This window comes from Methylosinus sp. (assembly GCF_036560965.1).
GTDB lineage: Bacteria > Pseudomonadota > Alphaproteobacteria > Rhizobiales > Beijerinckiaceae > Methylosinus.
Window position 1 is genome coordinate 55,927 of the sequence record NZ_DATBQF010000070.1, and the last position, 56,271, is coordinate 112,197.

Annotated in this window: 50 protein-coding genes, 1 other RNA gene and 1 pseudogene (1 of these 52 only partly in view); 26 read left to right on the forward strand and 26 right to left on the reverse strand. The window is 67.1% G+C overall.

Annotation, left to right across the window (positions count from 1 at the left end):
- Positions 1-72 precede the first annotated feature (72 nt).
- Positions 73-1,215, reverse strand: a complete 1,143-nt coding sequence (locus VIF40_RS18600; protein ID WP_331939010.1) for a type III PLP-dependent enzyme — start codon at positions 1,213-1,215, stop codon at positions 73-75.
- Positions 1,216-1,978: 763 nt separating this feature from the next.
- Between VIF40_RS18600 and VIF40_RS18605 the strand changes: the two genes are divergently transcribed.
- Positions 1,979-3,541, forward strand: coding sequence for a glucan biosynthesis protein G (locus tag VIF40_RS18605; protein ID WP_331939011.1), 1,563 nt, complete (start codon positions 1,979-1,981; stop codon positions 3,539-3,541).
- Between the two features lie 13 nt (positions 3,542-3,554).
- Here the strand turns inward: VIF40_RS18605 and dinB are convergent, their stop codons facing one another.
- Complete coding sequence (dinB, locus tag VIF40_RS18610) at positions 3,555-4,628, reverse strand: DNA polymerase IV (RefSeq protein WP_331939012.1); 1,074 nt, start codon at positions 4,626-4,628, stop codon at positions 3,555-3,557.
- A 210-nt stretch (positions 4,629-4,838) separates the two neighbouring features.
- On the opposite strand from dinB, the gene VIF40_RS18615 reads away from it, so the two are divergent.
- Positions 4,839-7,088: a diguanylate cyclase gene (locus VIF40_RS18615; protein ID WP_331939013.1), complete on the forward strand. Its 2,250-nt coding sequence runs from the start codon at positions 4,839-4,841 to the stop codon at positions 7,086-7,088.
- A gap of 6 nt (positions 7,089-7,094) precedes the next feature.
- On the opposite strand, the gene VIF40_RS18620 is transcribed toward VIF40_RS18615, so the two are convergent.
- Positions 7,095-8,477 (reverse strand): HAMP domain-containing sensor histidine kinase, encoded by a 1,383-nt coding sequence (locus VIF40_RS18620; RefSeq protein WP_331939014.1) that lies wholly within the window; start codon positions 8,475-8,477, stop codon positions 7,095-7,097.
- A complete protein-coding gene (locus VIF40_RS18625) occupies positions 8,474-9,151 on the reverse strand; it encodes a response regulator transcription factor (protein WP_331939015.1) in 678 nt (225 codons plus the stop codon). Before VIF40_RS18625 ends, VIF40_RS18620 begins: the two co-directional genes overlap by 4 nt.
- Positions 9,152-9,356: 205 nt before the next feature.
- On the opposite strand from VIF40_RS18625, the gene VIF40_RS18630 reads away from it, so the two are divergent.
- From VIF40_RS18630 to VIF40_RS18645, 4 genes are all read left to right on the forward strand, one after another.
- Entirely contained in the window at positions 9,357-9,767 is a 411-nt protein-coding gene (locus VIF40_RS18630; protein WP_331939016.1) for a hypothetical protein, read from the forward strand.
- A gap of 35 nt (positions 9,768-9,802) precedes the next feature.
- The gene (locus tag VIF40_RS18635; protein ID WP_331939017.1) at positions 9,803-12,148 is read left to right on the forward strand and encodes a TonB-dependent siderophore receptor; all 2,346 of its coding nucleotides are present in this window, start codon (positions 9,803-9,805) and stop codon (positions 12,146-12,148) included.
- A 134-nt stretch (positions 12,149-12,282) separates the two neighbouring features.
- Positions 12,283-13,044 (forward strand): ATP-binding cassette domain-containing protein, encoded by a 762-nt coding sequence (locus VIF40_RS18640; RefSeq protein ID WP_331939018.1) that lies wholly within the window; start codon positions 12,283-12,285, stop codon positions 13,042-13,044.
- Complete coding sequence (locus VIF40_RS18645; protein ID WP_331939019.1) at positions 13,041-14,537, forward strand: glycine betaine ABC transporter substrate-binding protein; 1,497 nt, start codon at positions 13,041-13,043, stop codon at positions 14,535-14,537. The genes VIF40_RS18640 and VIF40_RS18645 overlap by 4 nt, the downstream gene beginning before the upstream one ends.
- 78 nt (positions 14,538-14,615) lie before the next feature.
- On the opposite strand, the gene era is transcribed toward VIF40_RS18645, so the two are convergent.
- The 7 genes from era to rpoZ all read right to left on the reverse strand — a co-directional run bounded on the left by era (position 14,616) and on the right by rpoZ (position 21,393).
- Positions 14,616-15,515 (reverse strand): GTPase Era, encoded by a 900-nt coding sequence (gene era, locus VIF40_RS18650; protein ID WP_331939020.1) that lies wholly within the window; start codon positions 15,513-15,515, stop codon positions 14,616-14,618.
- A 184-nt stretch (positions 15,516-15,699) separates the two neighbouring features.
- A complete protein-coding gene (rnc, locus tag VIF40_RS18655) occupies positions 15,700-16,401 on the reverse strand; it encodes a ribonuclease III (protein WP_331939067.1) in 702 nt (233 codons plus the stop codon).
- Positions 16,402-16,427: 26 nt separating this feature from the next.
- On the reverse strand, positions 16,428-17,219 hold the full coding sequence (lepB, locus tag VIF40_RS18660; RefSeq protein ID WP_331939021.1) for a signal peptidase I: 792 nt from the start codon (positions 17,217-17,219) through the stop codon (positions 16,428-16,430).
- A 123-nt stretch (positions 17,220-17,342) separates the two neighbouring features.
- Entirely contained in the window at positions 17,343-17,738 is a 396-nt protein-coding gene (gene acpS / locus VIF40_RS18665) for a holo-ACP synthase (protein ID WP_331939022.1), read from the reverse strand.
- Positions 17,735-18,502: a pyridoxine 5'-phosphate synthase gene (locus tag VIF40_RS18670; protein ID WP_331939023.1), complete on the reverse strand. Its 768-nt coding sequence runs from the start codon at positions 18,500-18,502 to the stop codon at positions 17,735-17,737. The genes acpS and VIF40_RS18670 overlap by 4 nt, the downstream gene beginning before the upstream one ends.
- A 71-nt stretch (positions 18,503-18,573) precedes the next feature.
- The gene (locus VIF40_RS18675; RefSeq protein ID WP_331939024.1) at positions 18,574-20,784 is read right to left on the reverse strand and encodes a bifunctional (p)ppGpp synthetase/guanosine-3',5'-bis(diphosphate) 3'-pyrophosphohydrolase; all 2,211 of its coding nucleotides are present in this window, start codon (positions 20,782-20,784) and stop codon (positions 18,574-18,576) included.
- Positions 20,785-21,006: 222 nt separating this feature from the next.
- On the reverse strand, positions 21,007-21,393 hold the full coding sequence (rpoZ, locus tag VIF40_RS18680) for a DNA-directed RNA polymerase subunit omega (protein ID WP_331939025.1): 387 nt from the start codon (positions 21,391-21,393) through the stop codon (positions 21,007-21,009).
- A 423-nt stretch (positions 21,394-21,816) separates the two neighbouring features.
- On the opposite strand from rpoZ, the gene VIF40_RS18685 reads away from it, so the two are divergent.
- Together VIF40_RS18685 and VIF40_RS18690 are read left to right on the forward strand one after the other, a co-directional pair.
- Complete coding sequence (locus VIF40_RS18685) at positions 21,817-22,431, forward strand: NYN domain-containing protein (RefSeq protein ID WP_331939026.1); 615 nt, start codon at positions 21,817-21,819, stop codon at positions 22,429-22,431.
- 79 nt (positions 22,432-22,510) lie between these two features.
- A complete protein-coding gene (locus tag VIF40_RS18690) occupies positions 22,511-23,113 on the forward strand; it encodes a uracil-DNA glycosylase (protein ID WP_331939068.1) in 603 nt (200 codons plus the stop codon).
- A gap of 11 nt (positions 23,114-23,124) precedes the next feature.
- On the opposite strand, the gene smpB is transcribed toward VIF40_RS18690, so the two are convergent.
- Together smpB and dapA are read right to left on the reverse strand one after the other, a co-directional pair.
- A complete protein-coding gene (gene smpB, locus VIF40_RS18695) occupies positions 23,125-23,601 on the reverse strand; it encodes an SsrA-binding protein SmpB (protein WP_331939027.1) in 477 nt (158 codons plus the stop codon).
- A 21-nt stretch (positions 23,602-23,622) separates the two neighbouring features.
- A complete protein-coding gene (dapA, locus tag VIF40_RS18700; protein WP_331939028.1) occupies positions 23,623-24,516 on the reverse strand; it encodes a 4-hydroxy-tetrahydrodipicolinate synthase in 894 nt (297 codons plus the stop codon).
- Between the two features lie 313 nt (positions 24,517-24,829).
- On the opposite strand from dapA, the gene VIF40_RS18705 reads away from it, so the two are divergent.
- From VIF40_RS18705 to VIF40_RS18745, 9 genes are all read left to right on the forward strand, one after another.
- Positions 24,830-27,097: a lytic transglycosylase domain-containing protein gene (locus tag VIF40_RS18705; protein ID WP_331939029.1), complete on the forward strand. Its 2,268-nt coding sequence runs from the start codon at positions 24,830-24,832 to the stop codon at positions 27,095-27,097.
- A 79-nt stretch (positions 27,098-27,176) separates the two neighbouring features.
- Positions 27,177-27,479 carry a hypothetical protein gene (locus VIF40_RS18710; protein WP_331939030.1) on the forward strand — a complete coding sequence of 101 codons (303 nt, stop codon included), beginning with the start codon at positions 27,177-27,179 and terminating at the stop codon, positions 27,477-27,479.
- 235 nt (positions 27,480-27,714) lie between these two features.
- Entirely contained in the window at positions 27,715-30,813 is a 3,099-nt protein-coding gene (gene ileS, locus VIF40_RS18715) for an isoleucine--tRNA ligase (protein WP_331939069.1), read from the forward strand.
- Positions 30,814-31,046: 233 nt separating this feature from the next.
- The gene (locus VIF40_RS18720; RefSeq protein ID WP_331939031.1) at positions 31,047-32,486 is read left to right on the forward strand and encodes a lipopolysaccharide biosynthesis protein; all 1,440 of its coding nucleotides are present in this window, start codon (positions 31,047-31,049) and stop codon (positions 32,484-32,486) included.
- Positions 32,487-32,560: 74 nt separating this feature from the next.
- A complete protein-coding gene (locus VIF40_RS18725; protein ID WP_331939032.1) occupies positions 32,561-33,265 on the forward strand; it encodes a rhomboid family intramembrane serine protease in 705 nt (234 codons plus the stop codon).
- A 27-nt stretch (positions 33,266-33,292) separates the two neighbouring features.
- Positions 33,293-34,066 (forward strand): hypothetical protein, encoded by a 774-nt coding sequence (locus VIF40_RS18730; protein ID WP_331939033.1) that lies wholly within the window; start codon positions 33,293-33,295, stop codon positions 34,064-34,066.
- Positions 34,067-34,331: 265 nt separating this feature from the next.
- Positions 34,332-35,078, forward strand: coding sequence for an electron transfer flavoprotein subunit beta/FixA family protein (locus tag VIF40_RS18735; RefSeq protein WP_331939034.1), 747 nt, complete (start codon positions 34,332-34,334; stop codon positions 35,076-35,078).
- The gene (locus VIF40_RS18740; protein ID WP_331939035.1) at positions 35,079-36,023 is read left to right on the forward strand and encodes an electron transfer flavoprotein subunit alpha/FixB family protein; all 945 of its coding nucleotides are present in this window, start codon (positions 35,079-35,081) and stop codon (positions 36,021-36,023) included. It abuts the gene before it with no gap.
- A gap of 220 nt (positions 36,024-36,243) precedes the next feature.
- Positions 36,244-37,125, forward strand: a complete 882-nt coding sequence (locus VIF40_RS18745; RefSeq protein ID WP_331939036.1) for a 3-hydroxybutyryl-CoA dehydrogenase — start codon at positions 36,244-36,246, stop codon at positions 37,123-37,125.
- Between the two features lie 25 nt (positions 37,126-37,150).
- On the opposite strand, the pseudogene VIF40_RS18750 reads toward VIF40_RS18745, so the two are convergent.
- From VIF40_RS18750 to VIF40_RS18770, 5 genes and pseudogenes are all read right to left on the reverse strand, one after another.
- Positions 37,151-37,279: pseudogene (locus VIF40_RS18750) on the reverse strand (type II toxin-antitoxin system mRNA interferase toxin, RelE/StbE family); the annotation flags it as partial.
- Between the two features lie 77 nt (positions 37,280-37,356).
- Positions 37,357-38,025 (reverse strand): protein-methionine-sulfoxide reductase heme-binding subunit MsrQ, encoded by a 669-nt coding sequence (gene msrQ, locus VIF40_RS18755; RefSeq protein ID WP_331939037.1) that lies wholly within the window; start codon positions 38,023-38,025, stop codon positions 37,357-37,359.
- Positions 38,025-38,957, reverse strand: a complete 933-nt coding sequence (msrP, locus tag VIF40_RS18760; RefSeq protein WP_331939038.1) for a protein-methionine-sulfoxide reductase catalytic subunit MsrP — start codon at positions 38,955-38,957, stop codon at positions 38,025-38,027. The genes msrQ and msrP overlap by 1 nt, the downstream gene beginning before the upstream one ends.
- A 115-nt stretch (positions 38,958-39,072) precedes the next feature.
- Entirely contained in the window at positions 39,073-39,963 is an 891-nt protein-coding gene (rpoH, locus tag VIF40_RS18765; RefSeq protein ID WP_331939039.1) for an RNA polymerase sigma factor RpoH, read from the reverse strand.
- A gap of 231 nt (positions 39,964-40,194) precedes the next feature.
- Positions 40,195-41,184 carry a zinc-dependent alcohol dehydrogenase family protein gene (locus VIF40_RS18770; protein ID WP_331939040.1) on the reverse strand — a complete coding sequence of 330 codons (990 nt, stop codon included), beginning with the start codon at positions 41,182-41,184 and terminating at the stop codon, positions 40,195-40,197.
- A 98-nt stretch (positions 41,185-41,282) separates the two neighbouring features.
- Between VIF40_RS18770 and VIF40_RS18775 the strand changes: the two genes are divergently transcribed.
- On the forward strand, positions 41,283-42,143 hold the full coding sequence (locus VIF40_RS18775) for a LysR family transcriptional regulator (RefSeq protein WP_331939041.1): 861 nt from the start codon (positions 41,283-41,285) through the stop codon (positions 42,141-42,143).
- A 4-nt stretch (positions 42,144-42,147) separates the two neighbouring features.
- Here the strand turns inward: VIF40_RS18775 and VIF40_RS18780 are convergent, their stop codons facing one another.
- Positions 42,148-42,567: a DUF2267 domain-containing protein gene (locus VIF40_RS18780; protein WP_331939042.1), complete on the reverse strand. Its 420-nt coding sequence runs from the start codon at positions 42,565-42,567 to the stop codon at positions 42,148-42,150.
- 18 nt (positions 42,568-42,585) lie between these two features.
- Positions 42,586-43,569 (reverse strand): RluA family pseudouridine synthase, encoded by a 984-nt coding sequence (locus tag VIF40_RS18785; protein WP_331939070.1) that lies wholly within the window; start codon positions 43,567-43,569, stop codon positions 42,586-42,588.
- Positions 43,570-43,674: 105 nt separating this feature from the next.
- On the opposite strand from VIF40_RS18785, the gene VIF40_RS18790 reads away from it, so the two are divergent.
- The 4 genes from VIF40_RS18790 to tolR all read left to right on the forward strand — a co-directional run bounded on the left by VIF40_RS18790 (position 43,675) and on the right by tolR (position 47,073).
- On the forward strand, positions 43,675-44,955 hold the full coding sequence (locus VIF40_RS18790) for a TIGR03862 family flavoprotein (RefSeq protein WP_331939043.1): 1,281 nt from the start codon (positions 43,675-43,677) through the stop codon (positions 44,953-44,955).
- Between the two features lie 169 nt (positions 44,956-45,124).
- Positions 45,125-45,853 (forward strand): energy transducer TonB, encoded by a 729-nt coding sequence (locus VIF40_RS18795; protein WP_331939044.1) that lies wholly within the window; start codon positions 45,125-45,127, stop codon positions 45,851-45,853.
- A 46-nt stretch (positions 45,854-45,899) separates the two neighbouring features.
- The gene (locus tag VIF40_RS18800) at positions 45,900-46,643 is read left to right on the forward strand and encodes a MotA/TolQ/ExbB proton channel family protein (protein ID WP_331939045.1); all 744 of its coding nucleotides are present in this window, start codon (positions 45,900-45,902) and stop codon (positions 46,641-46,643) included.
- The gene (gene tolR / locus VIF40_RS18805) at positions 46,624-47,073 is read left to right on the forward strand and encodes a protein TolR (RefSeq protein WP_331939046.1); all 450 of its coding nucleotides are present in this window, start codon (positions 46,624-46,626) and stop codon (positions 47,071-47,073) included. Before VIF40_RS18800 ends, tolR begins: the two co-directional genes overlap by 20 nt.
- Before the next feature lie 177 nt (positions 47,074-47,250).
- On the opposite strand, the gene recR is transcribed toward tolR, so the two are convergent.
- From recR to VIF40_RS18835, 6 genes are all read right to left on the reverse strand, one after another.
- On the reverse strand, positions 47,251-47,856 hold the full coding sequence (recR, locus tag VIF40_RS18810; RefSeq protein WP_331939047.1) for a recombination mediator RecR: 606 nt from the start codon (positions 47,854-47,856) through the stop codon (positions 47,251-47,253).
- Positions 47,857-47,875: 19 nt separating this feature from the next.
- Positions 47,876-48,199 (reverse strand): YbaB/EbfC family nucleoid-associated protein, encoded by a 324-nt coding sequence (locus VIF40_RS18815; RefSeq protein WP_331939048.1) that lies wholly within the window; start codon positions 48,197-48,199, stop codon positions 47,876-47,878.
- 27 nt (positions 48,200-48,226) lie between these two features.
- A complete protein-coding gene (locus tag VIF40_RS18820) occupies positions 48,227-50,065 on the reverse strand; it encodes a DNA polymerase III subunit gamma/tau (RefSeq protein ID WP_331939049.1) in 1,839 nt (612 codons plus the stop codon).
- 57 nt (positions 50,066-50,122) lie between these two features.
- Positions 50,123-50,220, reverse strand: an RNA gene (gene ffs / locus VIF40_RS18825) — signal recognition particle sRNA small type.
- Positions 50,221-50,516: 296 nt separating this feature from the next.
- Complete coding sequence (locus VIF40_RS18830) at positions 50,517-50,945, reverse strand: phasin family protein (protein ID WP_331939050.1); 429 nt, start codon at positions 50,943-50,945, stop codon at positions 50,517-50,519.
- Positions 50,946-51,091: 146 nt separating this feature from the next.
- A complete protein-coding gene (locus VIF40_RS18835) occupies positions 51,092-53,035 on the reverse strand; it encodes a potassium transporter Kup (RefSeq protein ID WP_331939051.1) in 1,944 nt (647 codons plus the stop codon).
- Positions 53,036-53,337: 302 nt separating this feature from the next.
- On the opposite strand from VIF40_RS18835, the gene VIF40_RS18840 reads away from it, so the two are divergent.
- The 4 genes in view from VIF40_RS18840 to hpnE are tightly spaced (at most 19 nt apart) and all read left to right on the forward strand, a layout consistent with a single transcriptional unit that may run on beyond the window.
- Positions 53,338-54,489 (forward strand): glycosyltransferase, encoded by a 1,152-nt coding sequence (locus tag VIF40_RS18840; protein ID WP_331939052.1) that lies wholly within the window; start codon positions 53,338-53,340, stop codon positions 54,487-54,489.
- 19 nt (positions 54,490-54,508) lie between these two features.
- Positions 54,509-55,384, forward strand: coding sequence for a squalene synthase HpnC (gene hpnC, locus VIF40_RS18845; RefSeq protein ID WP_331939053.1), 876 nt, complete (start codon positions 54,509-54,511; stop codon positions 55,382-55,384).
- On the forward strand, positions 55,381-56,244 hold the full coding sequence (hpnD, locus tag VIF40_RS18850) for a presqualene diphosphate synthase HpnD (protein WP_331939054.1): 864 nt from the start codon (positions 55,381-55,383) through the stop codon (positions 56,242-56,244). The genes hpnC and hpnD overlap by 4 nt, the downstream gene beginning before the upstream one ends.
- On the forward strand, positions 56,241-56,271 hold the beginning of the coding sequence (gene hpnE / locus VIF40_RS18855) for a hydroxysqualene dehydroxylase HpnE (RefSeq protein WP_331939055.1). 1,211 nt of this gene lie beyond the right edge of the window; the window shows 31 of its 1,242 coding nt (coding positions 1-31); it begins with the start codon at positions 56,241-56,243; its stop codon lies off the right edge, out of view. Before hpnD ends, hpnE begins: the two co-directional genes overlap by 4 nt.

Consider the following 56,271-nt stretch of genomic DNA (forward strand, 5'->3'; position numbering starts at 1 on the left):
TGCGCGCGCCCGCCGAACGGGACTGACGATAGGGCGGATCGAAATGCGAGGGGGAGCCCCCTCACAGGCGCGTCAGATGACGAAGGATTCGAGCGGCGGGAAGCCGTTGAAGCCGACCGACGAATAGGTCGTCGTATAGGCGCCCGTTCCTTCGATCAGCACTTTCGAGCCGATCTCCAGGCTGATGGGAAGGAGGTAAGGCACCTTCTCATACAGCACGTCGACCGAATCGCAGCTCGGCCCGGCGATGACGCAGGGCGTTGTCGCGGAGCCGTCCGCCTCGGTGCGGATCGGATAGCGGATCATCTCGTCGGTGGTCTCGGCGAGGCCGTTGAACTTGCCGATGTCGAGATAGACCCAGCGCACGGCGTCGTCCTCGGACTTCTTCGACACCAGCACCACCTCGGCCTCGATGATCCCGGCGTTGCCGACCATGCCGCGGCCGGGCTCGATGATCGTCTCCGGAATGCGATTGCCGAAATGCTTCGACAAGGCCCGGAAGATCGCCTGCCCATAGGCCTTCACGGCCGGGACGTTCTTGAGGTAGCGGGTCGGAAATCCGCCGCCGAGATTGACCATTTGGAGCTGGATTCCGCGCTCGGCGAGATCGCGGAAAATCGCCGAGGCCGACTTCAGCGCCCCGTCCCACATGCCGGGATCGCCCTGCTGCGAGCCGACGTGGAAGGAGACGCCATAGGCGGAAAGGCCCAGCCGATGCGCATGCTCGAGGACGCGCGGCGCCATATCCGGCGCGCAGCCGAATTTGCGCGACAGCGGCCATTCGGCCCCGGTTCCGTCGCAGAGGATGCGGCAGAAAACCTTGGAGCCGGGCGCGGCGCGGGCGATCTTCTCGACCTCCGCCTCGCAATCGACCGCAAACAGGCGAACGCCCAGCGCATAGGCGCGGGCGATGTCGCGCTCCTTCTTGATCGTGTTGCCGAAGCTCACGCGATCGGGCGTCGCGCCGGCGGCCAGCGCCTGCTCGATCTCGACGACGGAGGCGGTGTCGAAGCAGGAGCCGAGCGCGGCGAGCAGAGACAGAACCTCTGGCGCCGGATTCGCTTTGACCGCGTAGAACACGCGCGTGTCCGGCAGCGCCTTGGCGAAGCTCGTGTAATTGTCGCGCACGACGTCGAGATCGACGACGAGGCAGGGGCCGAGGTCGCGACCGGCGCGACGGCGGGCGTCCAAAAATTCGCGAATGCGATCCGTCATTTGCGGCATCCCCAACGAAGTCGCGGCAGTCGAGCCGCGGAGTGGCCAAGGGCTTCGATCGGATACACGACGCCGTTTGCGCAGGCGCGGTGGAGGCGCGCTGCACATCGAGACGATCGCGTTCCATGACCGCCCGCGGCCGCGCCAAAGGCGAAGCCGAGAACGGTCGGGTGATGCGCCGTCGGCTAGACGAGGCGCGGACGCGCATGTCCAGACGGACATGGAATCCGAGTCGAATAGCCATCGCTTGGAAGGAAAGTTTTTCCCTTCCGCACGCCCGGCAAGAAAGACAAGCCTCTTCGGTACGTCGGCCTTTGGAGGGCCGACAGAGACGAAAAAGCCCGGTCCGTCGTTGCTTTAAGTCGCGATCCCTCGCTCAGGCGAGGTTCGCCGGTTTCGCCTCCGGCTGCCGGTTTTATTCCGATGGTTGACCGGCCTCTTGTCCGGATCCCCATCGACCGACACACGACCACAGGCACGTGCGAAAGTGGGCGAGAACGTAAATACGCGCTTTCGCCGCCTCTGCAAGAGCTTTTTCGAGCAGGCGTGCATTTTTCGCCCGATCGCGCCAGGCGGGCGCCAGGCGGCGTCGGGAGGTGCGCCGTCTTGCGGGCGGCCGCAAAGCCGGATAGGCAGAAGCACGGACGGGGCCGGCGGCGGCGGGCCGTGCTCCGAGGACGGGTCCGGCGTCCCCAAGAACGCCCGATTCGTCTGTGACCCGAAGACGGGCTCCGCTCGTCCTTTTTTCCGGAAACCGACTGAAATGATCGACATCACACGCCGCCGTCTTCTCGGCGCGATGGTCGCGGCGGGCGCGCAGGCCGCGCCGCTCGGGCGCGTCGTCGCGCAAAGCGTCCAGAACGGGCAAGGATCGCGCTTCGGGCTCGAGGATGTGGCGCGCCGCGCCCGCGACCTCGCCGGCGCGCCGTTCGAGGCGGCTCCGCCGCAGCTGCCGGAGGAATTGGCGAAGCTCGACTTCGACTCCTATCGCGATCTCCGCTTCCGGCCCGAGAAGGCGTTTTTCTCGAATATTCCGGGCTCCTTCCGGCTGCACACCTTTCATCTCGGCTTTCTCTACAAGCGCCCGGTGACGGTGAACACGATCCGCGACGGCATTCCGACGCCCATTCCCTATTCTGCGGCGTTGTTCGACTATGGCCGCAACAAAATCGAGAAGACGCTGCCGATCAATATCGGCTTCGCCGGCTTCCGCCTGCATTTTCCGCTCAATGATCCGCATGTGCACGACGAGGTGATCTCCTTCCTCGGCGCGAGCTATTTCCGTTTTCTCGGCCGCGGCCAGCGCTATGGCCTTTCGGCGCGGGCGCTCTGCGTCGATTGCGGCGACAATTCGGAAGTCTTTCCCTTCTTCCGCGAATTCTGGATCGAGACGCCGCAGCCGGGCAGCAATCGCATCACCCTCTACGCGCTGCTCGACGGCGAGGCGGCGACGGGCGCCTATCGTTTCGATGTCGTCACCGGCCAGGAGAGCACGATCGACGTGCAGGCGACCTTGTTCCCGCGTCGCAAGGCGAAATTCGGCCTCGCGCCGCTCACCTCCATGTATCTCACCGGCGAGAACGATCGCCGCATGCGCGACGGCTTCCGCACCGAGCTGCATGATTCGGACGGATTGCTGGTCCACGGAGATTCGAAGGAGTGGCTCTGGCGTCCGCTCGCCAATGCGCCCATCGCGCGGCTCACCACCTTCTCCGATCCCAATATTCGCGGCTTCGGGCTGATGCAGCGCGACCGCAATTTCGAGGCCTATCAGGACATAGACCTCGCCTATGAGCGCCGGCCGAGCTATTTCATCGAGCCGCAGAACGCCTGGGGCGAGGGGGCGGTCGAGCTGCTCGAATTGCCGACGCTCGACGAGACCAATGACAATATCGTCGCGGCCTGGGTCGGCGCGCAGCCGCTCGAGGTGGGCAAGGCGTTCTCCTACGCCTATCGCATCACCTCGCTGCTCGATCTGCCGCGTCTGTCGCCCAATGGCCGCGCGGTGAACACTTTCGAGACGCCGGCGCGGGCGCTCGGCTCGGGCGAGCCGATGACGGTCGGCGCGCATCGCTTCATCGTCGATTTCGCCGGCGGCGATCTGCCCTTCTACGCCAATGATCCGTCTCAGGTCGAGGTCGTCGCCTCGGCGGCCAATGGCGTCGTCATCCGCTCGAGCGTCGCCGCCAATCCGCATATCGACGGCATGCGCGTGATGTTCGACGTCGCGGTGAAGTCCGGACAGACGGCGGATATTCGCGCCTTTCTCAAGGCCGGCTCGCAGACCTTGACCGAGACCTGGACCTACCCCTGGACCGCGCGCTGATTCGCCGCGCGGCTCAGACCGCGAGGCTCAGCTGTGGATCGGCGCTCGCGCCGGCGGGAGCGAGAGACGAGAGCGTGACGCCGAGCAGGCGCACGCCCTTCTGCGAGGGAAACAGCGGATACAGCAGGGCGCGCGTCGCCGCCTCCAGCGCGGCGCGCGAGACGATCGGCGCCGCGCTGGTGCTGCGGCGCGTGATCTGCTGAAAATCCGCGTATTTGACTTTGAGCGTCACCGTGCGTCCGCCGATGCGCGCGCCCTCGCAATGCGCGAAGACGCGCGTCACGATGGGCGCGAGCGCGGCGACGGCCTCGTCGAGCGCGAAGAGATCGCTGGCGAACGTCACCTCGGCGCCGATCGATTTGCGAATGCGGTCCGGCCGCACCGGGCGTTCGTCGACGCCGCGCGCGATTCCGTAATAATAGCTCCCCGATTTGCCGAAATGCCGCTGCAGAAACGGCAGCGTCTGGGCGCGCAGATCGAGCCCGGTCTCGATGCCGAGCGCGTTCATCTTCTTCGTCGTCGCCGGCCCGACGCCGTGGAATTTGCCGATTTGCAGAGCGGCGACGAAATCGGCGCCCATGCTCGGCGTGACGACGAAGAGTCCGTCCGGCTTGTTTTGATCCGAGGCGAGCTTGGCGAGAAACTTGTTGTAGGAGACGCCGGCGGAGGCGGTCAGGCGCGTCTCCTCGCGAATGCGCGCCCTGATCTCCTCGGCGATGCGCGTCGCCGATGCGAGTCCCTTGCGATTTTCGGTGACGTCGAGATAGGCCTCGTCGAGCGAGAGCGGCTCGACGAGCGGCGTGTAGTCGAAGAAAATCGCGCGAATTCGCCGCGAAACGTCGCGATAGACGTCGAAGCGCGGCGGAACGAAGACGAGCTCGGGACAGCGCCTCATCGCCGTCACCGAGGGCATCGCCGAGCGCACGCCGAAAGCGCGCGCCTCATAGCTCGCGGCAGCCACGACGCCCCGCGCGCGCGGCGAGCCGACGGCGACGGGCCGCCCGCGCAATTGCGGATTGTCGCGCTGCTCGACCGACGCATAGAAAGCGTCCATGTCGACGTGGATGATCTTGCGTTGCGACGCCATGGTGCGAGCGACGTCATCTCTGGGCGGCGCCATCGCGAGCGAGGCGTCGAGCGGAATGTCTCGAGGCCGCAGAGTCTCACGTCGGTCCGCCGGATTCAATATGCGGCGCGGCCTCCGTTACCGACCCGGCCTTGACGATCGCGCCGCCCCTCCAATTTGTCCACAATGGCGCGCTTAGACGCGTCGAAAGGGAGCGCCGGCGCAAGCGACATGCGGGAGACCTTATCGGCCTTTTTAGACGCGCAGCTCGATTTCATTTTCTTTTTCTATGGCTTGGCGTTTCTTTTGCTCGGCGCGATCTGCTTCGCCGCAGCCGGAGAGGGCCCGCGCCGCGCGGGCTGGGTCACGCTCGCCTTCTTCGGCTATGCGCATGGCGCGGTCGAATGGCTCGATCTGCTCGCGCTCGTCATCGGCGACGGCCCCGCTTTCGCGCTGGCGCGCAAGGCGCTGATGACCGGCTCCTATCTCCTTTTGCTAGAATTCGCGCGAATGGAGGCGGGAGCGTTCGGCGCCGGCAAGCCGGGCCGATGGATTCATATTCCGCTGGCGCTGGTCGTCGCCGTGGTCGCGGCCGGCGCCGGTCTCGCCAGCGCATCGGCGGTCGCGCGCTACATCATCGGCTTTCCCGCGGCGCTCGGCGCAGCGCTCGTTTTCGCCGGCGGCGCGCGGACGCTCACCGTCGCCGCGCGCCGTTACGCCTATCTCGCCGCCGCCGCCTTCGCGCTCTACGCATTTTGCGCCGGACTCGTCGTCGCGCCGGCCCCGTTCTGGCCGGCCAGCGTGCTCGACAGCCGCCGTTTCGTGGCGGCGACGGGCGTTCCGATCCAGCTGCTGCGCGGACTGCTCGCCTGCGGCATCGCTTTTTCGGTGTGGTCGATCCGTCAGCATCAGCTGGCGCTCGAGCTCTCGTCGCGGCGCTTCGCCACTTATCTGCGCCGGCAGTTCGTCTGGACCGTCGCGGCGATGATGGCGATCCTGCTCTGCGGCTGGGGCCTCACCGATTTTCTCGGCGCGATCTATCAGCGCAATATTCAGGAGGAGACGCGCAGCGATCTCGATCTGCTCGCCAGCCGTTTCGTCGGCGAGACCGCCGCCCTCTCGGGAATGACGGCGACGCTCGCGGGCTCGCCCTCGGTGCGGCCCGGGCCGGAGGGCGACGCGCCGCAGGCGAGCGAGGCCGCGCGAATCACGCTCCGGCTGCATGTCGAAGCCTCCGGCGCGGAAACAGGGCTGCTCCTCGACGCCTCCGGCCGCATCGTCGCTGCGGCCGCGGCCGCGGCCGCGGGAGAGGCCGCGGCGAGCGAGGGCGATTATGCGTCGAAGCGTCCGTTTCGCGAGGCGATCGGCGGCGTCGCGAGCCGCTGCATGACCTATGATCCGGCGGATCGCGGCGTGGTCTTTCATGCGAGCGCGCCGATCCGCGATGCGGGCGGCGGCGTCGTCGGCGTCGCCACGCTCGCAAAGCCGCTGGTCGCTCTGCAGGCCGATCTGCGTCGATTCGACCGGCGCTATTTTCTTCTCGACGCCGATGGCGTGGTGACGATGACCAATCGCGACGCCCTCATGCCGCGGCCGATGTGGCCGCTCTCGCCGGACCGGCTGCGCGAGGTCGAGCGCCGCTATGGCCCGCTCGACGATCGGCCGCTGCTCGAGCGAGAGCTCGGCGAATCCAATTGGGTCACGCTGGAGGGCGAGCAAGGCTACGAGCAAGGCTACGTGCGGCGGCGCTTCATCGACACGGAGGGCTGGTCGGTGGCGATCGCGACGCCGACGCGCGAGCTGTTCGCCTCGCGCGTGCTCGGCATCGTGGTCACGCTGCTCGTGACGATGATGACCTTGATCTATCTCATCGGACAGGAGCGCCGGCTGCAGGACGGCATACAGATGGAGAAGCGCCTGCGTCTGCAGGAGCTGGCCCGCGACCTCGGCCAGCAGGCGGTGACCGACCGGCTCACCGGCCTGTTCAACCGGCTGAAGTTCGATCAGGCGCTGGCCAGCGAGATGCTGCGCGCGCAGCGCTATGGCGCGCCGCTCTCGCTGGTGCTCTTCGACGTGGATAATTTCAAATCCATCAATGACGCCCATGGGCATCAGATCGGCGACCGCACGCTGGTGCGCCTCGCCGAGGCGATGGCGGGGCTCGTGCGCGGGACCGATATTCTGGCGCGCTGGGGCGGCGAGGAATTCGCGCTGCTGACGCCGGGCGTGGACGGCGCCGCGGCGCTGAAGGCGGCCGAGAAATTGCGCGCCTCGATCGAGACGCTCGACGTCGACGGCGTCGACGGGACCACATGCGGCTTCGCGATCACATGCAGCTTCGGCGTCACGCAATTTTCCGACGAGGATCGGGCGGAGGATTTCGTCGGCCGCGCCGATGAGGCGCTCTATCTCGCCAAGCTGCGCGGCCGCAATCGCGTCGAGATGGTCACGCGCTCGCCGGCCGCCGGCGGCCTCGCTTGAGCGCGCTCAGCCGACCTTGTCGAAGGCGAGCTTGAATGTCGCTCCGCCGCCGGGCGTCTCCTCCACCCATATGCGGCCGTCGAGCTTCCCCATCAACTCCCGCGCTATGGCGAGGCCGAGGCCGGCGCCCGGCGTCGCCTCGCTCTTTCGCCAGAAGGGCTCGAAGATCGTGTCGCGGCTGTCAGGCTCGACGCCCTCGCCATGATCTTCCACCTCGACGACTCCGTCGGCGGTCACGCGCACGACGACGGCGCCGCCGGGCGGCTCGGCGCGCACTGCGTTGGCGACGAGATTGGTGACGACGCTCTCCAGCGCCCATTCATAGGCGCGTGCGATGACGCGCGTCGCTGGCGGCTCGAAGGCCAGCCGCCGGCCGGCGCCGAGCGCGATCGGCGTGTAATCGGCGGTGACGCTCAGCACGGCCTCGCCGAGATCGAGCTCCGGCGCGGCGCACGTCCTGGCGCGCTCCTCGACCTGCGCCAGCACCATGAGCTGCTCGAGGATCGTCTGAATGCGCAGCGAATCGCGTTCGAGCTCTCTTTTGATCGGGGTATCGTCGAGCTGATCGAGCCGCGTGCGCAAAATGGCGATGGGCGTGCGCAGCTCATGCGCCGAATTGGCGATGAAGCGACGCTGGCGGGCGACGCCCGCGTCGACGCGCTCGAGCGCGCCATTCAGCGCCTCGACGAAAGGCAGCACCTCGGACGGCATGTCGGCGGTCGGCACACGCCGATCGAGCGAATCGAGATCGATCTCGGCGAGCCTCGCCGCGCTCACGCGCAGAGGCCGCAGGCTTTTGCGAACGACGATCAGAGCGACGAGCGACAGCGCCGCGCAGAGGGGGATATAGGCGACGACATTGGCCGTGGTGGGATAATTGTAGAGCCAGAACAGCACATCGTCCCAATGGAATTGCGCGCCATAGACGATGGTGCCGAAACGGCCGAAGGGCGTGCGCACCATTCGGGCGGAGCCGCGCGAGTCGGGGTCGTCGTCGCCCAATATGTGAAAGGTCGCGCCGAGCATTTCGAGCTTGCCGAGCTGGCTGCTGAAATAATCGACGAGCTCCTGCGACGAGCCGGCGAAGGCCTCGCCTGTCTGCGCGTCGAAGGCCGCGAAACGGAAGCGCGGATTGCGCGCCAGATAGTCTCGCAGCTCCGGCGTCGGCTCGATGCGAAGCCGGCCCTCGGGCGTCTTGCGGACGGCGTGCATGACGATGATGCGCGCGCGCTTCACCGTATGGCCCTCGAGCCGCACATAGCCGACATCGTCGACGCCGAGGGCCGCCAGAGGCAAGAGCACGGTCGCCGGAACGGTGAAGAAGACGATGAGCGAGAAGACGACCCAATTAAAGACGAGCCGGGAGGAGAGCGAGCGCAGCAGCCTCACGCGCGCGACATCTCGATGAGATAGCCTATGCCGCGCAGCGTATGGACCTCGACGCCGGCCTCGCAGTCCTTCAGGCGCTGGCGTAGGCGTGAGACCGACATTTTGAGCGCGTCGATCTGCACGCTGTCGTCGAGCCCATAGATTTCGCCGATCAGCGTGCTGTGCTTGACCGCCCGCCCGGCGCGCCGCATCAACGCCTCGAGCAGCAGCAGCTCGCGCTTGGCGAGCACGAAGGGGCGCCCGCGCACGAAGGCCTCGCGCTGGTTGAGATCGAAGGACAATTCGCCGAGCCCGACCGGCGGCAGGGCGACGCCCTGCGGCCGGCGCAGCACGGCCCTGATGCGCGCCAGCAGCTCGTCGACGTCGAAGGGCTTGGTGAGATAATCGTCGGCGCCGGCGTCGAGGCCGTTGATCCGGTCGTCGATCGAGCGCGCCGCCGTCACCAGCAGCACGCGCGAGCCGGGCTTGGTCGAGCGGAGCTGCTTCAGGATCGACACGCCGTCGCCATCGGGCAGGCGTCGATCGAGCAGGATCACCGGATAGTCGAATTGCGCGACCGCCTCGACGGCTTCGGCCAACGTCCCGACGCTGTCGGCGACATAACCCGATTTGGTGAGCCGGCCGGCGACGAGCGCCGCCAGCTCCGGCTGGTCCTCGACGATCAAAATGCGCATCGATGTTTTCCGCATCCCGCCCGGGTTTTCTGCGCGGCCGGCCGCAAGACGAGGCGCCGGAGCGCCAGCCTAGCCGCCGGTGTCGTATCTTTGCAATAGGTTCCGGTGAAATCGCCGCGGCCGGGCGGTTGCCGGCTCCACCGTTACGCTGCCGTTATGCGACTTTTGTTAGAGGAAAGGTCCTCGTCTGGCGTGAGGATGGAATTTGCGGCGTCTGGTTCGGATATTCGCGTTTCTGCTCGTCCTGCAGAGCCTCGCCCTGGGCATCGGCCGGGAGGCCGTCGCCGCGCATAGGGCCGTGATGGGCGGGATCGCCGCGGCCGCGGGCGAATGTCGGCCGCAGGGCCGCACGGCGCCGGCGCAGCCGGACCCGGCCGATTGCTGCCTTCTCTGCTCGCTCGATCGCGCGGATAAGCAGGCCGTCCTGCTCGCCATTCTCGCCGGCCGCTCGCAATCTCCGACCCCGCGCGCCGCCGCCGGCTTCGCCGCCCGAGCCGAGGACGGCGAGCTTTGCGCGCCGTCGCGCTGCGCCGGCTCGGCTTCTGCTCGCGGACCGCCGCCGGTCTCTCCGCCGATCGAGCGCAGCCGCCGAGGCTGCATGAGCCGTCCGCTTTAAGCGCGTCCTCGAAGACGCGGCCGGAGACCATCGCAATGCATATCGTTTCTCGCGCGGCGCGCCGCGTTCTCGCCAGCACGGCGCTCGCTCTCGCATTTCAGGCTTGCGCGCAGGCGCAGGAGCTGCTCCCGACGATCGACGTCGGCGCGGACGCGGCGCGCCGCGCTCCGGGCGGCAATGATCCGCGCAGCGCGCGATCGGGCGACCGCGTGACCGGCTACGCCGCCTCCAGCGCCGCTTCCGCCAAGCTCGACGCGCCGATCCTCGATACGCCGATCGCCGTGCAGGTGGTGACGCGCCAGATGATGGACGACCAGCAGGCCATCTCGGTCAATGACGCCGTCGTCGGCGCGGTGAGCAGCACATCGCTGATGCCGACGGGCTGCACGCTGTTCCAGAATCTCATCATCCGCGGCTTCCCGACCGGCAATCTCCAGCTCTCGCAATCCTATCGCAACGGCCTGCTGCTGCCCGCGCAGAAATGTCCGAGCACGGCCAATGTGCAGTCGATCGAGGTGGTGAAGGGCCCGGTGGCCATGCTCTACGGCCGCGTCGAGCCCGGCGGCCTCGTCGACACAATCATCAAGCGGCCGCTGGAGACGCCCTATTATTCCGTGCATCAGCAGGGCGGCTCCTTCGGCGGCGCGCGCACGACGATCGACGCGACCGGTCCGATCACGGCGGACAAGGTCTGGCTCTATCGCGTGACGGCGGAATACAACCACAATCCTTCTTTCATCGATTATGTGACCGACGATCGCTGGTTCGGCTCGGCGACCGTCACCTATCATCCGAGCGAGCAATTCAAGCTCAATGTCGACGCCGAATATTCGGACGTCAAAGGCGTCGACAACAACCCGAATATTCCGGCCATCGGCTATAACGCCGCACCGATTCCGATCAGCCGCTATCTCGCCGATCCGAGCATCACCGTCGACAATCCCAGCCATTCCATGCGCCGGCAGGTCGCCTATGACTGGACCTATGATCTCGACAAGGATTGGAGCGTCGCCAATCGGTTCCTCTATTCCAACAGCCGCGAGATTCAGACGAGCCTCTTCCTCGTCTGCGTGAACCAGCCCGGCCAGCTCAACAACACGCCGGCGAGCTGGTGCCCGACGAGCTGGCCGGTCGGCCAGGCCAATGTTTCGCTGAACTGGGGCCCCGTCGCCTATCGCACCATCACCGGCAATCTCGATGTGAAGGGCAGGTTCGACACCGGCTTCCTGCATCATTCCGTGCTGTTCGGCACGGATCATATGAGCTATTCGCAGGTCGGCGACATCTATCAGTCCAATCAGGCGCAATCGCTCGACATCTATGCGCCCAATTATTTCAGCGGGAGCTTCGCGCCCTATAGCGGTCTCGGACTCTCACGCTTCATCACGCCGGCCAATGGCACGGCCTTCATACGCAAGCAGGAGTGGCAGGGCCTCTATGCGCAGGACATGATCTCCTTCTTGGACGATCGCGTCCATCTTCTGCTCGGCGGCCGCTATGATTTCGCCAGCGCCGTGAGCTCGGGCCAATCATCGACCTCGGCGGTCCTGAACAATGCGCTGATGCGCGCCAATTATCTCGCCGTTCACGTCGCCGATCATGCCTTCAGCCCGCGCGTCGGCCTCTCCATTCAGGCGCTGCCCTGGCTCGCCGTCTACGGCAATTACACCGAGTCCTTCGGCCTCAACAATGGCGTCACCCGCAACAACACGCCGCTCGGCCCGCAACGCGCGATCCAATGGGAAGGCGGCGTGAAGGCCGAGCTCTTCGATAAGCGCCTCGTCGCCAGCGCCGCCTATTACGTGATCGACAAGCGCAATATCGCGCAGGCGACGCCGACGGCGCCGGCGGCGTTGCGCAATTATGTGTTCGATCTGCTCGATGCGCGCAGCGAAGGCGTCGAGCTCGATGTGAGCGGGCGCATCGACGACAATTGGAGCGTCATCGCCAATTTCTCCCACATGTCGACGCATGTGATGAAGGGCTCGACGCCGACAGCGACGGACCCGTTCGATGTCACCACACAGGCGCCCATCACCGGCAAGCGTCTGCCCGCCGTGCCGGACAACATGGGCAATGTCTGGGTGAAATATGAGGCGGACGGCAATCTGCGCGGCTTGAGCGGCGCGATCGGCGTGTCGCGCGTCGGCAATGCTTTCGTCGATCCGGCGAACACGTTTCTCGCGCCGGCCTATACGAATCTGAAGGCGATGGCCTCTTATCGCTTCCAGCTCGGCGGGAGCTTCGTGACGGCGCAGATCAACGCCGACAATCTCACCGGCTCCACCTATTACTATGGCACGTCGCAATTCCCCGGCCGCTTCGCCGGCACGCCCGGCGCGCCGCGCTCGGTCATCGGCTCGCTGCGCGTCGAATATTGATCCTCCCGGCCGCCGTTCGCGCGGCGGCCGGGCCTGCGACGACCCACTCGGCGGTCTCGTCTTCGATCACCCCCTTGGAACCGAGCCCGCGCGCGCCAGTTGACAGCCGATAGCCTCGACGTCGCGGCGCGGTCATGATCCGATTGGAGCACGTCACCAAATGTTTCGGCGGCGCGCGCGTCGTCGACGACGTCACGCTGACGATTCCGCCGGCCCGCACGACGGCGCTGATCGGCCCGTCCGGCTCCGGCAAATCCACGCTGCTCTCGCTGATCGTCGGCCTCGCGACGCCCGATGACGGCGAGATCGAGGTCGCGAGCCATCTGCTGACGCCGCTCTCGGCGGAGAAGCTCAGGCGGCTGATGGGCTATGTGATCCAGGAGGGCGGTCTCTTCCCGCATCTTTCCGCGCGCCGCAACATAGAGCTGATGGCGCGCGAGATGGGCTGGACGCCGGAGCGGCAGGCGGCGCGGCTCGACGAGCTGCTGCGCCTCACGCGCTTTCCGGCGCCGGCGCTGGAGCGCTATCCGGCCGAGCTCTCCGGCGGCCAGCGGCAACGCGTGGCGCTGATGCGCGCGTTGATGCTCGACCCGGAAATATTGCTGATGGACGAGCCCCTGGGCGCGCTCGATCCGTTGATCCGCGCCGATCTGCAGGACGATCTCGCCGATATTTTCGCGCGTCTCGCCAAGACGGTCGTCATCGTCACCCATGATCTCGCCGAGGCCGGATTCTTCGCCGAGACGATTGTTCTGATGAATCACGGCCGCATCGTGCAGCAGGGGCGCTTCGTCGATTTCGTCGAGCGGCCGGCGGAGGCGTTCGTCACGCGCTTCGTGCGCGCCAGCGCGCGGCGCCTCGCCGATCTGCCGCCGCCGCCGGAGGGCGCGCGATGAGGCGCGTCGCGCCCATCGGGCTCGCGCTGCTTTTTCTCTGCGCCTGCGCGCGTGACGCGGAAACAGGCGTGCAGATCGGCTCCAAGACCTTCACCGAATCGATCATTCTCTCCGATATCGTCGCCGATCTCGTCGCCGCCTCCGGCGCGCGCGCGATCCGCCGTCCGGCGCTCGGCGGCACGAGGCTCGTCTGGAACGCGCTGCTGTCCGGCGAGATCGACGCCTATCCCGAATATACCGGCACGCTGCGGCAGGAGATCCTCGCCGAGCGGCGGCTTTCCAATGATCGCGAGATCGCGGCGGCGCTCGCCGGGCTCGGGCTGCGCATGAGCCTGCCGCTCGGCTTCGGCAATGGCTATGCGCTCGGCATGCGCCGCGACAAGGCCGAGGCGCTGGGCGTGCGGACCATCTCCGATCTCGCGCGGCGTTCGTCGCTGGTCTTCGGTCTCAGCGAGGAATTGCTCGCCCGCGCCGACGGCTGGCCGGCGCTGCGCGCGGCCTATGGGCTCGAGGCGGAGGATGTGCGCGGGCTCGATCACGACATCGCCTATAAGGGCCTGATCGAGGGCGCCATCGACGTCGTCGATCTCTACACCACCGATCCGCAGATCGCCGATCGGCGTATCCTCGTGCTCGCCGACGACCGCAAGCTCTTCGCCGAAAATCGCGCGGTTCTGCTCTATCGCGCCGATCTCGAGCAGCGCGCGCCGCGGGCGGTCGCGGCCATGCTGCGGCTGGAGGGCCGCATCGACGCGGCGGCCATGATCGCGATGAATGTCGCGGTGAGGACCGGCCTGCGCAGCGAGCGCGAGGCGGCGGCGAATTTCGTCTCCGCGCAATTCGGCGTCGAGGCGCCGGCGGCGTCGCAGGGATTGGTCGAGCGCGTGCTGAGGCGCACGCGGGAGCATCTCTTTCTCGTGAGCGTGTCTTTGGCGGCGGCGATCGTCGTCGCTCTGCCGCTCGGCGTGGCGGCGGCCAGGCGGCCGGTCCTCGGCCATGCGATTCTCGGCGTCGCCAGCGTGCTGCAGACCATTCCGTCGCTGGCGCTGCTCGTCTTCATGATTCCGCTGCTCGGCATCGGCGCGCCGCCGGCGATCGCCGCGCTTTTCCTCTACAGCCTGCTGCCGATCGTGCGGAATGTCGCGACCGGCCTGACGACCATTCCGCGCGCGATAAACGATTCGGCGATCGCCATCGGGCTGACGCCCTGGCGGCGGCTGCTGCTCGTCGAATTGCCCATGGCGTCGCCGGCGATGCTCGCCGGGCTGAAGACGGCGGCGGTCATCAATGTCGGCACGGCGACGCTCGGCGCGCTCATCGGCGCGGGCGGCTATGGCCAGCCGATCTTCACCGGCGTGCGCCTGGATAATTTCGCGCTGATCCTGGAAGGGGCGATTCCGGCCGCGCTGATGGCGCTGGCGGCGCAGGGGCTGTTCGATGCGATCGAGCCATGGGTTGTGCCGCGGGGGTTGCGGCTGAAGGCGAGCGGGTGATTTCGCGTGGGCGCGGCCGCTCCTTCTCCCGCCCCTGCGGCAGAAGGACGTAAAAAAGAGAGGGGCTGAAAACCCGCCTCACTCCTTCGGGAAATCCAGCCGCATCTCGCGATAGCGCTCAGGGTCGTCGGCCCAGTTCTCGCGCACTTTCACGAACAGGAAGAGATGCACCTTCTGCTCGGCGGCCTCCGCGATCTCGCGCCGCGCGGCCTGGCCGATCGCCTTTATGGTGCGGCCGCCCTCGCCGATGACGATCTTCTTCTGCCCGTCGCGGGTGACATAGATCGTCTGCTCTATGCGCGCCGAGCCGTCCTTCTGATTCTCCCAGGACTCGGTCTCGACCGTCGATTGATAGGGCAATTCATCGTGCAGCCGCTCGAAGATTTTCTCGCGCGTGATCTCGGCGGCGAGCAGGCGCAAAGGCGCGTCGGAGAGCTGGTCTTCCGGATAGAGCCAGGGCGAGGGCTGCATCAGCGCGCCGAGCTTGGCCTTCAGATCGGCGACGCCGTCGCCATTGAGCGCGGAGATCATGTAGGTCTCGATGAAATCCGCCTTCGCCGTGAGCGCCGCCGTCAGCGCCAGCAAGGAGTCGCGCGGCACCAGATCGATCTTGTTGAGCGCCAGAATTTTCGGCGCGGACAGCGTGGCCAGCTTGGCGACGATCTCCTCCACCTCGGCGACGAGGCCGCGGCGCGCGTCGACGAGCAGCACGATCGCGTCGGCGTCGCCGGCGCCGGCGATGGCGCTCGCCACCATGGCGCGGTCGAGCCTGCGCTTGGGCGCGAAAATGCCGGGCGTGTCGACGAGGATGAGCTGCGCCTCGCCCTCGAGCGCGATGCCCCGCACCAGGGCGCGCGTCGTCTGCGCCTTGCGCGAGACGATCGACACTTTGGCGCCCACGAGCTGATTGAGCAGCGTCGACTTGCCGGCGTTGGGCGCGCCGACCAGAGCGACGAAGCCACAGCGGGTTTCTGTCACGAATATGCGCCTTTCGATGTTGGCGTGAAGTCCTGGTCCAAATCAGCGCCCTCACCCTGCGGAGCCGGCGTCTCGAAGGGTCGCGACGCCGCGCGCTGGCGGAGTGTCTTTCGAGGCTTTTTGCGTTCCGCAAAAAGCGCCTCAGGACGAGGGGATTGTCGTGTCGAGCCCGTGAAGCTGGCGCTCACGCCTCTTCCCTCTCGATCCCCTCGCGGTCGAGAAAGGCCTGGGCGGCCGATTGCTCGGCGGCGCGCTTGGAGGCGCCGGCGCCGGCCGCCGCGACAAAGCCTTCCACCTCCACCGCCACCTCGAAAAAGGGCGCGTGATCCGGTCCGCTGCGCGCCGCGAGCCGGTAGCGCGGCGTCGCCAGCCGGCGCGCCTGCGCCCATTCCTGCAGCGCGGTCTTGGCGTCGCGCAGGCGGCGTCCCGGCGCGCACATGCGCTCGGCGAAAGCGGCGCGCACCACGGCCTCGGCCGCTTGCGGGCCGCCGTCGAGATAGACCGCGCCGATGATCGCTTCGCACATATCGCCCAATATGGCGCGCTTTTTCCGTCCGCCGGTCTGCGCCTCGCCATCGCCGAGCCGCATGAAGGGGCCGACGCCCCAGCGCTCGGCCGCTTCCGCGCAGGTTTCCTTGCGGACGAGATCGGCGAGCCGCCGGGACAATTCGCCCTCGCTCTCCTGCGGAAAATTCTCATAGAGCATATGGGCGACGACGACGCCGAGCACGCGGTCGCCGAGAAACTCCAGCCGCTCATAGGAATCGGGCCGCGCCGCGGAGGCGCTGACATGCGTCAGCGCGTGCTCCAGCAGGCCCCGGTTGGCGAAGCCATGGCCGACATTCGCCTCGAGGACGGCGAGGTCCTCCCGACCGAGAGCGCCCATTAGCGTCTGCTTTATGCGGAGCGGCGTCAATGCGCCGGCTTGAACAGCCGATTCCATCTGACCGTCCACGGCCAGCGCCAGAAGGCCAGAGCATATTCGTCCTTCTGCACCGAGAAGAAGATGATCTCGGCGCGGCCCACCAGATTTTCGAAGGGCACGTAGCCGACGCCGCCTTCTTCCGGCGCGAAGCGCGAATCGGTCGAATTGTCGCGATTGTCGCCCATCATGAAATAGTGATTCGGCGGCACGACGAAGAGCTCGGTATTGTCCTTGTAGCCGTGGTCGCCCTCGATCTCGATGATCGTATGGGCGACGCCGCCGGGCAGCGTCTCGGTATAGGTCGGCACCTCGACCTCGCGGCCGTCGCGGCCCTCGTGCTTCTCTTTGAGCTTGGCCTCGCGCGGCACGATCTCGCCATTGATCGAGAGGCGGCCCTCGATCATCTGGATGCGGTCGCCGGGCAGGCCGATCACGCGCTTGATATAATCGGTCTCATTGTCGCGCGGCAGCTTGAACACGACCACATCGCCGCGCTTGGGCTGCGAGCCGAGCACGCGGCCGGCGAAGAGATCGGCCCGCCAGTCGAGATAAGGCACGGAGGGCAGGGAGAAGTTCGAATAGCCATAGGCGTATTTCGAGACGAAGACATAGTCGCCGATCAGCAAGGTCGGGATCATCGAGCCCGAGGGGATGTTGAAGGGCTGAAACAGCAGCGTGCGAATGACGAGCGCGATGACCAGCGCCTGGACGATCACCTTGATCGTCTCGAGCAAACCACCTTCGTCGCGCCGTTCGGCGACCGAGACGTTCCTGCTCAAACCGCGTCACTCCCTTTTGGCCGAAGCCGCTTTCGGTCGTCTTGGATCAATTTGCGAGCGAGCCTGAAGGCTCGCGGTCGATGAGGGTCGAACCGTGAGCCTTCAGGCTCGCCCGCTCGTCTATCACGTCAACGCCTCTATGAGAACCTGGGCTTGCGCGAGTGGATATTCGTCGGTCAATGTGAGGTGAACGACCACTTTCGCGCCCTTTGGCGTGATCTCGGCCAGGCGCTCGGCGGCGCCGCCGGTCAGCTCGACCGTCGGCTTGCCGGAGGGCAGATTCACTACGCCCATGGTTTTCCAGGTGATTCCGTCTTTTATGCCGGTGCCGAGCGCCTTGGCGCAGGCCTCCTTGGCGGCGAAACGCTTGGCGTAGGAGGCCGCGCGCGTGGCGCGGCCCTCCGATTTCTCGCGCTCGATATCGGTGAAGCAGCGGTGGATGAAGCGATCGCCATAGCGCTCGAGCGCCTGCTCGATGCGGCGAATGTCGCAGAGATCGCTGCCGAAGCCGATGATCATGAGGCGGCCGAGCCTTCGTCGATCGCGCGGCGCATGGCCCGGATCGTTTCGGCGAGGCCGACGAACACCGCCTCGCCGACGAGGAAATGGCCGATGTTCAATTCGACGATCTGCGGCAGGGCGGCGATGCGCCGCGCCGTCGCATAGTCGAGCCCATGGCCGGCGTGGCACTCGAGCCCGCACGCCGCCGTATGGGCGGCGGCCGCGACGATGCGGGCGAACTCGCGCTCGGCGGTCTCGAGGTCGCCCACCTCGACGGCGTGGCACCAGGCGCCGGTGTGCAGCTCGACGACCGGAGCGCGGATCGAGGCGGCGGCGTCGATCGCCTCGGCGCCCGGCTCGATGAACAGAGAAACGCGAATTCCGGCGCGGTTCAGCTCGTCGACGAAGGGGACGAGATGATCATGGCCGCCGATGACGTCGAGGCCGCCTTCCGTCGTGCGCTCGGTGCGCCGCTCGGGCACCAGGCAGACGGCGTGCGGCTTGGTCTCGAGCGCTATGTCGAGCATCTGCTCGGTCGCCGCCATCTCGAAATTGAGCGGCCTGGCGATCTCTGGCTTGGAGATTTCGGCCTTGAGCCGCGCCATATCGGAGTCGCGAATATGGCGGCGATCCTCACGCAGATGCGCCGTTATGCCGTCCGCGCCCGCCTCTATGGCGAGCAGAGCGGCGCGCACCGGGTCCGGCCCCTGGCCGCCGCGGGCGTTGCGGATGGTGGCGACGTGATCGACATTCACGCCGAGGCGGATACGGCGAGCCTTCATCTTTCCTCACCTCCGAGCCTTGCTCGCATCATCCCGAGCCTTGCTTGCGTCGCCTCGAGCCTTGCTCGCCATCACCCGATGACGCGCTCGACCTTGCTGACCAGAGCGCTCGCCCGCAGCCGGGCGACGATGTCGTTCAAATGTTTCAGATCGGCGACTTCCAGATCGAATCGCATCTCACGAAAGTCGGGAGAATGAATGGCGAAGGCGACATTGTCGATATTGGCTCCCGTCTCGCCGATCAGCGTCGCCAGCCCGCCCAGCGTGCCCGGCTCGTTGATCGCCGTCACCACGAGGCAGGCCGGGAACAGTTCCCGGCTGTCCGGATCGATGTCCCAGCGCACGTCGAGCCAGCGGTCCGGCTGGTCGTCGAAGGCGGTGAGCGCCGGCGATTGTATCGGATAGATGGTGATGCCTTCGCCCGGCGTCAGTATGCCGACGATACGGTCGCCCGGCACCGCGCCGCCCTCCGGCGCGAAGCGCACCGGCACGTCGCCGCGCAGGCCGCGGATCGGAATGGCGCTCGATTGATCGACGACGCCCGGCGCCTTGAACACCACATTGACGTTGGACTTCATGCCGAACCAGCCGGGCTCGCCCGGCTCGAGCCGCATTTGCGGCGCGGGCTTGCGCTCCTCGCTGAAGTCCGGATAGACGGATTTCACCACATCGCCCGAATAGATCTCGCCGCGGCCGACGGCGGCGAAAGCATCCTCGAGCGAGGCGCGGGCGAGCCGCGGCAGCGCGGCTTTCAGCTTCTCGTCCGAGACCGGGCGGCCGGCCCGCTCGAAGGCGCGGGTCACGATCTGCCGGCCGAGCCCGGCATATTGCATGCGCACGGCCTCGCGCGTCGCGCGGCGGATGGCGGAGCGCGCCTTGCCGGTGACGACGAGCGACTCCCAGGCCGCCGGCGGCACATGGCCCTCGGCGCGGATGATCTCCACCTCGTCGCCATTCTGCAATTGCGACAGAACCGGCGAGATGCGGCCGTTGATCTTCGCCCCGACCGCGGAATCGCCGACGCGCGTATGCACCGCATAGGCGAAATCGATCGGCGTCGCGCCGCGCGGCAAAGCGATGAGCCCGCCCTTGGGCGTGAAGCAGAACACCTGATCCTGGAACAATTCGAGCCGCGTATGCTCCAGGAACTCTTCCGGACTGTCGCCATGGGCGAGCAGCTCCAGCGTGTCCTGCAGCCATTTGAAGGCGCGGCTCTCCTTGGCGAGATCCTCCTTGCCCTCGATGCTCGACGAATCCTTGTAGAGCGCATGGGCGGCGATGCCGAAACGCGCGATCTCATGCATGGCGGCGGTGCGGATCTGCAATTCCACGCGCTGATGGCCGGGGCCGATCACCGTCGTATGAAGGGAGCGATAATCATTCTGCTTGGGCGTCGAAATATAGTCTTTGAAACGGCCGGGAACGCTCGGCCATTTGGTGTGCACGACGCCGAGCGCGCGATAGCAGTCCTCCACGCCGTCGACGATGATGCGGAAGCCGAAAATATCGGACAGCTGCTCGAAGGCGATCGATTTGCGCTCCATCTTGCGCCAGACGGAGAAGGGCGTCTTCTGCCGCCCGGTGACGGCCGCATGAATGCCGCGATCGGCGAACTCCTGCGTCAGCTCCTTCTCGATCTTCTTGATGATGCGGCCGTTTTTCGCGCGCAGATCGTGCAGGCGCGATTCGATCGCCTGATAGGCCTCCGGCGTCAGATGGCGGAAGGCCAGCCCCTCCAGCTCCTCGCGCAGGCGCTGCATGCCCATGCGGCCGGCGAGCGGGGCGTAAATGTCCAGCGTCTCCTGCGCGATGCGCGCGCGCTTCTCGGGCGGCACGAAATGCAGCGTGCGCATATTGTGCAGCCGGTCGGCGAGCTTGACCAGCAGCACGCGCACATCCTCGGCGACGGCGAGCAGCAGCTTGCGGAAATTCTCGCCCTGAGCGGCTTTTTTGGAGACGAGGTCGAGCTTCTCGATCTTGGTCAGCCCGTCGACCAGCTTGCCGATCTGCGGGCCGAACAGACGGTTGATCTCGTCGAGCGTGGAGCTCGTGTCCTCGATCGTGTCGTGCAGCACGGCGGCCACGATGGTGGCGTCGTCGAGCTTGAGGTCGGTGAGGATCGCCGCCACTTCCAGCGGATGGGAGAAATACGGGTCGCCGGAGGCGCGGGTCTGCTGCCCATGCGCCTTCATGGCGTAGACATAGGCCCGGTTCAGCAGATCCTCGTCGACCTGCGGGTTGTATTTGCGCACCCGCTCGACGAGTTCATATTGGCGCATCATCGGCGTCGACCAACGATCTGGTTGCGCGGATCGTCGGGGGCGTCGCGGAACTCACGGGGAAGATCGGACGGGAGACGGCGCGAGGGCCCGAAGCCGGCCGACGGCCGCATTCGAGCGCGATTGTAGAACACCTCGCGGCCGGCCTCCTAGAGATTTCGGCGACGGAGCGCCGGGCGGATCTAGGCGGCGGAGGATCTCGGCGGCGGACGATCTCGGCGGGATTTACTCGCCTTCGTCCTCGACCTCGGCCGGCGGCACCAGCCCTTCGAGGCCGCGGAGAAGATCTTCCTCCGTCATGCGGTCGAATTGCGCGTCGCCGCCGTCGGAATCGGGCGTCGCGGCGGTGAGCGCGGGCACCGTCTCGGTCTCGGGCTCGTCGACCTCGACATGGCGCTGCAGCGAATGGATGAAGTCTTCCTTGAGATCGTCGGGCGAAAGCGCGGTCTCGGCGATCTCGCGAAGCGCGACCACGGGATTCTTGTCCTTGTCGCGCTCGACCAGGATCGATTGGCCGGAGGAGATCAGCCGCGCGCGATGCGCCGCGAGGAGAACCAGATCGAAACGGTTCTCGATCTTGTCGATGCAGTCTTCGACGGTGACGCGCGCCATGTCGTTCGGACTCCTCTAGCTTTCGAGCGAGCCGCCTGCTACACCAATTCCTTGCCCCTGGCAATGCGCGACGGCGAGGCCTGTCACGACCACGCCGATAAGATCGGGCCTATCGCAGTCTATTGCTGTAGTATTTCTGGACGGATTTTTCGCGTACCCCCTTGACGACCGCCGTTACATGGTCGATTTACGACATTAACGAAGGGCGTGACTGTAATGTGACCAAAGCTGTTCGCGAAGCGCGCGCGTTTGCAAAGCGAGCGCTACAAGCTTCGCGGCGCGGGCCAAAGCGTCGTGATGCAGCGGAGGCGGTGGCGCGCGTGAGTCGCGTCATGTAGAGAGGCGTGCCGCCAGTAGGGTCGGCGGCGCGCTCGGCAAGCGGCTGCCCCTCGATACTGGACCCGACAAGCGAGACCAAGCACTATGGCAGACCCGGAACGAATTGCCTTATTCATTGATGGCGCCAACCTCTATGCGACCGCCAAATCGCTCGGTTTCGACATCGACTACAAGCGGCTGTTGCGCGAGTTCCAGGGCAGGGGCCGGCTGATTCGCGCCTTCTATTACACGGCGCTGATCGAGGATCAGGAATATTCGTCGATCCGTCCGCTGATCGATTGGCTCGACTACAATGGCTACGCCGTCGTGACGAAGCCGACCAAAGAGTTCGTCGATTCGCTCGGCCGCCGCAAGGTCAAGGGCAATATGGACATAGAGCTCGCCGTCGACGCGATGGAGATGGCGGAGCATATCGACCATATGGTTCTGTTCTCGGGAGACGGCGACTTCCGCTCCCTGGTCGAGGCCGTCCAGCGCAAGGGCGTGCGGGTCTCGGTGATCTCGACGATCACCACGCAGCCGCCGATGATCGCCGACGAGCTGCGCCGCCAGGCCGATGAATTCGTCGATCTCATCCATCTCGTCGGCAAGATCGGCCGCGATCCGGGCGAGCGCGCCGAGCGCATGCAGCGCTTCCAGGAGCGCCGGCCGCAGCCGGTGACGCCGGGCGGCGCCCCCGACGACGAACACGACGCCTGATCGAAAATCACCTTCGCGCGCGGACGAGCCGGGCCATGACTGCCAGCTCTGTCCGCGTCTCGTCGTTTATCGGCGGGAGCTGAGGGAGAGCCATCCCGATTGGCATAATGCGCCCGTCGGCGATTTCGGTTCGCTGGACGCGCGTCTGCTGGTCGTCGGCCTCGCGCCCGGGCGAATGGGCGCAAACCGCACCAGCCGCCCTTTCACCGGCGACGACGCCGGCCGTCTCCTCTACGCCACTCTCGCGGAATTCGGCTTTTCGAGCGGCGTCTACGACGCCCGCTCGGACGATGGCGTCGCCCTCGTCGATTGCCGTATCGCCAATGTCCTGCGCTGTGTTCCGCCCGGCAATAAGCCGCTCCCGGCCGAGCTTTCGGCCTGCCGCCCCTTCTTCGTCGCGACGCTCCGCCGCCTGAAACGGCTGCGACTTATCGTCGCGCTCGGCCGCGTCGCGCATGAGGGCGCGCTGCGCGGCCTATCGCTGAAGACCGGCGGATTCCCCTTCGCGCATGGGCGCGAGCATGAGATCCAGCATGCGATCGCCGATAATACTACGAATAGTCCGATTATTCTTATCGACAGCTATCATTGCTCGCGCCTCAACACCAATACGGGCGCGCTGACGCCGCAAATGTTTCGCGCGATCTTCGCGCGGGCTCGGGAGATTTTGGACGCGCGCTGATCTTCGACGCTTCAGCCGCGGTCGCGCAGCAGCCGGCTCTTCTCGCGGCCCCAGTCGCGTTTCTTCTCGACCTCGCGCTTGTCGTGCAGCTTCTTGCCGCGTCCCAGCGCGATCTGCAGCTTGGCGCGGCCGCGCTCGTTGAAATAGAGCTTCATCGGCACGATGGTCATGCCCTCGCGCTCGACGCCCTGCGACAACTTGGCGATCTCGCGCTGCTTCAACAGCAGCTTGCGCAGCCGCTTGGGCTCGTGATTGAAGCGATTGCCGGCCAGATATTGCGGAATCGTGGCGTTGACGAGCCAGGCCTCGCCCTTGCGGTCGACATGGGCGTAGCTCTCGGCGATCGTCGCCTTGCCGGTGCGCAGCGACTTCACCTCCGTGCCGGTCAGCGACAGGCCGGCCTCGAAGATCTCGCCGATCTCATAATCGTAGCGCGCGCGCCGGTTGTCGGCGACGACCTTGAAATTCGAATTTTCCTTCTCGGCCACGGTTCTGGTCCTGCGTTCGGCTCAGGCGTCCAGCACGCCCGCCGAGACGAGGGCGTCGCGAATCGCCTTCTTCGTCGGCTCGGAGGAGGGCACGAGCGGCAGGCGGACCTCTTCCCGCGCGCGGCCGAGCAGCGAGAGCGCGTATTTCGCTCCCGTCACGCCGGCCTCGAGGAAGATCGCCTGCTGCAGCGCGGTGAGGCGGTCCTGCAGCGCCAGCGCGGTTTTGAAATCCCCGGCGAGCGCGGCGTTCTGCAGATCGGCGCAGAGCGCGGGCGCGACATTGGAGACGACCGAGATGACGCCGATCGCGCCGACGGCGACGCTCGCCAGCGCCAGAATGTCGTCGCCCGAGAATTGCGCGAAATCCGGCCCGATGGCGGCGCGCTGCTGGAGAATGCGGCCCACATTGCCGGTGGCGTCCTTGACGCCGACGATGGTCTTCAGCTCGGCGAGGCGGGCGAGCGTGGCGACGCTCATGTCGACCACCGAGCGCGGCGGGATGTTGTAGACGATGATCGGAATCGAGATCGCCTGCGCCACCGCCTCGAAATGGCGATAGAGGCCTTCCTGATTCGGCTTGTTGTAATAAGGCGTGACGACGAGCACGCCGGCGGCGCCCGCCTCCTGCGCATGGAGGGCGAGGTCGATCGCCTCGCGCGTGTTGTTGGAGCCCGCCCCGGCGATGACGGGGACGCGGCCGGCGGCCTGCCGAATCACGGTCTCGACGACGGTGCGATGCTCTTCGTGGCTCAAAGTCGGGCTCTCGCCCGTCGTACCCACGGGAACCAGGCCGTGCGTCCCGCTCTCGATCTGCCAGTCGACGAGCGCGCGCAGACCTGCGAGGTCGACCGCGCCATCGACGAAAGGCGTGACCAGAGCCGTGTAAGATCCTCGGAAGACTGGCTTGTCGTTCATATGCCGTCGCTTTCGCTGCGCCACGCGGGCGCCGTAATCGCCGCGCTTACTGACTGGGACTGGTACGGAGAATTTTCGGCCTTTCCCTCGCGGCGGCCATTCCGCTTCGGAGATTGGCGCCAGTCATAGCCTCTGGGCGTTTAGGTGAAAAGGGTGCGCGACCTCTCTGCGAGCGGAATCGCCGAATAGCTCGAGCGACGGGTCGACGCCGAGAAGAAAATTTGAAAATCCCGCGGCTTATCGATTTGGTTGACAGTTCTGCAACGAAATGACCGCAGGCTGGATGACGTCGAGTGTCCGGAGCGTGAGGCTGATGACGAATCGCCAGAGGGGCGCCGCGCGCCTCGTTCTTCTCGTCGCCGCCCTGGGCGTTGCGGCGGCCGTTTTTCCGACGACACAGCGCCGCATCCCGGACCACGACAACGACGATCCGCAGTCCCCGGCGGCCGCGTCCTCGCAACAGGAGCCCTCGCCGCAGGTGCCCTGGCGGCCGCGCGATTCGGCGCGTGAGGCGCTGCATGATTTTCTCGGCTCCGGCGACGCCCCGCCGGACCGGCGCACGGCCAGCTTGCTGCGCCGGCCGGCGGAGGGCGACGCCGCCTCCAAGCTGCTGGCCTACGCGCCGGCCGACGGCGGGCTCGATTTCGAGGCGCATGCGCCGCAGCCGCCCGAGGCGGCGGTTCTGCTCGGCCCGGATTACGAGGCGTTCGGCCGCGCGCTCGCGGCCTTCAAATCCGGTGATTTTTCCGGCGGCGATCTGGCGCTCGGCGGCGTCGAGGCGCCGCTCGCCCGCGCCGCCGCGCAATGGGCCGGGCTGCGGCTGCATCCGCGCGAGGCCGGCTTCGCGCGGCTGTCGAAATTCTTCGCCGAGCATCCGGGCTGGCCGGCCTCGGCCTGGCTGCGCCAGCGCGTCGAGGAGGCGCTCTATGGCGACAAGCATCCGGATCGGCTGATCGTCGATTATTTCGCCGAGCGGCCGCCCAAGACGCCGGCCGGCAAGCTCGCGCTCGCCCGCGTCATGGCCCGCCGCGGCGAGCCGCTGGAGGTCGCGGCGCTGATCAAGCCCATGTGGCGCGAGGATGATTTCAACGAGCCGCTGGAGCAGACGGCGAAGAAAGAGTTCTCCGACTATCTCGACGTCGCCGATCACAAATATCGCGCCGACCGGCTGCTCTACGCCGAGAAGATCGGCCCGGCGCTGCGCGTCGCCGCCCATGCCGGCAAGGAGACGCTCGATCTCGCCCGCGCCCGCGCGCTGGCGATCAATGAGAGCGCTTCGGAAAAAACCTTCTCGGCCCTGCCGGCCGAGGCGCAGAAGGACCCGGGCCTGATCTTCGCGCGCATTCACATGCTGCGTCACCAGAAAAAGCTGGTCGAGGCGGCGGCGCTGCTGCGCACGGCGCCGCGCGATCCGCGCCTCGTCGTCGACGGCGACGCCTGGTGGGTGGAGCGCCGGCTCATCTCGCGCAAGATGATGGATCTCGGCCAATTCGAGCAGGCCTATGAGCTCTGCGCGCAGCATTCGGCGCGCTCGCTCACCTATCGCGTCGAGGCCGAGTTCCACGCCGGCTGGATCGCGCTGCGCTTCCTGAACGATCCCGCCAAGGCGGAGCGGCATTTCGAGGCGATCGCCCGCATCGCCGAGACGCCGATCCAGAAATCGCGCGGCGCCTATTGGCTCGCCCGCGCCGAGGAGGCCGGCGGCGCGGCCGCGGCGGCGCGCGCGTCCTACGAGAACGCCGCGCTGCAATCGACGACCTTCTACGGCCAGCTCGCCCGCGCCAAGCTCGGCGCCTTCGATTCGCCGCTGCGCCCGACGCCCGAGCCCGCCCGCGGCGACGCCCGGGACGAATCGGTGCGCGCGGTCGAGCTGTTCTTCGCCGCCGGCGAGAAGGAGATCGCCGCGCAGCTCGCCGCCGATGCGGCGAAGACGCTGGTCGGCGAGGCGCAGCTCTCGGCGCTGACCGAGGTGGCGCAGCGCCGGCGCGAGGCCAAAATTTCGCTCACCCTCGGCAAGCTCGCCTCCTATCGCGGCGTCGCCATCGACGACGCCGCCTTTCCCTCTTTCGGCATACCCACTTTCGCGGCGCTGCCGCGCTCGGCCTCGCGGGCGATCGTCTACGCCATCGCGCGGCAGGAAAGCGCCTTCGATCCCAAGGCGGTCTCCAGCGCCGGCGCCATGGGGCTGATGCAGATGATCGCCTCGACGGCGCGCCATACCGCGCAGCAGACCGGCGTCGGCTTCGATTTGAAGCGCATGATCGACGAGCCGGCCTTCAACGCGCGGCTCGGCGCGGCGCATCTCGGCATGCTGCTGGACGAGCACAAGGGCTCCTATATCCTCGCCTTCGCCGCCTATAACGCCGGCGGCAAAAGGGTGAAGGAATGGATCGACGCCTATGGCGATCCGCGCAAGCAGGAGATCGATCCGATCGATTGGGTGGAGCGCATACCGATCAGCGAGACGCGCAACTATGTGCAGCGCGTGATCGAGAATCTGACCGTCTATCGCGCCCGCTTCGGCGACCGCGAGACGCGCGCGCCGCAGGGCGATCTGTGGCGGATGCACGCGGCCAATTGAGGGGCGATTTCGCCTCCCGCTGCATTGGCGCGGGCGCGGCGAGCCCTTATATCGAGGTCGCCTCACACTGGAGCGTCCCGTGTCCCAGAAGCACGAAATCGACAGACAGGCCGAAATCGAGATTCTCCCGCCGGAGACCGAGAACGGGCCGCGCCCGCGCTCCCGCGCGCGCATCTGGATCGGCGGGACAAATGGCGTGAAGGTCATCAAGGTCGGGCCGATCGGCGCCGCTGTGCTGACGCTCGCCGGCGCGGTGGCTCTGGCGATGGGGCTCATCTTCTTCGCCAGCGCTTTTCTGGTGCTGTTGCCGATTGCGCTGGTCGTCGGGGCCATCGCCTATCTCACCGGCGCCGCGGGCAATCCCTTCCGCCGCATACGCTGACGCGGCTCGGCCAATTTCCGGGCTTTGCGGAGGCCGCCGGCGCTGGTAGATAGGGCCATGGTCCTGCGCCGCAGCACACGAATTATCGGCCCGGCCCGCGCTCGAGCTTGACGAGGCTCGCGCGGCGACCGGGTTCTCGCGCCCATTCGAGGCGCCCTTCCACTTGTTTTCCCTTCCCTTTCGCGCGCCGCCCCGGCTCGGGGCGCAGCCCGCGAGCGCAGCGGTTTCCGATCAGATGAACGACAAGTCCAAAAGCAAGGTCCAAGAGGACAAGGGCCCCGATTTCTCCAAGAGCCTCTATCTGCCGCAGACGGATTTCCCGATGCGCGCCGGCCTGCCGCAGCGCGAGCCGGAAATCCTCGCCCGCTGGGAGCAGATCGGCCTCTACGCCAAGCTGCGCGAGACCGCGAAAGGCCGGCCGAAATTCGTGCTGCACGACGGCCCGCCCTACGCCAATGGCAATATCCACATCGGCCATGCGCTGAACAAGATCCTCAAGGATCTCGTCACTCGCAGCCGCCAGATGGCCGGCAAGGACAGCAATTACGTTCCTGGCTGGGACTGCCACGGCCTGCCGATCGAATGGAAGATCGAGGAGGAGAATTACCGCTCCAAGGGCAAGAAGAAGCCCGATTTCGCCGATCCGGCCGCCATCGTCGCCTTCCGCCAGGAGTGCCGCGCCTATGCGGGGCATTGGCTGTCGGTGCAGCGCGAGGAGTTCAAGCGGCTCGGCGTCACCGGCGATTGGGCCAATCCCTACGCCACGATGAATTTCCCGGCCGAGGCGCATATCGCCCGCGAGCTGATGAAATTCGCCGCGAATGGGTTGCTGTACCGCGGCTCCAAGCCGGTGATGTGGAGCGTCGTCGAGAAGACCGCGCTCGCCGAGGCCGAGGTGGAGTATGAGGACCATGTCAGCGACACGGTGCATGTCGCCTTTCCGGTGAAGGACGGGCCGGGCGCGGTCGTCATCTGGACGACGACTCCCTGGACGCTGCCCGGCAATCGCGCGATCTCTTTCTCGCACAAGATCGCCTATGGCCTCTATCGCGTGACCGCGGCTCCTGAGAATAATTGGGCGAAGGTCGGCGCGACCTACGTGCTCGCCGACAAGCTCGCGGAAGATGTGTTCAAATCCGCCAAGGTGGAAGCTTTCGAGCGTTTGCGCGACGTTCCGGCGCAAGAGCTTTCGAGCGTTGTGGCGTCGCATCCGCTTGCGCATTTGGGATATGATTTCAAAGTGCCTCTGCTCGATGGCGACCACGTCACCGACGACACCGGAACGGGCTTCGTCCATACCGCGCCCGGACATGGCCGCGAGGACTTCGACATATGGATGGCGAGCGGGCGCATGCTCGCCGAGCGCGGCATCGACACGCGCATCCCCTATACGGTCGACGCCGACGGCTTCTACACCGACGAGGCGCCCGGCTTTCCCGGCAAGCGCGTGCTTACCGAGAAGGGCGACAAGGGCGACGCCAATGACGCGGTGATCCAGGCGCTTGTCGCGGCGGGCAATCTCGTCGCGCGCGGGCGGCTGAAGCATCAATATCCGCATTCGTGGCGGTCGAAGAAGCCGGTCATCTTCCGCAACACGCCGCAATGGTTCATCGCGCTCGACAAGACATTCTCTCATTCGAACCCTCACCCCGAGGAGGCGCGAAGCGCCGTCTCGAAGGGCGAGGGGTCGCACAGCGGCCCATCCTTCGAGACGCCGGCTCCTCAGGATGAGGGGTCGGGGTCGACACGAGATGAGCGGGCTGGCGGAAACGCGCCGACGTTGCGCGATATCGCGCTCGATGAAATCTCGCGCACGCAATGGGTGCCCGCGGCGGGCGAGAATCGCATCCGCGGCATGATCGCCAATCGTCCCGATTGGGTGGTCTCGCGCCAGCGCGCCTGGGGCGTGCCCATCGCCGTCTTCGTGAAGAAGGGCGGCCACGAGATTCTCGTCGACGAGCGCGTCAATGCGCGCATCGTGGACGCCTTCGAGAAGGAGGGCGCCGACGCCTGGTACGAGGAGGGCGCGGCGAAGCGTTTCCTCGCGCCCGACCACGACCCCGCCGATTACGAGAAGATCGACGATGTTCTCGACGTGTGGTTCGACTCGGGCTCGACGCATTCCTTCACGCTGGAGGACCCGGTGCATTTCCCCGGCCTCGCGGGAATCAAACGCAAGCGCGATGGCGGCGCCGACGAGGTGCTCTATCTCGAGGGCTCGGATCAGCATCGCGGCTGGTTCCATTCCTCGCTGCTGGAATCCTGCGGCACGCGCGGCCGCGCGCCCTATGACATCGTGCTGACGCATGGCTTCACGCTCGACGAGCACGGCCATAAAATGTCGAAGTCGAAGGGCAATGTCGTCGCGCCGCAGAAGGTCATCGCCGACGCCGGCGCCGACATATTGCGCCTGTGGGTGGCGAGCGTCGATTACAGCGACGATACGCGCATCGGGCCGGAAATCCTCAAGAGCGTCACCGATAATTACCGCAAGCTGCGCAACACTATCCGCTGGATGCTGGGCACGCTCGCGCATTATCGCGCCGAGGAGCGCGTCGCCTACGCCGATCTGCCGGAGCTCGAGCGGCTCGTGCTGCATCGTCTGTCGGAGCTCGGCGAGGAGGTCGGCGCGGCTTACGCCGAGTTCGATTACAAGAAGGTCGTCGCGCTGCTGACGCCTTTCCTGACCAGCGACCTCTCGGCCTTCTACTTCGATATTCGCAAGGACGCGCTCTATTGCGATCCGCCGTCGAGCACAAAGCGCAAGGCGGCGCTGACCGTGGTGGAGGAAGTGTTCCGCGCGGTGACCACTTGGCTCGCGCCCATCCTCGCCTTCACGGCGGAGGAGGCGTGGCTCTCGCGCTACGCCGAGGCCGTCTCCGTGCATCTCGAGCGTTTCGCCGAGCCGCCCGCCGCCTGGCGCGATGCGGCGCTCGCCGAGAAATGGGAGACGCTGCGGGCGATCCGCTCGGTCGTGACCGGCGCGCTGGAGATCGAGCGCGCGCAAAAGCGCATCGGCTCCTCGCTGGAGGCGGCGCCGCTCGTCCATGTGACCGACGCCGGTCTTCGCGCGGCGCTCACGGGCGTGGACTTCGCCGAAATCTGCATCGTCTCGGACATAGAGGTGCGGGTGGACGAGGGCCCGGCGGAGGCCTTCCGCCTCGCCGAGGTCGCCGGCGTGGCGGTGGTTCCGCGGCGGGCTTCGGGCGTCAAATGCGCGCGCTCGTGGAAATATTTCGATCCTGCCGCGGCGCAGGCCGACTTCCCCGGCGTCACCCCCCGCGACGCGCAGGCGTTGCGCGAGCTGACGGCGGCGGGCAAATGGCCGGCGTAAGGGTTTCTTCGTCCCTGGTCGCTAGCCTCGATCTTCGTGCTCGCTCCTTCTCCCACGCGTGGGAGAAGGCGTCGCGCGAATGCGCGACGGATGAGGGTCCGCGCCGTCGCGCATGATCCGCCGGTTTCGAGGAGCCGCTGCGGCCCTCATCCGACCCGGCTTCGCCGGGCCGCCTTCTCCCGGAACGGGAGAAGGGATCGCGCACAGAGATCGCGCCAGGGAGGCGACGTCAATTGAAGGTTCTCGCCGCCTTTCTCGCCAACACGGTCGCGAATTTTCTCATCGGCCTGCTCGTCGCCAAATTTCTGGGCCCCGAGGAATATGGCCGCTTCGCGCTCGCCTTCGCGATCGGCGTCGTCATTCAGACCGGGGCCTTCGATTGGATGCGCCTCTCGGCGACGCGCTTTTATTCGACGCGCGTGCGGGAGGCGGAGCCGGCCATACGCTCGACGCTCGATTTCGCCTATCTCGCGACGCTGGCGGCGCTCATCCTCTGCGGCGGGTTGTTTCTCTTCGTGGCGCCGCCTTTCGCGCTCGGCGACACGCTCATCGCTCTGGCGCTGGCCACGGCGGCGATCAACGGCCTCTTCGACTATTCCACCGCGCTGCTGCGCGCGCGCTTCGAGGACAAGAGCTACAGCCGCGTCGTGCTCGCCAAGAATATTCTCGCCCTCGCTCTCACCGGCGGCGGCGCCTTCCTCTTCCATTCGGCGGGAATGGCGATCGCCGGCAGCCTCGCCAGCCTGCTCGGCGCCGTCTTCACCGCGCGCGTCTCGCTGAAGGACCCCGGCGCCTCGCCGCGCGGCGCGCGCATGGCGACGGCGCGCACGCTCGTCGCCTATAGCGCGCCGATCGTCGCGGCGAACATGCTCTATCAATCGGTGCCGCTGGCGGCGCGCGGGCTCGTCACCGCCTATTACGGCTTCGCCGAGACGGGACAGTTCTCGCTCGCCTATGATCTCGGCATTCGCGCCATTTATGCGCTGGGCTCGGCGCTGGACGTGCTGCTGTTCCAGATCGCCGTCGCCGCCCATGAGCGGCATGGGGCGCAGAAGGGCAAGGAGCAGATCGCCCGCAATATGACGATCGTCGCCGCCTTCCTCATGCCCGCCTGCGCCGGAATCTGGCTCACCATGCCCTCGATAGAGGAGCTCATCGTGCCGGCGCAATTCCGCGGGCCCTTCGGCCATTATCTCGATCTTCTGCTGCCGGGCCTGTTCGCCATGGGGCTCATCCAATTCGCCGTCAATCCGGTGTTCCAGCTCGAGAAGAAGACAGCGCCGCTCATCGGCGCCGCCTTGGTGGCCGTGGTCGCGGGCCTCTGCCTGGCTCTGGCGCTGCCGCGCGGGGCGGACGCCTCGAGCCTGGCGCTGGCCCAATGCGGGGCCTATGTCGCGGCGCTGGCGGCGCTCGTGCTGTTCGCCGCGCGCACCGCGCCGCAATGGCCGAGCGGGCGCGACATGCTCGGCGCGCTGGCGGCGACCGGCGCGATGGTCCTGGCGCTGCGTCCGCTCGCGGGCCTCGCGCCGGGAATTCTCACCCTGCTCCTGCAAGTCGGTGTCGGCGGGGCGGTCTATTGCGCGGCGGTCCTCGTCTTCGACATCGCCGGGCTGCGCGGCCTCGCCCGCTCCTTGGCGGGCCCCATATTGGCCAGAGCTCGGGCCGCGCTATAAATCCCTGCCGCGAGGCCGGGCCAGGAATGCGGAACGTTTCGGCGAGACGGGCGGCGGCGGGGGGAGTTTTCACGATGGTGCTGCCGCTTCACGACGACGCGCCGCTCCGATATGTGCGGCGGCCCTATGTCAATTGGGCGCTGATGGCGATCAATATCGCGGTCTTCGTCGCCGTGTTCAGCGAATCCTTCGGCGATCCGCTCACCGTGGTGCGCGGCTTCGGCCTCATCCCGGCGGTGCTGTTCGGCCGCGCCGAGCTCGCCCCCTGGATCGTCACGCCGGGCCCCGGCTGGACGCTGCTGACGAGCCTGTTCTTTCATTCCGGGCTCGGTCATCTCGCGGGCAATATGATCTTCCTCTATGTCTTCGGCGACAATGTCGAGGACGCCATGGGGTCGCTGCGCTATCTGCTGTTCTATCTGCTCTGCGGCGTCTCGGCGGCGCTGCTGTTCGCGGTCGGCGCGCCTTTCACCCTCACCCCTCTGGTGGGCGCCTCGGGCGCGATCTCGGGCGTCTGCGCGGCCTTCATCCTGCTCTATCCGCGCTCGACGATCTTCGGCCTCGTCGCCGGGATCATCCCCATCCATGCGCCGGCCTCGCTCTTCGTCGGCACATGGATTCTCTTTCAGCTGTTCAACGCCTTGACCGACGACCAGGGCCAGGTCGGCTGGTGGGCCCATATCGGCGGCATTCTGGCGGGCCTCGCGCTGACGCCTTTGTTCAAGCGGCGCGACGTGCGCTGGTTCGGCCCACGGCCCTTCGACGGGCCATGGCGGTGAGGCGTCGGTGAGGCGGGGACGTTCCGCATGATGACGCAGCCGACCGTGATCGTTCTGACCGCGACAGTCGATCCCGGCGATTATGCGGCCGATATCGCGCGGCGCGATCTCGAGGTCCGCAAGGCCGACTATCGAAACGCCCTGCAATTCTACCTCGGCCTCGAAGACTCGCGCATCTGCGGCGTCGTGTTCTGCGAGAATTCGGGCGCCGATCTCTCGTTCCTGCGTGCGGAGACGCTTCGGCGCTACGCGGAGCGGCCGCTCGAGCTCATCGGCTTTTGCGGCAATCGCCGGCCGAGCGGCCTGCATTACGGCTACTCGGAGCTCGGCGTCATCGATCACGCCTGCAGACACAGCCGCCTGCTCGGGAGCGGCGACCGCTTTTTCAAGGCGACCGGCCGGCTGACCTTCGAGCGGATTTCCGCGCTGATGGATCGATTGCCCGATGATTGCCGCTTCGGCGCCGATTTCCGGCGCGCCTATTCCAAAGAGGGCGGGGCGCCGATGCGGGCGCGCACCGAATTGATGTTCTTTCACAAGGCGTTCTATTTGGAGTATTTTTTCGAGCGGCGCGACCGGATGATCGACAGCCCCGTTCTCTTCGAGGAATTCGTTCCGCAGGTGATCTTGCCGATTCGCGGACGGGCGGAAACGGGCGCGCTGGCGCTGCGATGGCCGATCGAATGCGGGGCGACGGGCTACGCCGCCCGGGACAATTCCGACTATAATTCCGGCGCCATTCGCGCCAAGCGCCGCATTCGCGCCTTTGCGCGCCGGGCCGCCCCCTGGCTCTGGATCTGACCCCCGGAGGAGGCGGAGCCGGCGCCGTCGAGCGTCCCGCGCGTTTTTTCGCGCGATCATTCGGCGAGAACCGTGTGCGCGTTTGACAGGGCGGCGAGCCGACGTTACCAGAACGGCTTCCGAGCATTCCGCGCAGGCCTCGCGCCGCGCGGCGCTAATTCGTTCTCGACGCGGCGCTCGAAAAAGCCGATCGGGGCCATTCGGCCACAGGGCGCGATTTTTCGAAACAATCGAGACGAAGGTCAATCTCGCCGGGAGTTGCGCGATGAAGGTTCTCGTGCCCGTCAAACGGGTGGTCGACTATAACGTCAAGATCAGGGTCAAGCCGGACGGTTCGGGCGTCGACGTCGCCAATGTGAAATTTTCGATGAATCCTTTCGACGAGATCGCCGTCGAGGAGGCCATTCGCCTGAGAGAAGCCGGCAAGGCGACGGAGGTCGTGCTCGTCACCATCGGCCCGGCCAAGGCGGACGAGACGCTGCGCTCCGGCATGGCGATCGGCGCCGACCGCGGCATTCACGTCAAGACCGATGATCTGGTCGAGCCGCTGGCGGTGGCCAAGATTCTCGCCAAGATCGTCGCCGAGGAGGCGCCCGGCCTCGTCATTCTCGGCAAGCAGGCGATCGACGACGACAGCAATCAGACCGGCCAGATGCTCGCCGCCCTGCTCGGCTGGGGCCAGGGCGCCTTCGCCTCCAAGGTGGAGATCGGCGACGGCTCGGTGGATGTCACCCGCGAGGTCGACGGCGGATTGCAGACCGTGACGCTGACGCTGCCGGCCGTGGTGACGACCGATCTGCGCCTCAACGAGCCGCGCTACGCCAGCCTGCCGAATATCATCAAGGCGAAGAAGAAAGAGGTCGCGGCCAAGACCCCGGCCGATTACGGCGTCGACATCACGCCGCGCCTCGAAGTGCTGAAGACGGCCGAGCCGCCGGCGCGCAAAGCCGGCATAAAGGTCGGCTCGGTGCCCGAATTGCTCGAGAAGCTCAAGACTGCGGGAGTTCTGTAAATGACGGCGCTCATCGTCGCGGAAGTCACAGAGTCCGCGCTCGCCCCCTCCACCGCCAAGGCGCTGACGGCGGCGCTGCAGCTCGGCGGCCCGGTGCATATTCTCGTCGCCGGCCAGACGGTCGGCCCGGCGGCCGAGACCGCCGCCAAGCTCTCCGGCGTCGAGAAAGTGCTCGTCGCCGATGACGCGCTCTATGGCCATCATCTGGCGGAGCCGCTGGCGGCGCTGATCGTCGGCCTCGCCGGCGGCTATGACGCCATTCTCGCGCCTTCGACCTCGAATTCGAAGAATGTGCTGCCGCGCGTCGCCGCTCTGCTCGATGTGGCGCAGGTCTCGGACGTCATCAAGGTCATCTCCGCCGACACGTTCGAGCGGCCGATCTACGCCGGCAACGCCATCCAGACGGTGCGCTCGAAGGACGCCAAAAAGGTCCTCACCGTGCGCACCGCCTCCTTCACCGCGACGGGCGAGGGCGGCTCGGCGGCGATCGAGGCGATCGGCGCCGGCTCCGATCCGGCCGTGTCGCGCTTCACGAGCGAGGCGCTGGCCAAATCCGAGCGGCCGGAGCTGACGGCGGCCAAGATCATCGTCTCGGGCGGCCGCGGTCTCGCCAGCGCGGAGAATTTCAAGGAGTATATCGAGCCGGTGGCGACCCGCCTCGGCGCGGCGATCGGCGCCTCGCGCGCGGCGGTGGACGCCGGCTATGCGGCCAATGATCTACAGGTCGGCCAGACCGGCAAGGTGGTGGCGCCGGACCTCTATGTCGCCGTCGGCATCTCCGGCGCGATCCAGCATCTGGCGGGCATGAAGGACTCCAAGGTGATCGTGGCGATCAACAAGGACGAGGAGGCGCCGATCTTCCAGGTCGCCGACTTCGGCCTCGTGGCGGATCTCTTCCCGACCCTGAAGGAGCTCGACGCGGAACTGGCCAAGGCCGGCCGCTGAGGCCGCGTCGGCGCTCGGGAGGGGGTGAGTCCCAGGTCTCGGGGGCGCCCCATCCCGGCCGGCTTCGCTGGCCGGCCCTCCCTCGGAAAGGGGCGGGTGGAAATCGCGTTTTCGCTGCGGTGCAAACGCCGGTTTTCACAAAGGCCGAACGCGCGCTATACTGAATTGGAAGCGTTCCGCTTCGAGACGCAGGCTCGTTCTTGCTGGTGGTGTTCGAAAGATGGGCTCTGAAATTCGCAGGATCGGCATCGTCGGCGCCGGACAGATGGGCAAGGGCATCGCTCAGGTCTGCGCGATCGCGGGTTTCGATGTGGCGCTCAACGACCTGTCGGAGCAGCGCATCGTCGCCGGAATAGAGGACATTGCGGCGCATCTCGGCAAGGCCGTGGAGCGCGGCCAATTCGACGAGCAGGCCCGCGTGGCCGCCGTCGCGCGCATCCGGCCCGCCAAGGATTACGCCGCATTCGCGGATAGCGACCTCGTCATCGAGGCCGCCACCGAGAATGAGGAGATCAAGCGCAACATCCTCTCGGACCTCGGCCCCAAGCTGCGCCCCGGCGCCTTCATCGGCACCAACACCTCCTCCATCTCGATCACCCGCCTCGCCGCGGTGACGGGGCGGCCGGAGCAGTTCATCGGCATTCATTTCATGAATCCGGTGCCCAAGATGCAGCTCGTCGAGGTGATTCGCGGCATCGCCACCGATGACAAGACCTTCGACGCGACCAAGCAGTTCATCGGCGACCTCGGCAAGACGGTGACGGTGTCGGAGGATTTTCCGGCCTTCATCGTCAATCGCATCCTGCTGCCGATGATCAACGAGGCGATCTACACGCTCTATGAGGGCGTCGGCTCGGTGGAGGCGATCGACACCGCCATGCGGCTCGGCGCCAATCATCCGATGGGGCCGTTGCAGCTCGCCGATTTCATCGGTCTGGACGTCTGCCTCTCGGTGATGCAGGTGCTGCACGAGGGGCTGGCCGATTCGAAATATCGGCCCTGTCCGCTGCTGGTGAAATATGTCGAGGCCGGCTGGCTCGGCCGCAAGACGCAGCGCGGCTTCTACGATTATCGCAGCGGCACGCCCGTCCCCACGCGCTGAGGCGCGGGCGGGCTTCCTTTCCTTGTCAGAATCCGAGTTCACTGTGTGAGCCGATGCGCACCAATTCTAGCCTTTCAGCATCGGGCTTGCGGTAAATGAGCAAAAGGTCGGGGCGAAGGTGGCAATCCCTGTGATCCTTCCATTCCCGCCGCCGCCGTGCTGGCGACCATCGGCCTGACTGTGTCCGATGCGTTCCGGCTCATGATGGTTCGGATCGCTACGGATTTCCGGTCAGGCCTGTGGCCTGCCGGGAATGACGACGCCCTTGCTTGCCGGGTCGGGAGAAGCCGGCGCCGTCCGCCTTCGGCGCGGCGCCGCAATCGCCCGCACGGCCAGTAGCGCCGCTGTGGCGGCGGCGTAGAGCAGAGGCTCCGCCGGCCAGGATTTCACGATCAGCAGAAAATGCGCCGCCGCCAACACGGCCGCCACATAGACGAGCTTGTGCAGCCGCGCCCAGGCCTTGCCCCCGAGCCGACGGATGGCGGCGTTGGTGGAGGTCGCGGCCAGCGGGACGAGAATGATGAAAGCCGCCATGCCGATCGTCACATAGGGCCGCTTCAAAATGTCGCGGAGGATAGCCGGCCAGTCGAAGCCATGGTCCAGCGCGACATAGGCGGCGAGATGCAGCGCCGCATAATAGAAGGCGAGCAGCCCCAGCGCGCGGCGATAGCGGAGCAGATCGACGCCCGCTGCGCGGCGCAGCGGCGAGATCATGAGGCAGAGCAGCAGAAAGCGCAGCGACCATAGACCGAGCGCCTGCTCCAGCGCCTTGATCGGCTCCGGCCCCAGCCGATCGACGAGGCCGAGATAAAAGGTCCACACCGCGGGGACGAAGCCCGCGACATAGACGGCGAGCTTGGGAACGCGCCAGCGACGCGCGGGGGCGGAGGCGGCGCGCATCAAAAATATCGCTCGAGGTCCATGCCGCCATAGAGCGAGGCGACCTGATCCGCATAGCCGTTGAACATCAGCGTCGGCCGCCGCTTGGCGAAGAGGCCGCCCTCGCCGATGCGGCGCTCCGTGGCCTGGCTCCAGCGCGGATGGTCGACGGTCGGATTGACGTTGGAATAGAAGCCGTATTCGCGCGGGTTTTGAATGTTCCAGGAGGTCTTGGGCTGCTTTTCGACCAGCGAGATGCGCACGATCGATTTGACGCCCTTGAAGCCATATTTCCACGGAACCACGAGCCGCAGCGGCGCGCCATTCTGATTGGGCAGCGTCTCGCCATAGAGGCCGACGGCGAGAATTGTGAGCGGATGCAGCGCCTCGTCGAGCCGCAGCCCCTCGACATAGGGCCAGGGCAAAAGTTGCAGCAGGCCCTTCTGGCCGGGCATTTCCTCCGGCCGCACCAGAGTCTCGAAGGCGACATATTTGGCCGAGCTCGAAGGTTCGGCGCGCTTCAAAATCTCGGCGAGCGGCACGCCGATCCAGGGAATGACCATGGACCAGCCCTCGACGCAGCGCATGCGATAGACGCGCTCCTCCAGCGCGAGCGGCTTGATCAGGTCTTCGAGACGATAATCGGCGGGCTTGGCGACGAGACCGTCGATCCGCACCGTCCAGGGCGCGGTGGTCAGCGTGTGGGCGTTGTCGGCCGGGTCGCTCTTGCGGCCGCCGAACTCGTAGAAATTATTATAGGCGAGCACATCCGCCCGCGGCGTCTTCGGCTCGTCGGTCGAGAAGCGGCTCGCGGCGGAAGAGAGCGGCTTCGCCTGCGCGGCGCCCGCGGCCAGCGTCGCGCCGAGCAAGGCGAGAAACTCGCGCCGCCGCAGATAGGCCGCGTGCGGCGTGATCTCGGACGAGGCGATATCGGGCGAGTGACGGATCAGCATGGTTCGCGCCTTTGGCAAAAAAGAAAGAGCGGCCGGCCCGGCGCTCTCCGCACGGACCGGCCGCTCTCATTTCGCTCGCCGGCGCGAGAGCGTTACGCCGCTCTCGGCTTCGACGTCAGAGCGAGGCCATGGGCGCCGCCTCGAGATGCGCGATTCCGGCGCGAACCGCGGACTGCACCTTCTCGAAGGCGCGAACCTCGATCTGCCGCACGCGCTCGCGGGAGACGCCGAACTCCTCGGACAGATCCTCGAGCGTGACGGGATCGTCGGAGAGGCGGCGCGCCTCGAAGATGCGGCGCTCGCGCGGATTGAGAACGGTCAGCGCGCCGCGCAGCGCGTCGAGCCGATTGTTGCTCTCCTCCTGACGCATGAGCACATGCTCCTGGTCGACGGACGCATCGTCGACCAGCCAGTCCTGCCACTCGCCCTCGCCCTCCTCGCGCAAAGGCGCGTTCAGCGAGGCGTCGCCGGCCATGCGGCGATTCATATCGATGACGTCCTGCTTGGAGACGCCGAGGCGCGTGGCGATCGTCTGGACATGCTCGGGCGTGAGATCGCCCTCCTCGAAGGCCGAGATGCGGCTCTTGGCCTTGCGGAGATTGAAGAACAATTTCTTCTGGCTCGCGGTGGTGCCCATTTTCACGAGCGACCAGGAGCGCAGTATGTATTCCTGGATCGAGGCGCGGATCCACCACATGGCGTAGGTGGCCAGCCGAAAGCCGCGGTCGGGCTCGAAGCGCTTGACGGCCTGCATCAGGCCGACATTGCCCTCGGACACGATCTCGCCGATCGGCAGGCCGTAGCCGCGATAGCCCATGGCGATCTTGGCGACGAGCCGAAGGTGGGAGGTCACGAGCTTCTGCGCGGCTTTCGGGTCTTCGTGCTCGCGCCAGCGCTTTGCGAGCATATATTCTTCCTGCGGCTCCAGCATGGGGAACCGGCGGATCTCGGCGAGGTAGCGCGCGAGGCCGCTTTCACCGGAGACGATGGGCAGGGCGTTCGCCATTTTCACCTCCTGACGAGCCCCCGAATACGGCGAGCCCGTAATGCGCGACCGCAAGCGCCGGCCGCAACGTCCCAATATAGACCGATCCGAGCATGGCCGAAAGATGGCTCTTGGCTAAGCGCCAAATGGCGGCCGGGTTAAATTTCTGTAATGTGCGTAGGGGCTTCGGCAATTCGTGCTCGCTCAACTAGGGCGGCGCGAGCGTTCGTCACGCGCATCGCTCGCGCCAGATCAGACCGTTGCGACGATCTTGCCGATCTGCGCGTTCGACTCGAGATAGCGATGCGCTTCGACGATTTGCGCGAGCGGAAAGCTGCGCGCGATGATCGGCCGCAGCCGCCCGGACGTCAGTCCATCGAGCACGAAGCGTACGCCGCGCTCGCGCTTTTGCGGATCGCGCGTCACAGAGAACAGCGTGTAGCCGCGCAGCGTGAGCTGCTTGCGAATGGCGGCGAACAGGGGAAACGGCGTTGGCGCGCTCGACAGCGCGCCGTAGAGGAAGATGGTTCCGCCGATCGCGGTCGCTTTCGCGAGCGCCTCGACGCCGGGCCCGCCGATCGGATCGAAGACGAGGCGCGCGCCTGCGCCTTTCGTGATGCGCAATGTCTCGGCGACGAGATCGTCGTTCTCCGTCGCCACGACATGGCGCGCGCCGGCGTTTTCCAAGGCCGCGCATTTGGCGCGCGTGCGGGTGACGGCGATCGCCGTCGCGCCGGCCGCGTTGACGATCTGAATGGCGGCGAGGCCGACGCTGCTCGACGCCGCGGTGACGATGACCGTATCGCCGGGCGCGACGCCGCCGATCTCGACCAGCGCGCCATAGGCGGTGAGATATTGCATCCAGATCGCCGCCGCCTCGCTCCAGGAGAGTGAGCTCGGATGCTCGACCACGGCATGGGCGGGGACGATGGCGGCGTCGCCATAGACGCCATATTCGGTCATCGAGAAGGCTGGCATCGTGCTCACCGCTTGCCCGATCGCAAATCCCGTCACCCCTTCGCCGATCGCCTCGATCTCGCCGGACGCCTCATAGCCGAGACCCGACGGTAGGCTCGGCGTCTCGATATAGGCGCCGGAGCGGAACATCGCCTCGGCGCGATTGAGGCCGATCGCCCGGACGCGCAGGCGAATCTCGCCGGCTTTCGGGGCGCCGAGCGCCATTTCGTCGATCTGCAGAACATCCGGGCCGCCGAGACGATGAAAACGAACGATGCGCGACATTTGCGGTCTCCTCACTGATAATATCGGTCGATCCTAACGAGGCGCGATCGGCGCGAAAATTCGGCGAGCGCTCACAATATTTGTGCGATAATTCACCGATGGATTGGGAGGACCTGCGCTTTTTTCTGGTTCTGTCGCGCTGCGGTTCGCTGTCGGCGGCGGCGCGCGCGCTCGACGTCGATCATGCGACGGTCGGCCGGCGCATCGCGGCTCTGGAGGCGTCGCTGGGGCTGCGGCTGATCGACCGCCTGCCGCGCAGCCGACCGCTCACCGAGGACGGCGCCGCCATCGCCGCGGCGGCGGAGCGCATGGAGGCGCTCGCCGAGGAGGTGCTGCGGCGCTCCCGTGGAGCCTCGCTGACTTTGTCCGGGGCCGTGCGCGTCAGCCTGCCGCCGGTTCTGGCGACGCTCTGCGTCGCGCCGCGGATCGAGACGCTGCGCCGGCTGCATCCGCAATTGAAGCTCGTGCTGCTGGCCTCCGCTTCCTTCGCGGCGCTCGATCGCGGCGAAGCCGATATCGCGATCCGCATGAGCCGGCCCGAGGAGCCGGACGCCGTCGCGCGGCGGGTCGGCGCCATGCGCTTTCGTCTATACGCCAGCCGCGATTTGGCGGCGCGGCCGGCGGAGGAATGGGCGTTCGTCGGCTTCGACGAATCGCTCGGACATCTGGCGCAGCAGCTGTGGCTGCGCAAAATCGCCGGCGGACGCAAAATCGTCTTCGAGGCCAATGATCTCTTCGCCCAGCAGGCGGCCGCTCGCGCCGGGGCGGGCGCGGCGGCGCTCCCGACCTTCATGGGCGACGAGGACGATGCGCTGGTGAGCCTGCCGATCGAGCCGGAGCCGCCGAAACGGGACCTCTGGCTGATCGCCTATCCGGATCTGCGCCGCTCGCCCGCGGTGCGCGCCGTCATGGATTTTCTGGCCGATTGCATCCACGCCGAGCCGCGGCTGCGGCCTTGAATCGTCAGCCGCGCCAGAAGTCCGCGGCTCCGGGGGGAAGCGTCGCCAGAAGGCGATCGAATGCCGCTTCGTCGAGGCAGGCGCGTAGGGCGCAGGCGACATCAGCGATGGCGCTGTCAGGCGAGAAATTATGGTCCCGCCGTAGCGACCTGACCTCCTCGAGCATAGCCGCGCGGGACGAAAAGGCGCGCCGCTCCTCCTGCGTGTCCCAATCGGCGACGTATATCGCCCGCAACACGGCTGGAAGCACGCCGGCGAAGCGGATCGCGTCGCGAATCTCGAGTCGGCGGCGGAATGTCAGCAGGACACTCTGCGCCGTCGTATAGGCTTGGTTGCGCGTCGTAAGGCCCGAGCGCTCGACGACGAGTCGTAAGAAGCGTTCGAACTCTTCCGACGCGTGTTGATAGTCCATCGGAATGGGCATGGCCGTCTCCGCGTCGGCTCAGCCTGTCCCGAGCGCTTCCCGCAGCGCCGCGAGGTCGGCCGGCAATGCGCTCTCGAACAGCAATTCCTCGCGCGTCACCGGATGCGTGAAGCCGAGCGTCGCGGCGTGCAGCGCCTGGCGTCCCAGGGACTCGACAGCGGTGCGGGCCACGGGCGAGAGCAGAGCCGTCTTGGTCTTGAAGCCGGCGCCATAGGTCGCGTCGCCGATCAGCGGATGGCCGATATGCGCCATATGCACGCGAATCTGATGCGTGCGGCCGGTCTCCAGCCGGCAGGCGACGAGCGACGCCGGGCCGAGAGGCGCGACCATCTCCCAATGCGTCACCGCCTCGCGGCCGCGCTCCGGCGGCACGACGGCCATTTTCTCGCGCTGGGTCGAGTGGCGGCCGATGGGCGCCGCGATCACGCCATGGCCGCGCGATGGAGCGCCCCAGACGAAGGCGAGATATTCGCGCACCAGATGCAGCTTGCGGCCGTGATCCTCGAAGAGGCGCGAGAGCCCCTTGTGCGCGGCGTCGGTCTTGGCGACGACGAGAAGCCCCGATGTGTCCTTGTCGATGCGATGCACGATGCCGGGCTTCTTGACGCCGCCTATGCCGGAGAGGCTCGCGCCGCAATGGGCGATGAGCGCATTCACCAGCGTTCCCGTCTCATGGCCATGGGCGGGATGGACCACGAGGCCGGCCGGCTTGTCGACGACGAGCAGATGCGCATCCTCGAACACCACATTCAGCGGAATATTTTCGGCCTGCGGCTCGGCTGGCTCGGGCGGCGGCACGGCGAGCGCAAGGGCGTCGCCCGTCGCGAGGCGGCGGCTGGCGTCGCGAACGGCGGCGGCGCCGATGGCGAGCCGTCCATCCTCGATCAGCGCCTTGAGCCGCGTGCGGGAGAGATGCGCGGCGACGAGCTCCGGCCGCTCGGCGAGGAAACGGTCCAGCCGCGAGCCCGCCGCCTCGGGCGGAACCTCGAAGGAGAACAGCATGTCCTCGTCGTCGTCGATCAGCTCGCTCGCGTCGATCGGCTCTCTTTCGTCGATCTCCGGGGCCGGGGCGCGCTCGCGCATAAATTTCCTTCTCATGCTGTCGGCGTGCTAACCAGCGCGCCTGTCCTCGATCCGCATCGGAGCCGCGCCATCACGCCTGCCCCTCGCTCGCCGAGCTGCGCCATCGTCGGCGGCGGGCCGGCCGGCCTCTTCGCCGCCGACCTGCTCTCGCGCCAGGGCGTGAGCGTGACGGTCTATGAGCGCAAGCCGAGCGTCGCCCGCAAATTTCTGATGGCCGGGCGGGGCGGCCTCAATATCACGCATAGCGAGCCCTTAGATAGATTTATCGCCCGCTATGGCGAAGCCGCGGACCGGCTCGCGCCGATCATCGGCGCTTTTCCGCCGGAGCGGCTGCGCGACTATTGCGCCGCGCTCGGCGAGACGACATTCGTCGGCTCCAGCGGCCGCGTCTTTCCCGCGCGCTTCAAGACCTCGCCGCTGCTGCGCGCGCTGCTCGCGCGTCTCGCCGCCAATGGGGTCCGCATCGAGACGCGCTCTCGGCTCGAGGGGGTTTCGGACAGCGGCGAATTGCTGATCGCGGATGCGCGCGGCGAGCGGCGCGTCATCGCCGCGGACGCCATTATTCTGGCGCTCGGCGGCGCCTCCTGGCCGCGGCTCGGCGCCGATGGCGGCTGGGTCGATCTTCTCGCGGCGAAGGGAGTCGGGATCGCGCCGCTCGCGCCCGCCAATTGCGCGGCGATCGTCGAATGGCCGGATGGTTTCGCGCAAGCCTTCGAAGGCGCGCCGCTGAAGACGATCGCCTTGCGCCATGGCGACGAGCGCGCCTGCGGCGATCTCGTCGTCACGCGCGACGGGCTCGAAGGCGGCCCCGTCTATGCGCTCTCCTCCGGCCTCGGGCGCGCCGTCGCGCGCGCTGGCGCCGCCACACTGCATATCGATCTGCGGCCGAGCAGCCCGGTCGAGGCGCTGGCGCAAAAGCTCGCGCGCCCGCGGGCGAAACAATCGCTCGCGACCTTTCTGCGCAAGACGCTCCGGCTGTCGAAACTGGAGATCGCGCTGCTGCGCCTCTCCGCGCCTCTGCCCGACGGCCCCGACGCGCTCGCCGCGCGCGTGAAAAATCTGCCGCTCGCCATCGCCGCGACGGCGGGGCTCGAGCGCGCGATTTCCAGCGCCGGCGGCGTGCGTTTCGACGCGCTCGACGACGATCTGATGCTGACGGCGCTGCCGGGCGTCTTCCTCGCCGGCGAGATGCTGGATTTCGACGCGCCGACCGGCGGCTATCTGCTGCAGGCGGCTTTTTCCAGCGGCTTTGTGGCGGCGCGCGGCGTGGCGCGGCGCCTCGGCCTCGGGGACTGTCGCGCCTGAGCGGCAACAACGACCTCTCGAATTCCTCTAGCGCAGCACATTGGTCCTTATGGACCGACCGTCCGGGCGAAATTCACCCAATCGATAAAAGCCGCAATTAAACACATTGCGTCTATAGGAATTATAATCTTTAATAGGAGAATAATGTTTCGCACGAGGGGGGCATTCCATGACGGCTGCGGCTGCAGAGGCGCTCATAGGCGCGCAGGAACCGATCACGACGACGGGGACGTTCCGCAACACACAATCTCTCCTGCTGCCCGAGGGCGGCCGCCCGAATTATCCGGTGCGCCTCGCCGCCGTGCTCGCCTATGCGCTGCTGCTCACCGCCGCGGTGAATTTCTCCCTGCCGCATACGGAGCCGATCGTCGAGGAGCCTCTGGAGCTCGTCGTCGTTCCCAATCCGGCGATCGACCAGCCGCCGCCGGAGGAAATTCCGCAGCCCGAGGAGCTCGACGACACGCCGCCGCCGCCCGAGGCGATCGAGCCTGTCGCGCCGATCGAGCCGCCGAAGCCGCCGGCCCCCAAGCCGGTCCCCAAGGTCGTGGAGAAGAAGCCGCCGACGCCGCGCCCCGCCGCCGCAACGCGCAGCGACGCCGCTCCGACGCAGGGCGCCGCCGCCAACGCCAATGCGCAGCAATCCATCGCCGCCAATCAATTCCTATCCTGCATGCAGCGTGCGGCGCGGAGCGCGGCGCCCGACTCGCCCATCCCCAAGCACGGCCGCGTCGCCTATCGCGCGACCTTCGGCGCCAGCGGCGGGATGACCGGCTTCAGCATCGTGTCCTCCTCCGGCAATCCCACGCTCGACGCCATAGCGACGCGCGTCGGCTCGCGCTGCGGATCGCTGCCGGCGATCGGACGCGTCTTCGCCATCAGCGGCGGCGTCGTCTTCTAGCTTCGCCACCTCCTGTCTCTCTCGCCGACAAAGGACGAAAATCAAGATGAGTGATCCAGCAATCGGCGCGGCTTCGGCCGCGGTCGCCCACGCCCTTTCACCGGTCGAGCTGTTCGTGCAGGCGGATTCGATCGTCAAGACCGTCATCATCCTGCTGCTGCTCGCTTCGGCCTGGGGTTGGGGCGTGATCGCCGAGAAGCTCATTCGCCTGTCGCTGCTGCAACGGCGCGCCGCCGCGCTGATCGAGAGCGTCCAGAACGAGCTTCCGGTGACGGAAGTGGCGCCCGCCTTCCTCGCGGCGCCGGCCAGCGATCCGCTGGCGCAGGTCTACAAGGCCGCGGTGGAGGAATATCGGCGCTCCTCCGATCTCGTCGCCTCCGAGGGACAGCGCGACGCTTTGCAGGAGCGCATCCATCGCGTCTCCGTGCTGGCCAGCGCCGCGGCTCTCGATCAGCTTCAGCTGCGTCTGCCGGCGCTCGCCACCATCGGCGCCGTCGCGCCCTTCGTCGGCCTGTTCGGCACGGTCTGGGGCATTATGAATTCCTTCCAGGGCATCGCCGCCTCCAACAACACCAGCCTCGCCGTGGTCGCGCCCGGCATCGCCGAGGCGCTGTTCGCGACGGCGCTCGGCCTCGTGGCGGCTATTCCGGCCGTTATCTTCTACAACCGCATCAGCGGCGACATCGGCGCCTATGGCAAGCGTCTGACCGCCTTCATCGGCGTCTTCGAGGTCGAGCTGTCCCGTCATCTGTCGCGCAAGGGAGAGCGTCATGGCCTTCGCGTTGCGTAAGCACGATTCGGAATTCGATTCTCAGCCGATCGCCGACATCAATGTCACGCCGCTCGTCGATGTGATGCTCGTCCTGCTCATCGTCTTCATGGTCGCCGCGCCGCTGATGACCTCCGGCATTCCGGTCGATCTGCCCAAGGCGCAGGCCAAGCAGCTCAACGATCAGAAGCCGCCGATCGTCGTCAGCGTCGACGCCAGCGGCGGGTTCTTCGTCGACAAGCGCGAGGTTCCGGCGGACGGATTGCTCGCCGCGCTGAGCGACGGCAGCGACAACAACAAGGATCGCCGCATCCATGTGCGCGCCGACAAGGCGGTGCCCTATGGGCGCGTCGTCGAGGCCATGGGCGCGATCAATTCGGCCGGCTACTCCAAGGTGGCGCTGGTGTCCGAGGCGCCGACCGGCGGAGCGAAAACCGCCGCGGCGCCGTGAGCGGCGCGGCTCCCCGATCCTGAACTTTTCTACGCTTCCCCGACTTTTCCCGACCTTCGACTTTCCCGACCTTCGACTTTTCCCGACTCGACTTGGCCCGACTACGGGTCGTCGGCGCAACGCCTCCCCCGGCGCGCCGGCGACCCGGTTTTTCGTTGCGGGCGAGATGCGAGCCTTTCAGAACGCCGTGCGGCGCTCGAGCGCCGCGGCGAGCGTGCCTTCGTCGAGATAGTCGAGCTCGCCGCCGACAGGCACGCCATGGGCGAGGCGCGTCGTCTTGACGCCGAGCGGCGCCAGCAGATCGGCGAGATAATGCGCGGTCGTCTGGCCGTCGACAGTGGCGTTCACCGCGATGATCGCCTCATGCACGCCGCCGTCGGAAATGCGCTGCGCCAGGCTCGCGATGTTCAGCTCGTTCGGCCCGACGCCGTCGAGCGGCGACAGCACGCCGCCGAGCACATGATAGCGCGCCGCCAGCAGGCCGGCGCGCTCCAGCGCCCAGAGATCGGCCACCGTCTCGACGATGACGAGAATGCCCGGATCGCGCCGCGTGTCGCGACAGATCGCGCAAGGATCGCTGGTGTCGATATTGCCACAGGTCTTGCAGGTGAGAATGCGCTCATGGGCGACGCGCATGGCCTCGCCCAGCGGGCCCAGCAATTCCTCGCGCTTGCGGATGAGATGCAGCACGGCGCGCCGCGCCGAGCGCGGCCCGAGCCCGGGCAGCCGCGCCAGCAATTGCACGAGGCGCTCGATCTCGGGTCCGGCGATGCGTTCGGCCACGATGCCTCGCTCGAGCCGATCAGAACGGCAGCTTCATCCCCGGCGGCAATTGCAGCCCGCCGGTCACCGCCTTCATCTTTTCGGCGAGGGTCTCCTCCGCCTTGGCGCGCGCCTGCGCATGGGCGGTGACGATCAGATCCTCGACGATGTCGCTCTCCTCCGGCTTCAACAGGCTCGGATCGATGGAGACGCGCTGCAGCGCGCCCTTGGCGGTCATCGTCACTTTCACGAGCCCGCCGCCCGCCTCGCCCTCGACCAGAAGCTGGTCGAGCTCGGATTGCAGCTCGGTCATCTTCGATTGCATGGCTTGCGCCTGCTTCATCAGTCCCATGAAGTCGAGCATGTCCTGAACTCCTCGCGCGGCGACGCTTCAGACGTCGTCCGGCTCCTCGTCGTCATAAGCCAATTCGGCGCCGGCCGTCGCGACCTGCTCCGTCTCCTTGCCGCGCACGGCGACGATCTCCGCGCCCGGGAAACGCGCCATTATGCTGGCGACGAGCGGATCGGCCTCGATCCCGGAGCGCTTCTCGCTCGCGCGGGCCTCGGCCTCCTCGCGCAGCGTCGGCGCGCCGCCGGAGGCGAGCGCCACCAGCCAGCGCGTCCCGGTCCAGTCCTGCAGCTTCTGCATCAGGAGCTGCGGAAGCCGCGTCGAGCCGCCCTGCGCCAGCTCGAACTCGATGCGCCCTTGCTCGAAGCGCACGAGGCGCACCTCCGCTTCGAGCGCAATCTTCAATTGTATGTCGCGCTTCTCTCCGGCCAGGGCCACGAGGGCGCGGAAATCGGCGATTTTCACGCCCGGCGGCGCCGGGGAGGGGTCCGGCTCGCGGCGCGGGGCGGTTGCGGCGCGCGGCGCGCTGGCGGGTGGCGCGGGCCGGGAGGAGACCGACGCCAGGGCGATCGGGGCCCGCTCGGCGGGCGCCGCCGCCGGAGCCGGGCCCGGCGCGGGACGGGGGGCGCCGCCGCCCTGGCCGAAGCCGAGACGCCGCAGCGCCTCCTCCGGCGAGGGCATGTCGGCGGCGTGGGTCAGGCGCACCAGCACCATATCGGCGCTGGCGAGCGGCCGCGGCGAGCCGCGCAGCTCATCGACGCCCTTCATCAGAATTTGCCAGGCGCGGGTCAGCACGGAGATGGTCAGCGTCTCCGCCGCCGCGGCGCCGCGGCGGCGCTCCTCCTCGGTCAGCGCCGTGGATTGGCCGGCGTCCGGCGCGAGCTTCAGCCGCGTGACGAGATGGGTGAATTCGGCCAGCTCCAGCAGCACCTGCGCCGGATCGGCGCCGCCATCGTACTGATCCTGGAGCAGGGCGAGCGCCGTGGCGATCTCGCCCTTCATCGCCGCCTCGAAGAGATCGATGACGCGCGATTTATCGGCGACGCCGAGCATCAGCCGCAGATCCTGCGCGGCGATCGCGCCGCCGCCGGAAGCGCCATGGGCGATGGCCTGATCGAGCAGCGAGAGCGCGTCGCGCGCCGAGCCTTCCGCCGCGCGGGCGACCATGGCCAGCGCCTCGTCCTCGATCGTCACGGCCTCGAGATCGCAGATCTTGCGCAAATGCGCGGCGAGCAGGCCGGCGTCGATGCGGCGCAGATCGAAACGCTGGCAGCGCGAGCGCACAGTGACCGGAACCTTGTCGATCTCCGTCGTCGCGAAGATGAATTTCACATGCTCAGGCGGCTCTTCCAGCGTCTTCAGCAGGCCGTTGAAGGCGGCCTTGGAGAGCATGTGCACTTCGTCGATGATGTAGACTTTGACGCGCGCCATCACCGGGCGATAACGGGCGTTCTCGATGATCTCGCGAATGTCGTCGATGCCGGTGTGCGAGGCGGCGTCCATCTCCAGCACGTCCGGATGGCGCGAATCGATGATCGCCTGACAATGCGCGCCGAGCGCGTCCATATGGATCGTCGGGCGATCCACGGCGGGGCGGCCGTCCTGCGCGGGAAGCTCGTAATTGAAGGCGCGGGCGAGGATGCGCGCGGTCGTCGTCTTGCCGACGCCGCGCACGCCGGTCAGCAGATAGGCCTGATGGATGCGGTTCAGCGCGAAGGCGTTCTCGAGCGTGCGCACCATCGGCTCCTGGCCGATGAGGTCGGCGAAGCCGGAGGGGCGATATTTGCGCGCCAGCACGCGATAGGCGGCTTGCCCGTCGCGCTTGCCCTGCGGCTCGGCGGCAAACAGGGCGTCGGATGGCGCAGAATGCTCGTCGTCCATCTCGTCGCCCGAAGACAGCTTTCGCCCGAAAGAGCGCGCCGGGGCGGCGGCGCGAAAAGTGGGAGGCTGGACGAAGACCCGCCCGGAACTCGTTAGGGCTGCTTCCTTCCGGACCTGACCCGGTTGGCGAGTGGAGCGTCCACCGCCAACCTCCCGCGCCCTATGTGGCAAAACTCGCGAGCGGACGCAAGGGCGAGATCGCAGGGACAGGGCGCTGCGCGGAGACCGGCGAAGGCCGAGGCGCTGGGAATATCCATTAACCAAAATCTCGACGCGCGACTCCTTCTCCCCTCGCGGGAGAAGGTGGCCCTCGCGTCAGCGAGGGTCGGATGAGGGGGCGCCGCGCTGCAAAAAATCTATCCCGAGAACCGCAGCAGCCCTCATCCGACCCCGCTTCGCGGGGCCACCTTCTCCCGCAAGGGGAGAAGGGGCGCAGCGCCCTGTTTTCCGCCTAATTCTGCTTGTCCACGTCCCGCGCCTTGGCGGCCAATTTCTCGGTCTGCTCGCCGATGTCCGCGACGATCTTGCTGGTCGCCTCGGTCGCCGCCTTGGTCGCCTGCTCGCTGGCCGTCTGGGCCGAGACGAAAGCCTCCTTGGCGAGATTGGAGCACAGCTCGCCGACGCGCGAGGCGCGGGTGAAGAAATCGCCATAGACGTTGCGGTAGAATTCCGACTGCAATTGCACGACGTCGTCGATCTTCTGCACGCGCAGCAGCTTCTCGAAATAGGCGCGGCCATTGTCGAGCGACGCCTTGGAATAATCGGTCGCCTCCGCCGCGATCGCGCGCAGGCTCTTGGCCGTCGAGCTGCTCGCCGTGTTGAAGGCGTCGAGCTGATGCTTTCCGAGATCGCGAAACTCGTCGAAATTCAGATTGGCCATCGGACATCCTCCCGTCGGTCGTCGCCGCACGGGGGAGCGGCGCCCTTCGACGCTACGCGCGCGACTTCGCTCGCGAGAGCGATTTTCGGGAATGAGCGCCCGAAGGGAAATAAGGGAAACCACTTAGTCTCGCGTCGAGCCCGCGCTCAAATCGTCAGCTGAGCGCCGAGCTCCACCACGCGGTCGGTCGGTATGGAGAAGAAGTCGGTGGCGTTGGCCGACTGCTTGGTCAGAGCGACATAGAGCTTGTCCTGCCAGACCGGCATTTCCGAGGCGGGGCTCTCCTTGATCGAGCGCCGGCCGAGGAAGAAGGAGGTCGTCATAATATCGTATTTGACGCCGGCCTTGCGCATGGCGGCGAGCGCCGCCGGCACGCGCGGGCTCTCCATAAAGCCATAATGCAGCGTCGCGCGGGTGAAGTCGTGCGACAATTTCTCGATCTCGAAGCGCTTTTCCGGCGGCACGCGCGGCGTGTCCTCCGTGCTCACGCAAATGACCAGCACGCGCTCGTGCAGCACTTTATTGTGCTTGAGATTGTGCAGCAGCGCGGTGGGCGCGACATTGGGGTCGCTGGTCAAGAAGATCGCCGTGCCCGGCACGCGCGTCGGCTTGGATTTCTCCAGCATGGCGATGAGATCGCAGATCGGGATCGAATCGCGATGCGTCTTCTCGGCGAGCAGCGCGGTGCCGCGCACCCAGGTCCACATCACCACCAGCGAGCAGCCGCCGAGCAGCAGCGGAACCCAGCCGCCCTCGACCACTTTCATGAGATTGGCGGCGAGGAAGGCGAGATCGACGACGAGGAAGGCCAGGATGAACAGCGTCGCCGCCCATAGCGGCCAGCGCCATTTGCGCCACACCACGATGAAGGCGAGCGCCGTCGTCGTCACCATCGTGCCGGTGACGGCGATGCCATAGGCGGAGGCCAGCGCGCTCGAGCTCTTGAAGGTGGTCACCAGCACCAGCACGCCGATGAGCAGCAGCCGATTGACGCGGCCGATATAGATCTGCCCCTCCTGCGTCGCCGAGGTATGGGTGATCTCGAGGCGCGGCAGCAGGCCGAGCTGAATGGCCTGACGCACGATGGAGAAGGCGCCGGTGATGACCGCCTGGCTGGCGATGACGGTCGCCAGCGTCGAGAGAATGACGAGCGGCAGCAGCGCCCAGTCCGGGGCGAGCAGGAAGAAGGGGTTCTCGATCGCCTTGGGATCGGCGAGAATCAGCGCGCCCTGGCCGAGATAATTGAGGAACAGCGCCGGCAGCACGAAGAAAATCCAGGCGATCTGAATCGGCGCGCGGCCGAAATGGCCCATGTCGGCGTAGAGCGCCTCCGCGCCGGTGACGACGAGGAAGACCGAGCCGAGCACGGCGAAGCCGATCCAGCCATGGGTCAGCAGAAAGACGAAGCCGCGGCGTGGATCGAAAGCGTGCAGGACCTGCGGCGCATCGCCGATATGCGCGGCGCCGAGCACGGCGATCACGATGAAGAAGATCGCCATCACCGGGCCGAACAGAGCGGCGACGCGCGCCGTGCCATGGCTCTGCACCCAGAACAGCGAGACGAGAATGGCCACTGTGATGGGAAAGACATATTCGCCGAATCGCGGATTGACGATCTCGAGGCCCTCGACCGCCGACAGCACGGAGATCGCCGGGGTGATGATGGCGTCGCCCGAGAACAGCGCCGCGCCGGCGACGCCGAGCAGAAAGACGGGCGTCGCGCGCCGCCCCAGCGCATTCTGCGCCAGCGCCATCAGCGAGAGAATGCCGCCCTCGCCGCGATTGTCCGCGCGCATCAGGAAGAACACATATTTCGCCGTGACCGTGAAGATCAGCGCGAAAATGAGCAGCGAGATCGTCCCGATGACGACGTCCTCGCCGAGGCCGCCGGATTTGGCGTGGGCGAGCGACTCGCGCAGCGCATAGAGCGGGCTGGTGCCGATGTCGCCATAGACGACGCCGATCGAGCCGACGATGAGCGCCGCCATTTTCGGCGCGCCCTCCGAATGGGCGCCCGGCGGCGTCGCCGGCCCGTCCGTGTCGCATCGAGAGGAAGAGCCCGCCGCGTCACGCGCCACATTGGGATCCATGGAAATTTCCTCGACTGACATCGGATGCGCGGCGCGCCGGTCGGTCCGCGCTAGGCTCTCCGCGCTAGGCTCGGGCCCGACCGCGCCGGCGCGGCGATATACGCCTGTTCCAGATAGAAGAGAAGCCATCGGCGGCCATTTCCCGGGAAATCGCCGCCTCGCAGGAGGCGGGGACGACGCCGGAACGACGCGCCCGCCCTGGCGCTCGCCATCCTGCGCGCTGGCCTCGCGGCCGCGGCGATGCTATGGCCCAGCCTCCGTCACATCGTCCCGGGCGCTCCCCGCGACGCGAGCGCGAGACGATGATCGCGATTGTCCTCGGAGGCGCCGGCCTCGTCATATGGCTCTATCTCCTTCTCGGCCACGGCGGCTTCTGGCGCCTCGCCGAGCATGACCGCCGTTTCGTCCCCGCGGGCGCATGCGTTCCGCCGGGAACGCGCGTCGTCGCCGTCATTCCGGCGCGCGACGAGGCCGATGTCGTCGCGACGGCGCTTCGCTCGCTGTTCCGCCAGCAATTTTCCGGCAGGCTCGAGATCGTGCTCGTCGACGACGAGAGCTCCGACGGCACGGCGGCGGTCGCGCGCGCCTGCGCCGGCGAGGAGGGGGCGCAGGACCGGCTGACCGTCCTCCAGGGCCGCCCCGAGCAGGGCTGGACCGGCAAGCTCGCGGCCATGGACCGCGGCTTCGCCCATGTGCTCTCGTCCAATATCTCGCCCGATTTCGTTTTGTTCTGCGACGCCGACATCGCCTTCGCGCCCGGCCTCGTCGAGCGGCTCGTGGCCGGCGCGGCGGCGCGTGGAACCGTGCTCTCCTCGCTCATGGTCAAGCTGCGCTGCGAGAGCCTCGCCGAGCGCTGGTTCGTGCCGGCTTTCGTCTTTTTCTTCGAGATGCTCTACCCTTTCGCGCGCGTGAACGATCCCGGGAGCAAGGTCGCGGGGGCGGCCGGCGGGGTGATGCTGGTCCGTCCCGCGGCGCTGGAGGCGGCCGGCGGCCTCCAGCAGATCCGCGGCGCGCTGATCGACGATTGCGCGCTCGGCAAGCTGTTGAAGAAGCAGGGGCCGATCTGGCTCGGCCTCACCGACGACGCCGTCAGCCTGCGGCCCTATCCGCATTTGCGCGACATAGAGCAGATGGTCACGCGCTCCGCCTATGCGCAATTGCGCTATTCGCCCTGGCGGCTCGCGGGCGCGGTGGCGGGAATGGTCGTCGTCTATCTGGCGCCGCCCGTCCTCGCCTTCACGGCGCCGGAGCCTGCCGCCTATCTCGCCCTGGTCGCCTATCTCCTGATGGCGCAGTCCTATATGCCGTCTCTGCGATTTTACGGACGCAATCGGCTCGGCGCCTTCGCCTTGCCCGCGGTCGCCGCCTGCTATACGTGGTTCACCATACTGTCCGCCTGGCGGCATGGACGCGGGCGCGGCGGCGCCTGGAAGGGCCGCTATCAGGCCCCCTGAGGAGGTTGAGCGAGATCACATGAGCGACATCGCCGCCGCCGCCTCGGGGAAAGGGCATAAGGACGAGAATTTCCCCGTCGCCTCTCTCTTCGCCCCGCGACACCGCGCGGCGGTCCTCGCCTTCTATGGTTTCGTGCGCGCGGCGGATGATATCTCCGACCATGCGACGCTCTCGGGCGATCGGAAGATCGCCATGCTAGACCGCATGGAGGCGGCGCTGCTGGGCTCGGGCGAGGATATTCCGGTGGCGGCGAAGCTCCGCGCGGAGCTGGCCGAACGCGGCCTCGAGCCGCGCCATGCGCAGGATCTGCTGATCGCCTTCCGCCGCGACGTGACGCAATTGCGCTATCGCGATTGGGACGATCTCATCGACTACTGCCGCTATTCCGCCATGCCGGTCGGCCGCTTCGTGCTCGACGTCCATGGCGAGGATCGCGCGCGGACATGGGGAGCGAATGACGCGCTCTGCGCGGCGTTGCAGATCATCAATCACCTGCAAGATTGCGCGAAGGATTATCGCAATCTCGATCGCGTCTATCTGCCGCAGGACATGCTCGCCGCCAATGGCGCGAGCGTCGACATGCTCGCCGCCGAGCGCGCGTCGCCGCCGCTCGCCGCGACGCTGCGCGCGCTGGCGGAGCGCACGCAGCAGCTGCTGAAGGAGAGCGCGCCTTTCGCCGATCGCATCGTCGACACGCGGCTCGCCTTGGAAGTGGGCGCCATCCAGCGCCTCGCCGAGACGCTCACCGCGCGGCTTCGCCTCGCCGATCCGTTGAGCGAGACGGTCCACGCCTCCAAGAGCCAGTATCTGCTCACGGCGCTCGCCGGCGCCGGGACCACGCTGCTGCGCCGGCTGGTCGGACCGCGCCCCGCCGCCGCGAGCGTCGCGCGATGAGCATGGAGACGATCGCCCCCGAGGCGCCGCGGGTCGCCGCGAAAAGCTCCTTCTATCTCGCCATGCGCATTCTCGAGCCCGAGCGGCGCGACGCGATGTATGCGATCTACGGCTTCTGCCGCGCCGTCGACGATATCGCCGACGAGGAGGGCGATCGCGCCCTGCGTCTCGCCCAGCTCGACGATTGGCGCCGCGATCTCGACGCGCTCTACGCCGGCCGCACGCATCAGCGCTGCGCCGATCTGGCGCGGCCGGTGCGCCGTTTCGGCCTCGAGCGCGCCGATTTCGAGGCGATCATCGACGGCATGGCGATGGATGTCGTCGAGGATATTCGCGCGCCGCAATGGGATCGGCTCGATCTCTATTGCGACCATGTCGCCAGCGCCGTCGGCCGCCTGTCGGTGCGCGTCTTCGGCCTCGCCGACGAGCCCGATTGCGCGGTCGGCGCCTTGCCCACGAAGGCGCGCATGCTCGCCTATCACATGGGCCGCGCCTTGCAGCTCACCAATATTCTGCGCGATCTCGACGAGGACGAGGCGCGCGGCCGTCTCTATCTGCCGCGCGAGGCGCTGGAGGCGGCGGGCGTCACGGATTTCGCGCCCGGCGTGGTGCTGACGCATCCCGGCCTGCCGGAGGTTTGCGCAGCGGTGGCCGAGCGCGCGCGCAAGCATTATGCGGAATCGGAGCTTCTGATGCGCGTCTCGCCGCAGCGCGCGGTGAAGGCGCCCTATCTGATGGCGACGGCCTATCGCTCCGTTCTCGATCGTCTGGTGGCGCGCGGCTTCGCGCCGCCGCGCGAGCCGGTCTCCGCCTCGCGGACGAAAGTCCTCCTCGCTCTGCTCCGATTCGCGCTGACGTGACCGGAACCACGCATATCATCGGCGCCG

What these genes read in the sequence shown, in the direction of transcription:
- VIF40_RS18600 (WP_331939010.1), bottom strand. Translation starts at nt 1,215, where the DNA reads ATGACGGATCGCATTCGCGAATTTTTGGACGCCCGCCGTCGCGCCGGT.
- VIF40_RS18605 (WP_331939011.1), top strand. Translation starts at nt 1,979, where the DNA reads ATGATCGACATCACACGCCGCCGTCTTCTCGGCGCGATGGTCGCGGCG.
- dinB (WP_331939012.1), bottom strand. Translation starts at nt 4,628, where the DNA reads ATGGCGTCGCAACGCAAGATCATCCACGTCGACATGGACGCTTTCTAT.
- VIF40_RS18615 (WP_331939013.1), top strand. Translation starts at nt 4,839, where the DNA reads ATGCGGGAGACCTTATCGGCCTTTTTAGACGCGCAGCTCGATTTCATT.
- VIF40_RS18625 (WP_331939015.1), bottom strand. Translation starts at nt 9,151, where the DNA reads ATGCGCATTTTGATCGTCGAGGACCAGCCGGAGCTGGCGGCGCTCGTC.
- VIF40_RS18635 (WP_331939017.1), top strand. Translation starts at nt 9,803, where the DNA reads ATGCATATCGTTTCTCGCGCGGCGCGCCGCGTTCTCGCCAGCACGGCG.
- VIF40_RS18640 (WP_331939018.1), top strand. Translation starts at nt 12,283, where the DNA reads ATGATCCGATTGGAGCACGTCACCAAATGTTTCGGCGGCGCGCGCGTC.
- VIF40_RS18645 (WP_331939019.1), top strand. Translation starts at nt 13,041, where the DNA reads ATGAGGCGCGTCGCGCCCATCGGGCTCGCGCTGCTTTTTCTCTGCGCC.
- rnc (WP_331939067.1), bottom strand. Translation starts at nt 16,401, where the DNA reads ATGGGCGCTCTCGGTCGGGAGGACCTCGCCGTCCTCGAGGCGAATGTC.
- acpS (WP_331939022.1), bottom strand. Translation starts at nt 17,738, where the DNA reads ATGATCATCGGCTTCGGCAGCGATCTCTGCGACATTCGCCGCATCGAG.
- VIF40_RS18670 (WP_331939023.1), bottom strand. Translation starts at nt 18,502, where the DNA reads ATGAAGGCTCGCCGTATCCGCCTCGGCGTGAATGTCGATCACGTCGCC.
- VIF40_RS18675 (WP_331939024.1), bottom strand. Translation starts at nt 20,784, where the DNA reads ATGATGCGCCAATATGAACTCGTCGAGCGGGTGCGCAAATACAACCCG.
- rpoZ (WP_331939025.1), bottom strand. Translation starts at nt 21,393, where the DNA reads ATGGCGCGCGTCACCGTCGAAGACTGCATCGACAAGATCGAGAACCGT.
- VIF40_RS18685 (WP_331939026.1), top strand. Translation starts at nt 21,817, where the DNA reads ATGGCAGACCCGGAACGAATTGCCTTATTCATTGATGGCGCCAACCTC.
- dapA (WP_331939028.1), bottom strand. Translation starts at nt 24,516, where the DNA reads ATGAACGACAAGCCAGTCTTCCGAGGATCTTACACGGCTCTGGTCACG.
- VIF40_RS18705 (WP_331939029.1), top strand. Translation starts at nt 24,830, where the DNA reads ATGACGAATCGCCAGAGGGGCGCCGCGCGCCTCGTTCTTCTCGTCGCC.
- ileS (WP_331939069.1), top strand. Translation starts at nt 27,715, where the DNA reads ATGAACGACAAGTCCAAAAGCAAGGTCCAAGAGGACAAGGGCCCCGAT.
- VIF40_RS18725 (WP_331939032.1), top strand. Translation starts at nt 32,561, where the DNA reads ATGGTGCTGCCGCTTCACGACGACGCGCCGCTCCGATATGTGCGGCGG.
- VIF40_RS18730 (WP_331939033.1), top strand. Translation starts at nt 33,293, where the DNA reads ATGATGACGCAGCCGACCGTGATCGTTCTGACCGCGACAGTCGATCCC.
- VIF40_RS18735 (WP_331939034.1), top strand. Translation starts at nt 34,332, where the DNA reads ATGAAGGTTCTCGTGCCCGTCAAACGGGTGGTCGACTATAACGTCAAG.
- VIF40_RS18740 (WP_331939035.1), top strand. Translation starts at nt 35,079, where the DNA reads ATGACGGCGCTCATCGTCGCGGAAGTCACAGAGTCCGCGCTCGCCCCC.
- VIF40_RS18745 (WP_331939036.1), top strand. Translation starts at nt 36,244, where the DNA reads ATGGGCTCTGAAATTCGCAGGATCGGCATCGTCGGCGCCGGACAGATG.
- msrQ (WP_331939037.1), bottom strand. Translation starts at nt 38,025, where the DNA reads ATGCGCGCCGCCTCCGCCCCCGCGCGTCGCTGGCGCGTTCCCAAGCTC.
- msrP (WP_331939038.1), bottom strand. Translation starts at nt 38,957, where the DNA reads ATGCTGATCCGTCACTCGCCCGATATCGCCTCGTCCGAGATCACGCCG.
- rpoH (WP_331939039.1), bottom strand. Translation starts at nt 39,963, where the DNA reads ATGGCGAACGCCCTGCCCATCGTCTCCGGTGAAAGCGGCCTCGCGCGC.
- VIF40_RS18770 (WP_331939040.1), bottom strand. Translation starts at nt 41,184, where the DNA reads ATGTCGCGCATCGTTCGTTTTCATCGTCTCGGCGGCCCGGATGTTCTG.
- VIF40_RS18775 (WP_331939041.1), top strand. Translation starts at nt 41,283, where the DNA reads ATGGATTGGGAGGACCTGCGCTTTTTTCTGGTTCTGTCGCGCTGCGGT.
- VIF40_RS18780 (WP_331939042.1), bottom strand. Translation starts at nt 42,567, where the DNA reads ATGCCCATTCCGATGGACTATCAACACGCGTCGGAAGAGTTCGAACGC.
- VIF40_RS18785 (WP_331939070.1), bottom strand. Translation starts at nt 43,569, where the DNA reads ATGCTGTTCTCCTTCGAGGTTCCGCCCGAGGCGGCGGGCTCGCGGCTG.
- VIF40_RS18795 (WP_331939044.1), top strand. Translation starts at nt 45,125, where the DNA reads ATGACGGCTGCGGCTGCAGAGGCGCTCATAGGCGCGCAGGAACCGATC.
- VIF40_RS18800 (WP_331939045.1), top strand. Translation starts at nt 45,900, where the DNA reads ATGAGTGATCCAGCAATCGGCGCGGCTTCGGCCGCGGTCGCCCACGCC.
- tolR (WP_331939046.1), top strand. Translation starts at nt 46,624, where the DNA reads ATGGCCTTCGCGTTGCGTAAGCACGATTCGGAATTCGATTCTCAGCCG.
- VIF40_RS18815 (WP_331939048.1), bottom strand. Translation starts at nt 48,199, where the DNA reads ATGCTCGACTTCATGGGACTGATGAAGCAGGCGCAAGCCATGCAATCG.
- VIF40_RS18820 (WP_331939049.1), bottom strand. Translation starts at nt 50,065, where the DNA reads ATGGACGACGAGCATTCTGCGCCATCCGACGCCCTGTTTGCCGCCGAG.
- VIF40_RS18830 (WP_331939050.1), bottom strand. Translation starts at nt 50,945, where the DNA reads ATGGCCAATCTGAATTTCGACGAGTTTCGCGATCTCGGAAAGCATCAG.
- VIF40_RS18835 (WP_331939051.1), bottom strand. Translation starts at nt 53,035, where the DNA reads ATGGATCCCAATGTGGCGCGTGACGCGGCGGGCTCTTCCTCTCGATGC.
- VIF40_RS18840 (WP_331939052.1), top strand. Translation starts at nt 53,338, where the DNA reads ATGATCGCGATTGTCCTCGGAGGCGCCGGCCTCGTCATATGGCTCTAT.
- hpnC (WP_331939053.1), top strand. Translation starts at nt 54,509, where the DNA reads ATGAGCGACATCGCCGCCGCCGCCTCGGGGAAAGGGCATAAGGACGAG.
- hpnD (WP_331939054.1), top strand. Translation starts at nt 55,381, where the DNA reads ATGAGCATGGAGACGATCGCCCCCGAGGCGCCGCGGGTCGCCGCGAAA.